A 57,671-nucleotide genomic window follows, 5' to 3' on the forward strand; every position below is an offset into this window, starting at 1 on the left:
CGCGAAGTGCGTCTGGGTGAGGGCGACGCGTTCAACAGCTTCCAGGTGAAGCGCTCGCAGGATCGCATCAACTCGCTCGGGTTCTTCCAGGACAAGTTCGAAATCAAGCAGACGCCGGGCTCGGCGCCGGATCGCGTGGTGCTGGACGCCAACGTCGAGGAGCGGTCGACCGGGCAGCTGCAGCTTTCGGCGGGCTTTTCGAGCCTCGAACGCTTCATCATCCAGGCGAACATTACGCAGAACAATTTTCGCGGCAAGGGGCAGACGCTCAGCGCTGGCGTTAATTATTCCAGCTACTCCAAGTCGCTCCAGCTCGGCTTCACCGAGCCGTACGTCTTCGACAAGAATATCGCGCTGGGTGTCGACGTTTTCCGGCGCGATTATAACGCGTTCAACTTTATCGGCACGAACCGCAATACCACGTACAGCCAGGTATCGACGGGTTTCCAGATTCGCACGGGCGTGCCGCTGACCGAATACTGGCAGCTGGCCGGACGCTATCAATTTTCCTATGATGAGGTCGGGCTGGACCAGAACAGCTTCTACACCAACGGAAAGTGCGATCCGCTGAAGGCGGGGCGCTATCTGTGTGATTCGCTGGGGAATCGTCTGACGTCATCGATCGGCTATTCGCTGATCTTTGACAGTCTCAACAGCCGCCTTCGCCCGACTGCCGGACAGCGGTTTGTCTTCAGTCAGGATTTTGCCGGCCTCGGCGGCGATGTGAAGTACCTTCGCTCCAAGCTCGACTTCTCCAAGTTCGTCAATCTTGGCAGCGGGTTCATCGGCTCGTTCGTCGGCGAGGGCGGCTATATAAAGTCGCTGGAAAAGTCGCGCGGCCCGGGCGTCGACCGGGTTCGCATCAACGATCGCTTCTACCTTGGTGAGCCGCAATTCCGGGGCTTTGACATCCGTGGCGTCGGGCCCCGCGTCCAGCGCCGCTATTACACCACTGATTCCACGGGCAAGCAGATCCTGATCACCGATCGCGATCAGCTGGTCGATGATGCGCTGGGTGGTACGGCCTATTATCTCGGCCGGTTCGAAGTCGAGCTGCCGCTCGGGTCGGGCGCGCGCGAGATGGGGCTGCGACCGTCGATCTATGCGCAGTTCGGCAGTCTGTTCAACATCACCGAGCCACTCAAAACGGCGACTTTCGACACGACCACTGATGCCAACGGCAATACGGTCGTGCTACCGCTGGCGGTCAAGGACACTGCGGGTAACCCGCTTTACTCATACGTCAACGCCGCGGGCGTGCTGGTGCCGACCACCTGCGCCGCCGGTATTCCGAACGGGAATGGCGGGTGTAACGGCATTGTCCCCAATTCGCCGCAGATTGCGTCGCAACCATTTGAAGAGCGCTTCCTTGGCAATTCGGCAAGGCCGCGCGTGTCGGTGGGCATCGGCGTGAACTGGAATTCGCCATTCGGGCCGCTGCGCATCGATCTCGCCAAGGCGCTGATCTCGCAGCCGGGCGATGATCGTAAGCTTATCACATTCAACGTAGGGACTCAGTTCTGATGACCAACTTCAAGCACCTTCTGCTCGCCGCTGCGCTCGTGACGCCGGGTGCGTTCACCGCCGCGTCCGCGACCGCACAGGTTGCCGGCATCGCCGTGGCCGATCCCGAGGCGGCCGTCGCGAATTCCAAGGCATGGGCAACCGCACGTACGCAGATCCAGACGACCTACAAGGCGCAGCTCGATCAGGCGAACACGCGCCGCCAGGCCGTCCAGGCCGAGCTGCAGCCGCTGGTTGTCGCCTATCAGAAGGCCGCTGCCGCTCCCGGTGCGACCGAGGCCTCGTTGCGCACCCAGGCGCAGGCGATCCAGACCCGCGAGCAGACCGCCAATGCCGAGTTGCAGCGTCTGACCGGTCCGGCAACCCGCGCGCAGGCCTATGCGGTCGAGCAGATCTCGGCCAAGCTGCCGGACGCGGTGAACGGCGCCGTTCGCGCCAAGAACGTCAGCCTGCTGCTGCGTCCGAACGCCGCGCTGTTCGCACAGCCGACCACCGACATCACCTCGGCGATCACTGCCGAGCTGGACCGCCTGGTTCCGACGGTCGGGATCACTCCGCCCGCCAACTGGCAGCCCGGCCAGCAGGGTGAGGCTGCCGCTGCTGCGCCCGCCACCGCCCCGGCCGCACCGGCGGCGACCACCCGCACCCCCACCGGCCGGTGAGCGAGGCGACGAGCGACGCAACGGGCGGGCCGATCGGCCCGCTCGACATCGTGGATGTGATGGCGGCGCTGCCGCATCGTTACCCGATGCTGTTGGTCGACCGGGTCGAGGAGATCGTTCGCCATCGCTCGATCCGTGCGATCAAGGCGGTGACGATCAACGAAGGCTTCTTCCAGGGTCACTTCCCCGGTCGCCCGATCATGCCAGGCGTGCTGATCGTCGAGGCGCTGGCGCAAGCCGCCGGCGTGCTCGCGGTCGAAAGCCTCGGTCTCGCCGGTTCGGGCAAGCTGGTCTATTTCATGGCGATCGACGGCGCAAAGTTCCGCAAACCGGTGGAGCCGGGCGTGCTGCTGACGCTTGAAGTGGAGTTCGTCCAAAAGCGCTCGTCGGTGTGCAAGTTCGCCGGCGTCGCGAAGATCGACGGACAGGTCGCCGCGGAGGCGAACTTCACCGCCATGATCGCGGATCCGCCGAAGCGCGGCTGACGCGACGACGGCTTTGACTTCGGCGCGCGTTTCGATTAGGCGCGCGCCTTCCTTTCAGGCTGGTCGGAACCAGCCATTTCGGAGCACGACCCATGAAGAAAGACACGCATCCCGACTATCATATGATCAAGGTCCAGATGACCGACGGCACCGTGTATGAGACTCGCTCCACCTGGGGCAAGGAAGGCGACACGATGACGCTCGAGATCGACCCCTTGGCGCATCCGGCATGGACCGGCGGCCGTGGTCAGGTGCTCGACGCGGGCGGCCAGGTCGCGCGCTTCAACAAGCGTTTCGGTGGCGGTCTTACGCTGCGCAAGTAATTGCAGCAGCCTTAACTCCCCGTTAAGCATGGCGGCGTAGGCTCGCCGCCATGTTCGCAGCCGAATATACCCCTGCCGCTCGCCCTTTTCGCCGCAGCAAGCGTGCGCGTCTGGAGCTGGAAACCCCTGCCGAGCAGAGCGGCATGGCACGCACCTTATGCAAGGTCGTGGATCTTTCGGAGCATGGGTGTCGCCTGCTGACCTTCTCCAGCATGGATCGCAATCAGCCGATCTGGCTCAACCTGCCCGGCCTTGGCATGATAGCCGCGATGGTGGTCTGGGCGGACGATCTGGTCGCTGGCTGCGTCTTTGCGTCACCCCTGTCGGCAGACGCCTTCAACGCGCTGGTCAGTCGTCATGGCTTGATCCACTAAGTCGTTGGGCAAGATAGGCGTCGAGCCGGGCAGCCGTACCCGGCGGCACATGCAGGCCGAGCTTGCTGCGTCGGAAAAGAACATCCTCGGCGCTTGATGCCCATTCGTCGTCACACAGATAGTCGACCTCGCGCGTGAACAGACCGCCGCCGAAATCTTCTCCCAGATCCGCGGTGGTTTTGGCATTCCCGAGCAACCGTTCGGCGCGGGTGCCGTAGGCGCGCGCCAGTCGCCGGAGCAGCGGGGCCGGAAGCGCAGGATAACGCGCCTGCAACGTCTTCAGATATCCCTCGAAATCGGCATCGGCGATATCACCGCCGGGTAGCGCAGCATCGGCGGTCCAGGCTGGGCCAGCCGCCGGGAAGAACCGCGCCAGTTCCTGAAGTGCATGTTCGGCCAATTTGCGATACGTGGTGATCTTCCCGCCAAAGACGCTCAACATCGGCGCGCCGTCCTTGCCGGTATCCAGATCGAGCACGTAATCGCGCGTGACCGCAGAGGCGTTGGCGGCATGGTCGTCGTAGAGCGGACGAATACCCGAATAGGTCCAGACGATCTCTTCCGGTGTCACGCTTTGCTCGAAATAACGCGCGATGGTGCCGAGTAGATAGTCGGTTTCCTGCTGGTCGATGACCGCGCGGCCCGGCTTGCCCTGCCAAGCCTCATCGGTGGTGCCGACCAGCGTGAAGTTCTGCTCGTATGGAATGGCGAAGACCACGCGACGATCCGGGTTCTGGAGCAAGAAGGCATGTGCACCGTCGTAGAGTCGCGGCACGACGATATGGCTGCCCTTGACCAGTCGCACGCCACGATCGCGACGCGCGTCGGGTATGACATCGAGCACATTCGCGACCCACGGCCCGGCGGCGTTGACGAGTGCACGGGCGCGGACCTGGTGGCGGCCGGAAGCGTCTTCGATCGTTGCGGTCCAACCGTCGGCGCCTCCGCGGCGCGCGTCGACAAGGCGGGTGTGGGTCAGGATCGTCGCACCGCGATCAGCGGCGTCGCGCGCGTTGAGGACGACGAGTCGGCTGTCTTCGACCCAGCAATCCGAGTAGACGAACGCCTTGGGATCGCCCGGCTTCAGCCCGCGGCCAACCCGATCGCGATCGAGTGCGACCGTGCGCGTGGCCGGCAGCCGATCGCGCCCGCCGAGATGATCGTAGAGAAACAGGCCGAGCCGCACGAGCCACGCCGGGCGCGGCGAATTGCTTTGCGGGAGGACGAATTCGAGCGGCCAGATGATGTGCGGTGCCATCCGCCACAACCGTTCGCGCTCGATCAGCGCCTCGCGTACCAGCCGGAACTCGCGATATTCGAGATACCGTAAGCCACCGTGGATCAGCTTGGTGGAGGCTGAAGACGTGTGGCTGGCAAGATCGTCCTGCTCGACCAGCAGCACCGAGAGCCCGCGCCCGGCGGCGTCGCGGGCGATGCCGGTGCCATTGATGCCGCCGCCCACGACCAGCAGATCGACATCGAAAGCGGCTGATCCTGTGGATTGCTGCACCTGACCCTCGTAGCGGTTGAGTTCGGGCAACATATGGCAAGTCCCGCGGTTGCTTCAAAGCGGCATTGACCTGCCGCACAAACACAGGAAGGTAGCTGCAGCGCCCGTGTGAGGCGCGGGGGAGGGCAGCGCGTGACGGGGCAGCATGGCTTCAGGGGCGAATTGATCGCCGAAGCACTGGCGGTGGCGATCATCATCACCTTGGGCGATTCCGCGGCGGCAATGCTGATCCTCTATGATCCCAGTCCGTATGCCACCGCTTACTGGGGCGTATGCATCGCCTGGGGCCTGGCGGTGACGCTGGCGATCTACGTGACCGGGGCGGTGTCGGGAACGCACGCCAATCCGGCGGTGACGGTGGCGCTCGCACTGTTCCGCGACTTTCCCAAGCGCAAGGTGCTGCCCTATGTCGCGGCGCAGGTGCTCGGAGCGATGATCGGCGCGGCGCTGGTCTATCAATTGTTCGGCCCGGTAATCGAGGCGTTCAATAGCGCGCACGGCCTGACCCGCGCCACGGGCGGTGCGGCAGGCGTGTTCTTCACCGCGCCCGGCGCGCATATCACCGCTGGCCATGCCTTTTGGGATGAGGTGGTGCTGACGGCGATCCTGTTGCTGGGCATTTTCGCGATCACCGACGAATTCAACACGCAGGCGCCGATGGCGAATGCCAGTGCACTCATCATCGGCCTGCTGGTCGCGTGCATCGGGGCGTCGGCGGGGTATCTTGAGGGATGGCCAATCAACCCGGCGCGTGATTTCGGCCCGCGGCTGTTTTGCTGGCTGATCGGCTGGGGCGACTCTGCGCTGCCCGGGCCCGGAAATTACTGGTGGGTGCCGATCGCCGGTCCGTTGGTGGGTGGGGTAACCGGTGCGGCGATCTATCAATATCTGGTACGCCCCTATCTGCCGCCTCGCGCGCAGCGCTGACAATCGAGGAGAGAGACGTGGCGGGTCCGCAGCATATTTTGGCGATCGATCAAGGCACCACCTCTACGCGCGCCATCGTTTTCGATGCGGCGACGCAGCCGGTCGCGACTGCTCAGCGCGAATTCACACAGCATTACCCGCAGCCGGGCTGGGTGGAGCACGATCCTGAGGACATCTGGCGCGATACGCTGGCGACCGCGCGCGAGGCTGTGGCGAACAGCGGGGTAGGCGCTGAGGGCATTGCGGGGATCGGCATCACCAATCAGCGTGAAACCGTTGTGGTCTGGGATCGTGCCACCGGCGAGGCGATCCACAAGGCGATCGTGTGGCAGGACCGGCGCACCGCCGAGCTGTGCGCGCGATTGAAGGAAGCCGGGCACGAAAGCGCCGTGCGCGCCAAGACCGGGCTGCTGCTCGATCCGTATTTCTCCGCAACAAAGCTGGCGTGGATCCTCGACCATGTCGAGGGCGCGCGCGCGCGGGCGGAGCAGGGTGAGCTCGCGTTCGGGACGATCGACAGCTTTCTGCTGTGGCGGCTGACCGGGGGTGCGGTCCACGCTACCGACATCACCAACGCCAGTCGCACGTTGCTCTACGATATCCATGCGCAACGCTGGAACGAGGAGTTGTGCGCGCTGTTCGACGTTCCGATGGCAATGCTGCCCGAGGTGCACGACAACAGCCACATCTTCGGTCATACGGCCGACGGGCTGTTCGACGCCGCCATCCCGATCGCCGGGGTGGCCGGCGACCAGCAGGCGGCCCTGTTCGGGCAGGCGTGTTTCGCCAAGGGCATGGTCAAGTCGACCTATGGCACCGGGTGTTTCATGTTGCTCAACACCGGCGAGGAAGCGGTCGCGTCGGAGCATCGGCTGCTGACGACACCTGCCTACCGGCTGGGCGGCCAGGTGACCTACGCCCTGGAGGGGTCGATCTTTATCGCCGGAGCAGCGGTGAAATGGCTGCGCGACGGCATCGGCGTCATTACTCACGCGCGCGACACCGACGATATGGCGACGCAGGTTCCTGACAGTCACGGCGTGTATATGGTCCCGGCGTTCGTGGGGCTGGGCGCGCCGCATTGGGACCCGGACGCGCGCGGCGCGATCTTCGGGCTGACGCTGGGCTCGACCCAGGCGCATTTGGCGCGTGCGGCGTTGGAGGCGGTCGGATATCAGACAATGGATCTGGCCGATGCGATGGTCGCGGACGGTGGAGATCCGCCTGCGACGATCCGTGTCGACGGCGGCATGGCGGCCAATGACTGGCTGTGTCAATTCCTCGCCGACATGTTGCAGGTGCCGGTCGAGCGCCCGCGCCACCTGGAGACGACCGCGTTGGGCGCGGCCTTCCACGCCGGATTGGCAACGGGCGTGTGGAAGGACCTCGACGCGCTGGCGGCGACCTGGGCACGTGGTGCGTGCTTCGAGCCGAAAATGGCCGGGGAGGCTCGCGCAACCCTCGCCGCCGGGTGGCACGCAGCCTTGGCCAAGACGCTGACGGTTCAGGATTGATCCGTTACCCCGCGTGGAGCGCGGGGTGACGCCTGATTAGCTGGTCGCCTTGCTATCGAGCTTTGGTACCAGCAGGTGAACGAGCAGAAGGGCGATCAGGTAGGCGCTGCCGGCCCACAGGAACACCGGAACATAGGTGCCGACCGTCTCCAGCACCTGCCCGACGTACTTGGCCATGATCATCCCGCCGACCGCGCCGGCCGCGCCGCCGATCCCCATGACGGAGGCAATCGAGGTGCGCGGGAAGGTATCCGACACCATCGTGTAGAGGTTCGACGACCAGCCCTGGTGCGCCGCCGCCGCCAGCCCGATGATCGCGACCGCCGCGGTGAGGCTCGACACGCTGCTGGCGAAGACGATCGGGGTCACGAGGATCGCGGATACGAGCAGAGCGAGCTTCCGCCCCGCGTTGACGCTGAAGCCGCGCTTGATGAGCGCCGATGACAGCCATCCGCCGCCAATACTGCCGACGTCCGCGAGCAGATAGACTGCGATCAATGGCGGGCCGAAGGTCTTGAGATCGAGGCCGTGCCGCTTCGCGAAAAAATCCGGCAACCAGAAGAGGAAGAGATACCAGACTGGGTCGGTGAGAAATTTGGCGATAACGAACGCCCACGTCGCGCGGCGACGGAACAACTGCCGCCACGGGATCGGCGCGGTCCCCGCGTCATTATCCTGATCGGCGGTGATATAGGCCAGTTCCTGCGCGCGAACGCGCGGGTGCTCTGCGGGGGCGCGGTAGAAGAGCAGCCATGCCGCCAGCCAGATAAAGCCCAGCGCGCCGGTAATGATGAACGCGGCGCGCCACCCATAGCTGAGCGCGATCATCGGAACGACGATCGGCGTGGCGATCGCACCGACATTGGCGCCGGCGTTCAGGATACCCGCCGCCAGCGCGCGCTCCTTCTTGGGAAACCATTCGGCGACCGTTTTGATTGCTGCGGGGAAGTTGGCAGCCTCTCCAAGCCCCAGTGCGAAGCGCGCCATGGCGAACCCGCCGGGGCTGCGCACCAGGGCATGGATCATCGCCGCGACGCTCCACAGGGTGATCGCAGCAGCATAACCGAGCTTCGAGCCGACCTTGTCGATGATCGGCCCACATGCCAGCAGCCCGATCGCATAGGCCGCCTGGAACCAGAAGACGATCGTGCCATAGTCGATCTCGGACCAGCCGAGCTCCGACTGGAGCGTGGGCTTGAGGATGCCGATGACCTGCCGATCGATGTAATTGATCGTTGTGGCGAAGAACAGCAGGGCGCAGATCACCCAGCGAATGTTGCCACCCGCCTTGAGCGGTGCAGGGCTTTGATCGGTCATCGGCATCCGTGAGGTCAGAGCTGGAAGTTGATCGCGAGCGCGTAAGTGCGCCCGAAATAGGCGGTGTAGAGCGGATCCTGACGAACGGTGTCTACCGTCAGTCGGTTGGTCTCGTTGGTGATGTTCGACACCTCGGCGATCAGCTTGATATTTTCCGTAAGGTTATACGACGCGGAAGCGTCGACGAAGATCGAGCTGGAGTTCGAGGTGGAATCTGCGTCGACCGAGCCGCTCGGCACCGCGGTAAGGAACGACGAGCGGTAGTTGACAGTCGAGCGGATGCTGAAACGGCTGTCCTCGTAATAGAGCGTGCCGCTGGCGGTTTCCGGCGAGAGCCCGACAAGCGGCGCGGTGCGCGAGAGTGTCGGTGAGATGATGTAGTTGATGTTCGAGCGCACCCGCGTGAAGTTCGCCAACGCGCCGAAGTTGCTGAGCGCCCCCGGCAGGAAGCGGAACGGCAGCTGCACATTGACCTCGAATCCGCGAAGCGGACCGCCCGGCGTGTTGTTGCTGCGCTGAACGGTGAATTGGTCATTGCCGTTCAGCAGCGTGCCCGACAGCAGCGACAGCGGCAGGCCGATGTCCTGGAACGCGACGCTCGTGCTGGTCGTCTGGATGTAGGTTTCGATATTCTTGTAGAAGTACGCGAGCGAGATCAGCGAGCCCGGCGCGAAATACCATTCAAGCGCCGCGTCGAACGTATTGGCGCGGATCGGCTCAAGGAACGGATTGCTGAACGACGCCGTCTGGATGACCAGGTTGGCGCTGCCGGCGGGGATCAACTGCCCGTAGGAAGGGCGCGACATCACGCGCGAGGCGGACAGACGCGCGATCAGATCGGGCGTGACGTTGAGCGCGAGGTTCATCGACGGCAGCCAGTCGTCATAGGACCGGCCGACCTCGGAAATGACGAAGCGCGAGGCGAACGGCGCACCGGCCGGCGCGGCGGTGGTGATCGGGCCGTAGGTATCCAGCTTCGTATGAACGTAGCGCACCCCGGCGTCGCCGCGCAGCTCGAATGGCAGCACGTTGCTGGTATCGAACTTGAACATCATATAGCCGGTCGAGTATTTCTCGCTGACCCCGCCGTAGGTGCCGCGCGCACACTCGACGTTGCAATAGCTGTAGGTATCGAAATTGACCGCGCGCCGGAACTTGTCAGGGTCGACCGCCACGAAATCCTGAAGCTGGCCGCCGAGATTTTTGCCGACACCGGTGGTGACAAAGGTGAAGTCGCTGATCGACACGCCGGCGGGCAACGCCAGCGGCGTCGTATTCGTCAGTTGCCGTTCGCGCGCCACATATTCGTTGGTGCGATATTGACCGCCGACCTGCACCGTGAAGCCGGGAGCGGCCTTCCACTCGGTGTTCAGCTCAAAGGTCTTACTGGTGATCGTGTTACGACGGATGAAATTGGACAACTGCCCGCGCTGATCACCGGTGGCGAGCGGCGGACCATATTGGAAGACCGCCGGATTGGTGGTGTCGATGCCGTAGCCGATCTTCGGAATGTCGGGATTGTCGCGGAAGTCGATGGACCAATTACGCGTGTCGTTCGAATCGATTGCAACCTGCAGTCGGTTTACGTCGAGTTCGGAACGATTGATGCCGGCAAGACCGAAGACCCGAAACGTGTCGGAGAAGCGATGGTCGAAGTTGAGATTGACCTGCTTGTACTCCGAGGTGAACTTTTCGTCCTGCATCTCCGAGCGGAGATCGACACCGTCGAACAGTCCGTGGATCAGCGAGCCGTTGTCGTCGACCTCGATCTCGCGCACCGACGTGAGCGGCTGACCGTTGTTCGATAGCGCACGACCGAACGAGCGCGCGTCGAACATCGTGTCGAGGCGGTTCACCTTGAAGCGTGAATAAAGGCCGTCGATCGAGATGTCGGTGAGATCGCTCGGCTTCCACTGCAGCGTCAGCGATCCCGCGATGCGCTGCTGATCCTGGCTGCTCTTCACCGGGCGCGGCAGGCGCGGCAGGAACACGCCGCCGCCGGGGCGTCCGTTCGCACCCGTGCGGCTCATGATGTAGTCATAGGCCGCTGCGGTGCCGGTGCGGGGATTGTTGGTGCTGCAATTGTTGGCGTCCGCGCCGATCGAGGCGCCGTTCGACTGGTTGAAGCCGATACCGGGGCTGTTCACCGCCACGCCGCGATAGGTGTAGCCGACGGGAGTGCAGAAGGGGAGGATCAGCGAACGGTTCGGGCCATTGCCGATGAGCGGGTCGGTGGATGTCCGTGGAACACTCGATGGCGCCTCAAGTCCGTAGACATAGGTCGGAACCACATCAACGGCAGAATAGGCGTATTCGTCGATGCGCCGCTTGGAATAAGCGATGCTGCCGAGGATCCCGAACGTGTCGCCGAACTTCTTCGAGAAGAGCGCCGACAGGCGCGGGTCGACGTCCTTCTTGATGTCGTTGTAGATACCGCGTGCGGTGCCCGAGAAGACAAAGTCTTTCTTCTGGTCGAACGGGCGGGGCGCGCGCAGGTCGACGGTCGCGCCTAGCGAGCCTTCCTCGACATCGGCCGACATCGTCTTGCGCACCGACAGCGCCGAGAAGATTTCGGTGGGGAAGGTCACGAAGTCGAACGATCGCCCCGTCGCCACGCCACCGCGGATGTCGCTGCCGCTGACCTGTGACACGCCTTCCATGCCGTTGATCCGCACGCGTGTGAATTGTGCGCCGAGCCCGCGAACGGAGATGTTGCGCCCCTCGCCCCCGTCACCACGCGACAAGGCAACGCCTGGGATGCGCTGCATCGATTCGGCTAGGTTCGAGTCAGGAAATTTGCCGATGTCTTCCGCGACGATGCTGTCGACCGCGGCCGTTTCCGTGCGCTTCTGGTTGAGCGCGTTGTTCAGCGACGCGCGGAAGCCGGTGACGACGATGTCGGCGACCTGTCCCTCGGGAAGTTCCTGATCCGCGCTGGCGGCGGCCGGAGAGGGAGCCTGTGCCCCTGTTTGGGCGGAAAGCGGCGCGGCGGCGACCATGCTCATCAAGCTGATCGAAACGTACAGATGACGCTTATAGCGGTGCTGACTGTTCAAATGCCCTCTCCCTGTCGGCCGGCGCGCTGCGTTGTGCAGGCCGGCCGCTGTCTTGTGACAGTCGACCGAGCGCGTCCTTGCCTAGTTGTCAGGTAACATTGTCAGTCCATGCTGACAATGCGGCACCTCGCTTTAAACTGAGCGGCGGGCAAGCGCGTGACGCCGTTGCGTCGCCTCCGCGCGTGCGCGTTCGACTGCCTCGGTTTCCGTAACGTCGAGCAGGTGGTCGATGACCCGCGACAGATGGTCGCGCATCGCGTTTCGCGCGTCGACAGGCGAACGCGCCTCAAGCGCGGCAAGGATGCGGCCATGTTCGGCCATCCGACTTTCGGTCCCGAGGCTGCCAGCCTTCACAAGCACTTCGCGCGCAAGCGGCGAGCGGAAGCGCATGTCCCAGAAGTCGGTGACGGCTGCGATGATAACTGCGTTGCCGGTCGCTTCGGCGATCGCGATGTGAAAGCGTCGATCCGCATCCTCTGCTACCGTGACGTCACTCTGCTCCATTTGCCCGAGCAGCCCCCTCAATTCAGCGAGCTGCGCCGCATCGATCTCGGTAGCGGCGACGGCGGCCACCTCGCCCTCCAGCAGTCGACGGGCCTCGGTGATCTCGAACGCGCCGATATCCAGTTCGCGGCCCGCGTCGGTGGGGCCGGTTGCCAGGACGAATACCCCCGATCCTTTGCGCGCTTCGACAATTCCCTGCATTTCCAGTGCGATCATTGCCTCGCGCACCGTCGGGCGACTCACTCCGAAGCGCTCGGTCAGATCGCGTTCGGCGGGCAGACGCGCGCCGACCGGATAGATGCCGGCAGCGATGTCGGCCATGATCGCGTCAACGATCCCGCGATACAGCTTGCCGCCACTTTCTGTCTTACGCATCGATCGTCCCGTTCCGTCCGCAGGGCGCATCGACCGTGACCGCGCCAAGCCTTGCTCTAGCGCAACGTAGGGCAGCCGCCAATGTCTGACATGTCTATTGCAAGTGGTCGGGCCGCGACCTAGGCTCCGGCACGGAGAGGTGCACAGCACCCGACACATGACGAGCCCGGCACCAGTGCCAGGCCCGCAACTTAGGGCAGGGTGCTTGATGAAGGTCCGTACTTTGGCAGCGGCGGCGTTGCTGGCCACGACATTGTCCACCGCCGGGAGCGCCCGGCCACCGCAATCGGCCCGCCAGAGTGCGCCGTGGCGTGATGTGACACCGCGCGCCGGGCTGGCCGGCTGGCACAAGGTCGGCGGCAATGCCACCTATGACGTCGCCGGTGGAGAGTTGGTCGGCCGCGCCGAGCCGGGCAAGACGAACAGCTGGCTCGTGTCCGATGCACGATATGGCGACTTCATCATCGAGTTCGATGCCAAGACAGATCCGGCGCTCAATTCCGGCGTGATGATCCGCGGGCAAAGCCGGCCCGATTACCAAAACGGCGTCGTCTTCGGCTATCAGGCGGAGATCGACCCGTCGAAGCGCGCGTGGAGTGGCGGGCTCTATGATGAGCAGCGGCGCCAATGGCTCTACACGCTGGGACGCAACGAAGCGGCGCGGCGCACCTTCCGTTCGGGCGACTGGAACCATTATCGCGTCGAGGCGATCGGCAACCGGCTGCGGACGTGGATCAACGGCATACCGGCGGCGGACGTCGTCGATGATATGGATGCGCGCGGCTTTATCGCTTTTCAGGTCCACGCGATCCCTGACGACGAGGCGGCACGCCACCCCGAAGCGCGCTTCCGCAACGTGCGGATGATCACCGATCGCCCGGCGCGTTTCGCGATGCCCGCAACGGGGCTGCCGCAGCAGGGCTGGCTGTCGAATCGCTTGTCCGCGGGTGAGCGTCAGGCTGGCTGGAAGCTGTTGTGGGATGGTCAAACCGCAGCCGGGTGGAAGGCGGTCAAGAGCAATGGCTTCCCTGCGAAAGGCTGGTCGATGGCCAATGGCTTGCTGACGGTGCAGGGCGCGAACGGGGCCGAATCGACCAACGGTGGCGACATCATCACCACCCGAGACTATCGGAATTTCGAATTGTCGGTGGATTTTCGCCTGACCGAAGGCGCGAACAGCGGAATCAAATATTTCGTCGACCCTGATCTGCAGAAAGGGGAGGGGTCGGCGATCGGTCTGGAATATCAACTTCTCGACGATGCGCGTCATCCCGATGCCAAGCGAGGGCGAGATGGCAATCGCACGCTCGGCTCTCTCTATGACCTCATCCCTGCGCGCAATCTTTCCGACCCGGACAGTCCCGGGAAGCGGATCAACCCGCCGGGCGAATGGAACCGCGCCGTGATCGTGTCGCGCGGGCGACACGTTGAACATTGGCTCAACGGCTTCAAGGTCGTGGAGTATGAACGTGGCTCGCCCGAGTTTCGCGCGCTGGTGGCACAGAGCAAATATGCCAAATGGCCGGCGTTCGGAGAACGGACACAGGGGCCGATCCTGTTACAAGACCATGGCAATCGCGTCGACTTCCGGTCGATCAAAATTCGCGAATATTGAGGGGGATGGACCGATGATCGATCGCCGAACGATGTTGACCGGAGCCGGAGCCGCTCTTGGAGTCGCGATCAGCGCGCGCAGCTATGCACAGATCAAGGGCGCTAACGACCGGCTGCGGGTAGCGGTGGTGGGCGTCAACGGCCGTGGCCAAGCGCATCTGAGCGCCTTTGCCAAGCAGCCGAACGTGACGATCACGCACCTCGTCGACGTTGATTCCGACGTGCTCGCCAAACGCGCGGCAGCGTTCGCCGCCAAGGGCAACAGCGGCGTGAAGACCGAGGGCGACTATCGGCGCCTGCTCGACCGGAAAGGCGTCGACGTCATCACCGTGGCGACGCCGGACCATTGGCACGCCAAGCTCGCGATCGATGCGATGGATGCAGGCCGCCATTGCTACATGGAGAAGCCCATCGGCATCGCGCCGGCAGAGGGTGAGGCGCTGATCTCGGCGCAGAAGCGCACCGGGCGCACCCTGCAGGTCGGCAATCAGCAACGATCGAGCCCCGAAACGCAGCAGCTCGGGGCGCTGATCCGTGCCGGCGAACTGGGTGACGTCTATGAGGCGCAGACCTGGTATGCGAATAACCGTGGCTCGATCGGCAAGGGCAGCGTCGTCCCGCCACCCGGTAATCTCAATTGGGATCTGTGGCAGGGGCCACGGCCGCGCGGCGACTATCGCTCGAACCTCGTTCATTACAATTGGCACTGGTTCTGGAAGTACGGCACCGGCGAAATCTGCAACAATGCGATGCACGAGCTGGACGTCGCGCGCTGGCTGATGGGGCTCACCTATCCCAAGACCGTGACCGCTCGCGGGGCGAAGCGTTTCCATGCCGGCGACGATTGGGAAATGTACGATTCGCTTGCGCTTGACCTGATCTATGATGGAGACCGCGCGATCCGCTGGAAGGGCGAAAGCTGCAACGCGCAGCAAACCTACGGACGCGGGCGCGGCGTGTTGCTCCTCGGCACGAAGGGGTCGGCGGTGGTCGACCGCAACGGCTTCGAATTGTATGACCTGGCAGGCAAGCAGATCCGGCAGGTAAAGGCCGCCGCGACGTCGGAAACCACGGGAACGGTCGGGGAGGGCGTGCTCGACGTCTATCATGCGCGAAACTTCGTCGACGTGATCCGCGGCAACGCCTCTGTGCTGGCGTCGCCGATTGCAGAGGGACATGTCAGCACGACGCTCTGCCACCTTGGCAACATCGCCTACCGGACCAACAGCGTCCTGACGATCGATCCTGCCACCGGCAAACCAGCGGATGCGGAGGCGATGAAATTGTGGACGGTAGACTATCAGCCCGGCTGGGAGGTCAGGGCCTGACACAGCCAGCCATCTCGACGATTGGTTCTCCAGCCACGGGGGAGTTGTGCTTCTCCGCAATGGGCACGCGCGTCGAGTTGCACCGCTTCGGCGACGGCGCCGCTGAAGCGCTGGCGGCGGCGCAGCGCGCAATCGAAATGGTCGACGACGCGCTGACGATCCATCGTCCCTCGCCAGCGACGGCGATGAACGACGCGCTTCGGCGCGATGAGGCCGCGCCGATCAGCGATCCCATTTTGCTCGACGCGTTGATCCGGATCGATGAAGCGCGCGTCGAGACGGCGGGACTGTTCGATCCGACCGTCGATCGACGTCAGGTGGGCTCGGGCTGGTCGCAACTTCGGCTGGACCGCGAGGCGAAGACGATCGCCAGCTCTTCACCGATCGCGCTCGACTTCGGAGGTTTCGGTAAGGGCTATGCGCTCGATCGTGCCGTCAGCGCGCTTCGCGACGCGGACGTACGGTGCGCATTGCTGTCCGCCGGGGAGAGTTCGATCGCCGTGGTCGGCGAGCATCCGCTCGGCGGCGCCTGGTCATTCGCAATCCCTGATCCACGTCATCCCGACGTCACGCTTGTCGAGGTCGAGCTGATCGATGAAGCCCTGTCTATATCGGCAACGATCGGCGCCGGGCTTGCTGCGCCAGAACGCGCCGCGCTGCTGCGCCCCGGCGACTGCACCCCGGTCGTCGCTCCGCGTACCGCGGTGGTCGTGAACCGCAGCGGGGCGATGGCCGAAATGTTGAGCACCGCCCTGATCGTGGCGGATGACGCGGCCATGGGATGGCTGCATGTTGGCAAGCGACGGATGCTTTTCGATCTCGCGTCCGCTCAACCCACCAGGATGTTTGCGTAATGACCGACCAGCTTTTTGACCTGACCCGCCGGACCTTTCTCGACCGGGTGCTGATGGCGAGTGCCGGCAGCATCATGGCAACCGCAACGCCCTGGGTCGCGATGGCCGCCGCTGCGGAAACGGCGGGGGCAGGCAAGGTCCGGCTAGGCGTGATCGGCACCGGCGATCGAGGGCGCGCATTGCTTCAGAACATCGCCAAGACGCGGAATTGCCGGGTCGCGGCGATCTGCGACACTTACGCACCGAATCTGGTCAAGGCGCGGCAGTGGGTGGCGGCGGGCACGCCCGAGTTCAGCGACCATCGCGCGATGCTCGATGCCAAGGGGCTGGATGCGGTGGTGATCGCAACGCCGCTTCACCGCCACGCGCAGCATACGTTCGACGCGATGGACGCGGGGCTGCACGTCTGGTGCGAAAAGGCGATGGCGCGGACGATCGCCGACTGCGGTGCGATGGTCGAGCGCGCACGTACGCGCGGGAAGGTGCTGCAGATCGGGCATCAACGCATGTTCCATCCAACCTATCTCAACGCGTTGCGCCGCGTAAAGGCAGGCGAGATCGGCCCCGTCACCCAGATACGCGCGAGTTGGCACCGCAACAATGCCTGGCGTCGTCCAGTTCCGTCTGACAGTGACGATCGGCGCATCAATTGGCGACTGTACCGTGAAAGTTCGGCCGGGTTGATGACCGAGCTGGCGACGCACCAGCTTCAGGTCGGCAACTGGTTTCTCGACGCAGTGCCAACACGTGTGATCGGCTCGGGGAGCATCTGTTTCTGGAAGGATGGGCGGGAGGTCTATGACCATGTCGCGCTGATCTACGAATATGCCGGCGGGCGGAAGGTCATCTATACGTCACTGCTCAACAATGCGCGTTACGGGTGCGAGGAGCAGATCCAGGGAAGCAAGGGCACGATCGAGCCTGAGCTTGGTCGTATCTATCAGGAGGTGCCGCCGCGTGCGTTGGCCTTGCAGCGCATGCAGGCCGATGTGAAGCGCGGCCACAAGCGCACCATTCCCATTGGTGGCGCGACCTGGTTCCCGGAACTGCCCGTGACCACGCCCGGCGAGTCGCTAGGTTGGGGCGAATATGACGAGACAATGCTGCAGTTCGAAGGGTTTGGCGAAGCTGTCCGCTCGGGCAAACCGCTCCCGGGCTTGTTGCAGCAGGCCTATTACGCGAGCGTAGCCTCGCTGCTTGGCGAACAGGCGATGGACCGCGGTATGGCAATGACGTGGCCGACCTCGCTGGTCACGGTATGAGGGGATAATGACGATGACGCATTCCGATCGGCGCGCGGTGCTGGGCATGGGTTTAACGGCAGGACTGATGGGGCTGGCGGGCGATGCTCTCGCACAGTCCGCCACGCGCGGCGACGCGCCAACCGAGACGGCGGTCGCCAAGCCTGCGCCCGAGGCGAAATATCGTGTGCCGTTCGCGGTCATCGGCATGGATCACAATCACATCTACGGCATTACCGACGCGATGATCCGCGGGGGCGGGGTGCTCACCAGCTTCTATGCCAGCGATCCCAAGCAGGTCGCGGCTTTTCAGAAGCGGTACCCGGGCGCAAAGCTGGCGCGCGGTGAAGATGAGATCCTGCAGGACCGCGCGATCAAGCTGGTATGCAGCGCCGCGATCCCCAGCCTCCGCGCGCCGCTCGGCATCCGCGTCATGCGCGCGGGCAAGGACTATCTGAGCGACAAGGCGGCGGTGACAACGTTGCAGCAGCTTGCCGAGGTGCGCCGCGCGATCAAGGAGACCGGGCGCAAATATGGGATCATGTATTCCGAGCGACTGGAGGTGCCCGCCGCCGTAATGGCTGGGCAGATGGTGCATGACGGCGCGATCGGGCGCGTGATCCAGACGATCAACCTCGCGCCGCACCGCCTGTCGGCGCCGAATCGGCCGGATTGGTTCTGGGACCCGGCGCGCAACGGCGGCATCCTGACCGATGTCGGCAGCCACCAGGCCGATCAGTTCGTCTATCTGACAGGCAGCACGCGCGCGCAGGTGCTGGCGTCGCAAACCGGCAATTTCGCGCACCCGGATCATCCGAAGTTCGAGGATTTCGGCGATATGATGCTCCACGGCGACGGTGGTGCGGGGTATATTCGCGTCGATTGGTTCACCCCGGATGGCCTGCCGACCTGGGGCGACGGGCGGCTCTTCATCCTTGGCACCGAGGGCTATATCGAACTGCGGAAATATGTCGACATTGCCGGACGATCCGGCGGCAACCATCTGTTTATCGCGGATCGCAAAGGTACACGCTACATCGATTGTTCGAAGGTGCCGCTACCGTTCGGGCCACAGTTCATCAACGATATCGTTGAGCGAACGTCCGTGGCGCAGGATCAATCCGGCGCATTGTTGGCGGCGGAATTGGTGCTGACCGCGGAGGCGCAGGCAAAGCGTGCGACGCCGGGCTGAGAGGAGGCTTCAGCATCCTCCGTCACACCCCTTTCTTGATAATCAACGTTATGTAAAAAAGCGTGTAGAAAAGCCCAGAAGGATAGCTATTGCCAGCCAGATTGCGCCATAAAGCAACGTTGTACGCCATGGTACGCGCCGCGCCAGCAGCGCCAACAGCGGCAGGATCAGCATGAGAATGAGGAACGCAGCACGGATCACCGTGTCGCTCATGCCTGCCACTCCCAGCCGTCAAACCCGGGCTCGATCCCAGTCGGAAGTTCGGCACAAAGGCCGGCATAGTCCATCGATTGATCCATGTGGACCAACGCCGTTCGGCGCGGCTTGAGATCGGTGCACCAGCCGAGCACGGTCGCCAAATCGGGATGCGTCGGGTGGGGCTTGCGGCGCAGGACGTCGACGATCCACACGTCAAGATGCTGGTAATGATCTCGCATCTCGTCCGTCATCCCACTGATATCCGTCGCGTAACCAACGACGCTCCCTCCGGCTTCAAAGCGAAGTCCGGCCGACGTGATGCTGCCGTGCGGTTGATCGACGACGGTGATTTTGATCGCTCCGACGTGAAAGTGATCCGATAGATCGCCCAGATCAACCGTCGGTGGATAACCACTGTTACCTTCAAACACATAGCCGAACTGCCGCCGCAACGCCGCGGCGGTGCGCGGACGTGCATAACCTCGCACCGGGTGGCCAAGTGTATGATAAATTTGGCGAAGGTCGTCGATGCCAAAAACGTGATCGGCGTGTTCGTGTGTCCAGATAACCGCGTCGAGCGTCGAGACCTCGGCCTCGAGCAACTGTTGCCGCATATCAGGGCTGGTATCGACGAGGATGCGGGTGCCGTCATGCTCGACAAGTATCGAAGATCGCGTCCGAAAATTTCTCGGCTCGGTCGGGTCGCAGGCGCCCCAGTCGTTGCCGATGCGGGGGACGCCGGACGAGGTGCCGGAGCCGAGGATGCGAACCTTCACGCTGGGCGCGTCTTGCTGAACAATTGATGGAAGTTTCTAGCGGTATAGTCCTGTAAATCGGTCACTTCTTCACCGCGTAGCTTGGCGAGAAACGCTGCCGTATCCGCGACGAAAGCGGGCTCCCCGGGTTTGCCGCGGTGCGGGATTGGCGCGAGAAATGGCGCGTCCGTTTCGATCAGGAGCCGCTCGCGTGGCAAACGGGAGGCGGTTTGCTGGAGATCGGTTGCGTTTCGGAACGTCACGATGCCGGAAATAGAGATGTAGAAACCGAGTTCCAGCGCGGAATCGGCGAACGCGGCGCTCGCGGTGAAGCAATGGATGACGCCGGTATACGCCCCCTGCTCCATCTCGTCGCGCAGAATCGCCAACGTGTCATCTTCGGCATCTCGGGTGTGGACGACGATTGGCACCTGCAGTTCGCGTGCCGCGGCGATGTGCGCCCGAAAGCTCGCCTGCTGGCGCGCGCGATCGGAGTGATCGTAGTGATAGTCGAGCCCGCTCTCGCCGACGCCGACGATACGCGGATGCTGGCCGCGCGCCACCAGTTTGGCGGTATCGACGTGCGGATGGGCGTCGGCCTCGTGCGGGTGGATGCCGACCGTCGCCCAGACGTCGGCCTCGCATTCCGCGGTAGCGAGAACGGCGTCCCACTCGCTTTCCCGCGTGGCGATGTTGAGCATCGCGGTGACACCGCGTGCACGGGCCCGTTCGAGCACCGCCTGCTGTTCTTCAACCAACCCCTTGTAATTGAGGTGGCAATGGCTGTCGGCGAGCATCAGGCCGGCTCCGTTTCGGCGGGCATTTCCAAGCGGGGAAACGCGGGCGTCGGCGTCGCGAGCACGAAGCCGGCGTCTACCTGACCCGCATACCATGCATCGTCATCGATCGCGGCATGGCTGCGATCCTCGACGCCGAGCAGATCGAGCACGCGCCCGGCACCGACCGGTACAACGGGCAGGATCGTGATCGCGAGCATTCGGATCGCCCGCACCAGCGTGCCGAGCACGGCGTGCATCCGTTCAGGGTCGGTCTTCCGGAGTGCCCATGGCGCCTGCGCGTCGATATATTGGTTGCAGGCGAAAACGCCGCGCATCCACGCCTCAATGCCCTGGCTGAGCATCAGGTCGCCAAAGGCCGCCTTGAAGCCGGCGCAGGCGACGACGACCTCCTCGATCAATTGCGCATCGGCCGCGTCCGAGTGCCCCGCCTCGGGAAGCGCACCGCCGAGGTTCTTGGCGATGAACGACAAGGTCCGCTGCACCAGATTGCCGAAGGCATTGGCCAGTTCGGCATTGACGCGGGTGACGATCGCGTCGGCGGCATAGCTGCCGTCCTGTCCGAAGCTGACCTCGCGGAGCAGAAAGTAGCGCAGACCGTCGACGCCGAACGCATTCGCGAGATCGAGTGGATCGACGACGTTGCCGAGGCTCTTCGACATCTTCTCGCCGCGATGAAGCAGGAAACCGTGACCGAACACCGTTTTCGGCAAGGCGACGCCGGCGGACATCAGGAAAGCTGGCCAGTAGACGGCGTGGAAGCGGACGATGTCCTTGCCGATCAGATGCAGATCGGCCGGCCAATGCGGCATTTCGCCGTCGGGGTAGCCCGCGCCGGTCAGGTAATTGGTCAACGCGTCTACCCACACGTACATGACGTGCCCCGGACTGTCCGGCACCGGGACGCCCCAGTCGAAGCTGGTGCGCGAAACCGACAGGTCAGACAGCCCGCCCTCGACGAACCGCAGAATTTCGTTGCGGCGGGACTCAGGGCGGATGAAGTCGGGATTGGCGGCGTAGAAGTCGAGCAACGGCTGCTGATATTTCGACAGGCGGAAGAACCATGTTTCCTCCGCCGTCCATGTCACCGGCGTTCCCTGCGGCGAGAGCTTGCTCCCCCCCTCCCCGTCGACCAGTTCCTTCTCGTCGTAGAACGCTTCGTCGCGGACCGAATACCAGCCCTCGTAGCGGTCAAGGTACAGGTCGCCCGCCGCCGCCATCGCGCGCCACAGCGCCTGACTGGCGGCATGGTGGTCAACGTCGGTGGTGCGGATGAAACGATCATAGCTGATGTTCAAAGCGTCGCACATCGAGCGAAAATGGCCTGACATTTCGTCGGCAAGTGCGCGGACCTCGACGCCCCGGTCACGCGCGGTCTGAACCATCTTCAGGCCATGTTCGTCGGTGCCGGTCTGGAACCGTACGTTGCGTCCGGCCTGACGCTGGAAACGCGCGATGGCGTCGGCGGCGATCGCCTCATAGGCATGGCCGATATGCGGACGGCCGTTGGGATAGCTGATCGCGGTGGTGATATAGAAGGGGTCGCCCATGCCGCCTCACTAGGGTTTGATGGTTCGCAGAACAAGCGGGCGGTCGCAGCGAGCTGGATGGGCTCATGATCAATGTGCGGGCGCGGCCCGTGCCTGCGTCCTCGCACATGAGCGTGACACACGAGCCGAGCGCCGTGCGTCAGACCGGCCGCGAACCATGGCAGACAAAAGTCCCTGCTTGCGCCGGCGCGACGGAGCGTGATGGAGCGGCTAGCGGTCAGTCGTATCGGCGGCAGCGAGGCGCGCGACAATCCCGGTCATTTCGTAGACGGTGCCCTGCGTGTCGAGCGAAAGGCTGCGCGCCGCAGCGGCGACCTTGCGCGCCTCGTCATAGGCGTCCAGCGCGGCGCGCAAATCGGTGCCGACGCGGAGCGCGGTCATGCGGGCAATGACGGTCGGCACCCGATCGAGGAACGCCTCGTAGCGCGGCTGCGCCGCCTTGGGAGACAGCGCGCGGGCAAGCGCCGATCGGCGGGTCAGGGTCGGATCGCCGTCGCGCCCGATCGCCTCGACGGCGGCGTCGATCGCGCCGAGATCGAGCCCGGCGTAACCAGCTGCGCGGCCGGGTGCCCCCTCCCCGATCCGCACCAGCGCCGCGTGCTCGTCAGGATCGGTGTCGGGGAGGATGCCAGCGAGTACCGCCGCCATGTCGGCGTCGTCGAGCGGATCGAAGCGCAGCAGGCGGCACCGCGAGCGGATCGTAGGAAGCAGTCGGCCGGGCGCGTGGCTGACCAGCAGGAACACCGTGCCGGCGGGCGGCTCCTCAAGGCTCTTGAGCAAGGCGTTTGACGCGCCGGGGCGTTCGAGATCGTCCGCGGCGTCGATCACGATCACGCGGCGTGGCGACAGCGAGGGCATGGTACCGAGGAACGGTCCGAGGCTGCGGATCTGGTCAACGGTGATCGACCGGGCGAGTTCGTCGTCCTTGTCCTTCTTTGCTAGGCGGCGCAGCACGCGCAGATCGGGGTGCGAGCCCGCCGCCATCAGCTTTGCGGCGGGATGATCGTGCGGGACGTCGAGGCCAGGGGGAAGCGTGCCGGGCGTCATGGCATCGGCGAGTAGCCGCAGCGCCGCCGCTTGCGCGAACGTCGCCTTACCGACGCCAAGCGGGCCGGCGAGCAGCCAGGCGTGGTGGAGCGCGCCACCGGTGCTCGCGGCCAGGAAGGCGTCGATCGCGGCGCGATGGCCACGCAATGTCGTCACGGCAGGAGGTCCACCAGCGCATCAAGCATCGCGGCCGTCACCGTCTGCGGCGGGAGCATCGCGTCGATGCGGCGGAAACGCGCCGGCTCGCGCTCGGCGAAGCCCGCGAAAGCGGTGGCAACGGCAGCGTGAAAAGACGGGTCGCGCCGGGCGAACCGATCGGCGGCGGCACCGTCGCGAGCGGCAGCGCGGGCCGCGCCGATGTCGGCGGGGAGCGCGAGCAGGAAGGTGCGGTCGGGGAGCAGCCCATACGATCCGAAATCGTGCAGCGTGCGGATCGCCTCATCATCGATCCCGCCAGCCAGTCCCTGATAGGCGCGCGTCGAATCGAGATAGCGGTCGCAGATCACCCAACGACCCGCGTCGAGTGCGGGGCGGATCACCTTCTCGACATGGTCGGCGCGCGCGGCGGCAAACAGCAATGCCTCGGCGCGTGCGCTCCAGCGCGTCGCCTCACCCTGCATCAGCAACGCTCGGATCGCCTCGGCACCCTCGCTGCCGCCGGGCTCGCGCGTGACGACGGAGTCGATCCCGCGCTCGGCAAGCGCGGTGGCGAGCGCGCGGACCTGCGTCGACTTGCCTGCCCCCTCCCCGCCTTCGAGGCTGAGGAACCGCCCTCTTGTCACGCCGGTGCTGCCGCTCAGCCGAACAGACCCTGCCACGCGCGCCCGAAGAAGCCGGCTTCGCCAACGTCGCCGCCGGCGACCAACGGCATGCGCTGCTCGGGCAGGCCCGGTGACGAGACGACGAGATCGGCGATATGCGCGCCCTGCTTGATCGGCGCCTTGATCGGGCCGTCATAGACGATCTTGGCGGCGAGCTTCGGGCGGCTGCCCGACGGGATCGTGACGGTCAGATCCTTTGGCGCAACAAGCTTCACCTCGCGTGCGCTGCCGAGCTGGACAGTGGCGGTGCCGACCTCGCGCCCGGCCTTCACCACCGGCTTGGCCTGCCACGCGCGAAAGCCCCATTCCATAAAGCGCACCGATTCACTCGCGCGCTGGTTGAAGCTGGTCAGCCCGGCGAGCACCATCACCAGGCGCCGCCCGTTCTGTTCGGCCGAGCCGGTGAAACCATAACCAGCCTCTTCGGTGTGGCCGGTTTTCAGCCCGTCGGCACCGGCGACGCGACCGAGCAGCGGGTCGCGATTGGCCTGGGTGATCGCCTGCCCCGCGCCCATCGTCTTGCCCCAGGTGAAATCGCGGCGCGAATAGAACTGCTTGTAGAGCTTCGGGTGCTGCTGGATCGTCGCGGCGGCCAGCGTGGCGAGATCGCGCGCGGTGACATAGGTGACGCCGCCGTCCGGCCAGCCGTTGGCGGTGCCGAAGTGGCTGTTCTTCAGACCCAGCTTAGCGGCATCCTCGTTCATCCGCTCGACGAACGCCTGTTCGGTGCCAGAGATACCCTCCGCCAGCACGATGCATGCATCGTTCCCCGACAGCGTGACGATGCCGTAGAGCAGGTTGGCGACCGAGACGCGCTCGCCCGACGACAGGAACATCGTCGACCCCGCCTGCGGCCCGTGCCACTTCTGCCACGTCTCCGGGCGCACCTCGAACTCGGTGTCGAGCTTCAGGTCGCCATGCGCGATCATCTGGAAGGCGGTGTAGACCGTCATCATTTTCGCCATCGAGGCCGGGGGCATTCGGCGATCGGCATCGCGTGCGAACAGCACCGCGCCCGACGACAGATCCTCCATGAACGCGACCGGCGCGGGCGTGTCGAACTGCGGCGCGGCGGCGACGGCGGGCATCGCCAGCGCGACGACGGCAGCGGGAAGCGCGAGGACGGTCAGCAGCTTGGTCATTGAAGGTTCCGTGTGTCGAGGCGAGATTTGATGGTCGAGGAACATGCCATAGCGACGCGAGCCGCTATGACGCAATCGCATCGGCGAGCAGCCCGACCGACAGCGCATAGAAGTTCGAGCAATTATAGTCGAGGATCACACGGTAGTTGCCGGTGAGCAGATACGCGGTCTGCCCGGGCCCGTCCGGCTCGATCAGCGTCGCCTGCACGTCGTCGGCGAGCGTGCGACTTTGCGCGGCCACGCCGATGGCGCGCCACTCTGCCATCGAGCGCCATGCGCTATGCCGCTCGAAGACGCGCGGGCAGCGCGGCGAGACGAGCCGGTTGCGAACCTCGGCTCGGTCGAAGCTGGCGGGTACATTGACCGCGACGCCCCACGGCTGGCCGCGTCGCCAGCCGGCCTGGACGAAGTAATTGCCGATCGAGGCCAGCGTGTCGGCGGCCGAGTTCCAGATGTCGGCTCGCCCGTCGCCGTCCCCGTCGCGTGCGAGGCGGAGGTAGACCGAGGGCAGGAATTGCGGATTGCCCATCGCGCCGGCCCAGCTGCCGGTCAGCTGCGTCCGCGAGACGCCACGGTCGATCATCTTGAGCGCGGCGATCAGTTCGCCCTCGAACAGCGGGCGGCGGCGGCCTTCGTAGGCGAGGCTCGCGAGGCTGCGCACGATGTCGAAATTGCCGGTGTACGATCCGTAATTGGTTTCGTGACCCCAGATGGCGACCATGATCTCCTCCGGCACGCCGGTCGCCGCCTCGACCCGCGCCAGCCGTGCACGCTGGGCAGAGTACGCGGCCCGGCCGCGCGAGATGCGCGCGGTGTCCACGTGCATGGTGCGGTAGGGCGCAAAACGCGGCACCGGCGCGTTGGGCCGCGCCTCCGGCTGCTGCTGATCGAGCGCGACGACGCGCGGGTTGAAGGTCAGCGCGGGCAGCACGCTGTCGACCGTCGCGGCCGACACGCCAGCGTCCAGCGCCCGCCCGCGCACCTGCGTCAGATAGGTGCGAAACGCGCCTTCGTCTTGCGCCGATGCCGCCACCGGCGCGAACAGCCCTGCGGCTGCGGCCAGACCGTAGGTGAAAATTTTTACCGCTTTCATGATCGTCCGGTTCTGACACAGCGCGCGCGGCGGGGGTACCGTAAATCGTCGCGCGGGCGCCACGGATGGCCGCAGCATCGTCGGGGGACTTGAACACGCCCGAGCCTTGCTGCCATAGGCACCCCTACCGCGCGTCAGGAAGAGTGGCCGAGCGGTTTAAGGCACTGGTCTTGAAAACCAGCGAGGGTGCAAGCTCTCCGTGGGTTCGAATCCCACCTCTTCCGCCAGCCTCCGCCATCCAGTCGTTCACGGCCAAGCGGCGCTTAGGGCTGCGAAAGCAAGCCTTGGACGCTTAATCACCACCAGAGACGTAGAGAATGGCGATCCTGGTTTGACGTAAGAAAAAGAAGGGGACTTCGCATGAGCACCACCCGAGCCGCGCTGCTGACCGGCGCAGCATTGTTGCTGCCAACCCTGGCCATGCCCGTTGCCGCGCAGACGTCGCCAGCGACCGCGAGCGATGCCGCACCAGCCGCCGAGATGCCGGCCGACAACGAAGTGGTGGTCACGGGCACGCGGGCGCCCGGTCGCAGCCGGCTCGACACGGTTTCGCCGGTCGATGTGCTGACCGGCGACGCGCTGCGGGCGCAGGGGACGACCGAACTGGCCGATGCGTTGTCGGCAGTGGCTCCGTCGGTCGATTTCCCGCGGCAGGCAGCGGTCGATGGCACCGATGCGATCCGCCCCGCGACCCTGCGCGGCCTGTCGCCGGACCAGACGCTGGTGCTGATCAACGGGACGCGGGCCCACACCTCGGCGCTGCTCAACATCAACGGCTCGATCGGGCGCGGATCGGCGGCGGTCGACCTCAACACGATCCCGACCGTCGCGCTGGACCGTGTCGAGGTGCTGCGCGAGGGGGCATCGGCGCAATATGGATCGGACGCGATCGCGGGGGTCATCAATCTGCGGCTGCGCGAGGCGCGCGAGGGCGGCGGCGCAAACGTCACTTTCGGTACGTACGCGACACATTACGACGCTGCCCGTACCTCAAGGACGCTACGCGATGGTGAAACCGCGACGTTCAGCGGGTGGAAGGGCTTCGCTCTCGGCAGCGAGGGCTTTTTGACCCTCTCGGGCGAATATGTCTCGCGTCAGCCGACCAATCGCGCCGACATCGATCCGCGCGGCAAGTCCCCGCTACGCATCCGTGCACGGTTCGGCGATCCCGAAGTCGAACAGGGTACGGTGTACGTCAACGCCGCGGTGCCGCTGGGCGACGGCAACTGGACCGCCTACGCCAACGGCGGTTTCCAGCAGCGCGACAGCGAGAGCGGCGCGTTCCCGCGCGTACCGGGCGGTCCCTTCGCGGGGGTGCCCAACTCGCAAAATCTCAATGCGGACGCGCTTGCCGGGCTCTATCCGGACGGCTTCCTTCCGCTGATCGGATCGCTATCGAAGGACTATAACGCCACCGTCGGCGTCCGCGGTGAACTGGGCGGTTGGAACACCGACCTGACCGTCAGTTACGGCCGCAACACGGTCGACTTCGAGACGCGCAATTCGGGCAACGCGACCTACGGTAATGCATCGATCCAGAACTTCGACAGCGGTCGACTTCGCTATGATCAGTTGACCGCCGGGCTGGATTTTGCGCGCGAATATGCGTTGGGTGAAGCCGTCATCAACATCGCCGCCGGCGGCGAATATCGACGCGAGGGCTTCGGGATCGGTGCCGGGCAGCCGGAGAGCTACAATCGCGCGACAGGAGCCGACACGCGACTGGCATCCGGCGCGCAGGGCTTCGTTGGCTTCCGGCCGGAAAACGAAGTCGATGTTCATCGCAGCAACGGCAGCCTGTACCTCGACGTCGAGGCGCGGCTTTGGGACAAACTGACGTTCGGCGCGGCAGCGCGTGGCGAGACCTATTCGGACTTCGGCGAAACCGCGACCGCCAAGCTCTCGGCACGCTACGACATCGCGCCGTGGCTGGCGTTCCGTGGATCGGTGTCGACCGGCTTCCGCGCCCCCTCACTCCAGCAGCAATATTATACCTCGACGCAGTCGCTGGTGAACGGGAACATCCTTCAGGAAACCGGCCTCTATCCGGTGTCCAGCGATATTGCGCGAGCATTGGGAGCCCTGCCGCTCGATCCGGAGAAGTCGCGCAATTATTCAGCGGGCGCCGTGGTGCGCTTCGGTGGCTTCAGCCTGACGGTAGATGGCTATCATATTCGCATTCGCGATCAGATTGCGCTGTCGGAAAACATCCAGGCTACGGCAAGCGCGCAGGTCGGCAATTTGCTAGCACCGTTCCGGGTGCAGGCGGCCCGCTTCTTTATCAACGGCGTGCAGACCACGACCAAGGGACTTGATATTGTCGCAGCCTATACGTTGCGCACGGAAAACCTCGGCAGCTTCAACCTGAGCGCGGCGGCAAACCTGAACGACATCTCGGTCGATCGCATTCCTACCTCGACTGCGGCGCTCAACCCTGCCCCCAGCCTGTTCGGACGCAACCGTGTCCTGACGATTGAGCAGGGCACGCCGCGCACCAAGGTCGTTGGCGCGGTCGACTGGCGTGGGAACGCACTCGGTGCGACGATCCGCGCGGTGCATTACGGCAATGTGCTGCAACCCGGCACCGTGCTGGCGAACGATGTCTACACTGGACGCCATACGATCATCGACCTTGAGGCGCGGTACCGGTTCAACGACAATGTCACGCTGGCGCTGGGTGCGGAGAACCTTTTCGACACCTATCCGAACACCACCCCGGCCGCGCTCAACAACAATGGCGTGACGGCCTTCCCCTATTACTCACCGTTCGGCTTCAACGGCCGGCAGGTTTATGGCCGACTCAACCTGACCTGGTGATGCCCGCAAGCCGTCGCGGTTCACGGATCGCGACGGCGGCGCTATGCGGAATGCATGCGCACTATCATGCTAGCCCTCGCCGCCTTGTTGTCGACCGCCACCGCCGCTGGAGCGGAGACGATCCTGTTCGTCGGCAACAGCTTCACCTTCGGGGCGAATACGCCGGTGCGGGTGCTGAACGCCGACCGCGTCACCGACCTCAACAATGAACGGATCGGCGGCGTGCCCGGCCTGTTCAAACGCTTCTCCGAACAGGTCGGCCTCGACTGGCAGGTGTCGCTTGAGACATCCGGGGGCAAGACGCTCGGCTGGCATCTGGCGGAGCGCCGGGCGCTCCTCGACCGCGCGTGGGATCATGTCGTGCTGCAGGAATACAGCACGCTCGACCCGGCCCGGCCCGGCGATGCGACGGCGACGATCGCCGATGCCCGGCGGATCGGCGAGCTGCTGCGCGCACGTAATCCGAAGGTCGGGGTCACGATGACCGCGACGTGGACCCGACCCGATCTTGTCTTTCTTCCCGGCAAGCGCTGGTCGGGCACACCGGTCGAGACGATGGCGAACGATCTGCGCCGCGCGACCGACACGGCGGCGCGACGCGCGCGTGCCGATGTCGCGCCGGTCGGACAGGCCTTCACCTGCGCGATCCGCAATGGTGTGGCCGATTCCAATCCGTATGACGGTATCGATTACACGCGAGTGCCATTGTGGTCGTACGATCATTATCATGCGAGCAGCTACGGCTATTATCTCGAGGCGCTGGTTGTCTTTGCGCGCGTGACCGGAGTCGACCCGCGCACGCTTGGCGGGCGCGAGGCTGCGGCCGGCGACCTCGGCTTCTCGGAGACGGAGACCGTCGCGCTTCAGCAAGCGGCGTTCGACGCGATTGCGACAAACGGCAGCTGCGGGCGATAGGTCGTCTGATTTGCCGCTTCATCGCAGGGCAAACTGGCGCCGTTAGGGATGGCGAAAACGCCAAAACAATCGAGGTCGCGTCATCCATAGCCATTATCGCCGCCACTCACGTCAGCGCCGACAGACGAAGGTGCTTGTTTTCACGATCGCTCTGATACTCGTGGCGCTCGCCAGCGCGGCGCTGTGCCTGTTCGCGCTGAAGGGCTGAGCGCCCCGCCCTATACGCCTGCGTCGCGGATCGTCTCCATGGCGACGAAAGTCGAAGTGCTGGCAACGTGCGGCAGCGACGAGATGCGCTCGCCAAGTACCTCGCGATAGCGCCGGATGTCGGCGGTGCGCACCTTGAGCAGATAGTCGAAGCTGCTGGCGATCATATGGCACTCCTCGACCTCGGGAATTCGCAGCACGGCGCGGCGAAATTCGTCCAGCGCTGTTTCACGCGTGTCGGACAGTTTGACCTCGGTGAAGGCGACATGGTCGAGCCCAAGCCTTGCCGGGTCGACGATCGCCCGAAAGCCAAGAATGTAGCCGCCGTCGATCAGCCGCCGCAGCCGCACCTGACACGGGGTTTTCGACAATCCCACCCGTCGTGCAAGTTCTGTCACGGACAGCCGCCCCTCGGCGCGCAACTCCTCGATGATGCGGCGGTCGAACGCGTCGATTAGCCCTAATACCGGCGTCCTTTGGTCCGTTCGATCCGCCATAATGGTCCAAATAGCTTCGTTCGGGTCACGATTGCGCCAAATGCGGGCGGATTGCCACAGCATCTTCCATTATGGAGCGGGCACCAAGAGAGGATGTCTCGCGATGCGTGCCGCTTTGCCCCCGTTCGCCGATTTCGCCCCGCCGATCCGATCGCAGACCGCGTTGCGGCAGGCGATCACCGCCGCCTATCGCCGCAGCGAGCCCGATTGCCTCGCGCCGCTGCTTGACGCCGCCACCTTGCCCGATGACATCGGCCGTGCGGCGACGGCAACCGCCACGGCGCTCGTCACCGCGTTGCGTGCCAAGCACAAGGGCACCGGCGTAGAGGGACTGGTGCAGGAATATGCGCTGTCCAGCCAGGAAGGCGTGGCGCTGATGTGCCTTGCCGAGGCCTTGCTCCGCATTCCGGACACTGCGACGCGCGATGCGTTGATCCGCGACAAGATCTCGGGCGGCGACTGGCGCAGTCATGTCGGTGACGGACGTTCGCTGTTCGTCAACGCGGCGACCTGGGGTCTCGTGGTCACCGGAAAGCTGACCGGCAGCGTCAACGACAGTGGACTGAGCGCGGCGCTGACGCGCTTGATCGCGCGCGCGGGCGAGCCGGTGATCCGGCGCGGGGTCGACATGGCGATGCGGATGATGGGCGAGCAGTTCGTCACCGGCGAGACGATCGCCGAGGCGCTCAAACGCGCCCGGCCGTTGGAAGCGCGCGGTTTCCGCTACAGCTATGACATGCTGGGCGAAGCGGCGACGACGGCGGCGGATGCCGACCGCTATTATCGCGACTACGAGGAGGCGGTGAAGGCGATCGGTGCGGCGTCCGCAGGGCGTGGCATCTATGACGGGCCGGGCATTTCGATCAAGCTGTCGGCGCTGCACCCGCGCTATGTTCGATCGCAGGCCGAGCGAGTGACGACCGAGTTGCTGCCGCGCGTGAAGGCGTTGGCGCTGCTCGCGAAGCGCTTTGACATCGGGCTGAACATCGATGCGGAGGAAGCGGATCGGCTTGAGCTGTCGCTCGATCTGCTCGAGAGTCTCGCGACCGATCCCGATCTCGCCGGTTGGAACGGCCTCGGCTTCGTTGTGCAGGCCTATGGCAAGCGCTGCCCGTTCGTGATCGACTGGATCATCGATCTCGCGCGCCGTGCTGGCCGGCGGATAATGGTCCGGCTGGTCAAGGGCGCTTATTGGGACGCCGAGATCAAGCGCGCGCAGGTCGACGGCCTGCTCGACTTCCCGGTCTATACCCGCAAGGTCCACACCGACGTGGCCTATGTCGCGTGTGCGCGCAAGTTGCTGGCGGCGCGTGACGCGGTCTTCCCACAGTTCGCGACACATAATGCGCAGACGCTGAGCGCGATCTATCACCTCGCCGGACCCGGTTTCACGGTCGGCGACTATGAGTTTCAATGCCTGCACGGCATGGGTGAGCCGTTGTACGACGAGGTGGTGGGGGCCACGAAGCTCGACCGGCCATGCCGCATCTACGCGCCCGTCGGCACGCACGAGACGTTGCTCGCCTATCTGGTCCGCCGGCTGCTCGAGAATGGAGCGAACTCCTCGTTCGTGAACCGGATCGCGGATCCCGATGTGGCGATTGCCGATCTGGTCGCCGACCCGGTTGCGACCGTGCGGCGAATGGCGTCACCAGGGCAGAAGAACCCGCAGATCGCGCTTCCCGGCGAACTTTATGGCGCCCGGCCGAACTCGGCCGGGCTAGACCTGAGCGACGAGACGGTGCTGGCTTCGCTGAGCATGACGCTCGCGGCGGGAGGCCCGTGGCAGGCCGGCCAGGTCGGTGAGGAGCGTGCGGTGTTGAACCCCGCCGATCACCGCGAGCAGGTCGGCATCGTTCGCGAGATGTCGGTGGGGCAGGCCCGGGAAGCGGCGCGCGCCTCAGAAGTTGCGACAACAGCCTGGGCGGCGCGCCTGCCGGCGGAGCGGGCGGCGGTTCTTGAGCGAGCCGCCGATGCAATGGAGGCGCGGCTGCCGCAATTGCTGGCATTGATCGTCCGCGAGGCTGGCAAGTCGCTGCCGAACGCGATAGCCGAAGTGCGCGAGGCGGTCGATTTCCTGCGCTATTATGCCGAACAGGCGCGCTCGACGCTGGGCGCGGGCCATCGTCCGCTCGGCGTGGTCACGTGTATCAGCCCGTGGAACTTCCCGCTGGCGATCTTCACCGGGCAGATCGCCGCCGCCCTGGTCGCGGGCAATGCGGTCCTCGCCAAGCCTGCGGAGGAGACGCCGCTTATCGCCGCGCAGGGCGTCGCGATCCTGCACGAAGCGGGGGTGCCGCATGACGTCTTGCAATTGATCCCCGGTGACGGCGCAATCGGCGCGGCACTGGTTGCGGCGCCGGAGACGACGGCGGTGATGTTCACCGGCTCGACCCAGGTCGCGCGCCTGATCCAGCGCGAACTGGCCACGCGGCTGTTGCCGGGTGGCGCGCCGATCCCGTTCATCGCCGAGACCGGCGGCCAGAATGCGATGATCGTCGATTCATCGGCGCTTGCCGAGCAGGTCGTGGCGGATGTGATCGCCTCCGCGTTCGACAGCGCCGGGCAGCGCTGCTCGGCGTTGCGCGTCCTGTGCCTTCAGGAGGAAATCGCCGATCGTACGCTGACCATGATCCGCGGCGCGCTGCATGAACTGTCGATCGGGCGAACGGATCGGTTGGCGGTCGATATCGGCCCTGTCATCTCCGCCGAGGCGCAGGCAACGATCGAGACGCATATCGCGACGATGCGCGCGACGGGGCATCGCGTCGAGCAGGTGACGTTATCAGGCGACGCGGCAAACGGTACCTTTGTCCCGCCGACGATCATCGAACTGAATGATATTTCCGAGCTGAAACACGAGGTGTTCGGACCGGTACTGCACGTCGTCCGTTTCCGCCGCACCGAACTCGATCGACTGATCGACCGGATCAACGCCACCGGTTATGGCCTGACCTTCGGGCTGCATACCCGGCTGGACGAGACGATCGCCCATGTCATGAGCCGGGTGAAAGCGGGCAACCTGTATATCAATCGCAACGTCATCGGTGCCGTCGTCGGGGTACAGCCGTTCGGCGGACGCGGGCTGTCGGGAACCGGTCCGAAAGCCGGCGGACCGCTATACCTTGGGCGGCTGGTTGCAGGAGCGGCGTTGCCGCCGCCGGTGGTGTGCGACCACGCCGATCCCGCCGCGCGCGAATTGGCTATGTGGCTTGAGGAGCACGGCGAGGCGGCCGCGGCGGCGCGCGTTCGCGAGGCAATCGCGGCGTCGATGCTCGGCGCGGAGGTCGAACTCAGCGGGCCGGTCGGCGAACGCAACCTCTACGCGCTGCATCCCCGCGGCCGCGTGCTGGCCCTGCCTGAGACGCGCGCAGGATTGTTCGAGCAACTGGGCGTTGCGCTCGCGGCTGGCAATGATGTCGTGATCGGAGAGGCGGCGGGCCTGCGCGACGCACTGTTACCGTTGCCGGCGTCGACCGCGGCGAGGGTCCGCGCTTGCGACGATTGGCAGCGCGAACCGGCGTTTGCCGGAGCGTTGATCGAGGGCCATGCGGAGCGGGTCAGCACTGTGCTGGCGAAGCTGGCGGCGCTGCCAGGCCCGATCGTCCTGCCCCAGACCGCGAGCGCCGGATACCGGCTCGAATGGCTTGTCGAGGAAGTCTCGACGTCGATCAACACCACCGCCGCCGGAGGGAATGCCAGTCTGATGAGCCTGAATTGAACTTGATTTGGGTGAGGCGCGCGCGGCTCGCCCGGAACGCGGAGGGTGGTGAGCCGTAGTACGCCGATACTATCTCGAGGAACTTGATGGCGCTCACCCCGCGCCTTTCCGGGCAGGTTGCCGCCCGGGCGCATCACTCCCGCGCGGCCCGTCTGCTCAAACGGGCCGCGCCGTTCTTTGCGATCGCCGAAGTTTCGGGCGGTCCTTTGCTGATCGGGTCGGTGATCGCTCTCCTGCTCGTCAACTCGCCATGGGGCGGCTGGTACGAACGAATCTGGGATACCGATCTGCGGCTGAGCTATGGGGGCGAGGTGATCGCGCTTCCGCTGGCCGAATGGGTCAACGACGCGCTGATGCCGCTGTTCTTCCTGATCATCGGCACCGAGGTGAAGCGAGAGTTCAGCAAGGGCTCGCTCTCGACTCTCCAGACCGCGATCTTACCAGTCGCGGGGGCGATCGGCGGACTGATCGTGCCGATCGGCATCTATCTGGCCTTCAATCATGGCACCGACACCCGGCACGGCTGGGGCGTCGTCGCGGCGATGGACACGGCCTTCAGCCTGGCGATCGTCGCGATGTTCACCACTCGTCTGCCCACAGCGGTGCGCGCAGTGTTGCTCGCCTTCGCCGCCATCGACGACGTGTTCGGCCTGTTGGTGATCGCGGTCGCCTATACCGACACGCTGCAACCGGCCTATCTGCTGCTGGCGGCGGCGGCATATGTCGGCATCCTGCTCCTGCTCCGGCTAGGCTGGGTCGCGTCGGTCGCCTATGTCGTGCTCGGCGCAGCGGTGTGGATCGGCGTGCTCGGCTCTGGAGTACATCCGACCATCGCCGGCGTGGCGATCGGGCTTCTGCTGCCAACCAGTTCGCGCCTGTCGGAACAACGGTTTGTCGATCGCGTGCAACAACCGGTCGACCGCCTGCGTCGCGCACAGCGCGTGGCGAGTACCGCCGATGACGACGCGACGGCGGAGCGGGGTCGTGAGGAGGCGCAAAGTCACCTCGGCTATATTCACGAGATGGCGGCCGCGACTGACGAACCGGCCGAGCGGCTGGTCCGCATCCTGACGCCTTGGGTGTCCTATCTTGTGCTGCCGTTGTTCGCCTTGTCGAACGTGCGCATCCACTTCTCGCCAGAACTGATCGGCGACGCGGTGCAATCCCCGCTGGCGCTGGGAATCGTGGCGGGGCTCGTCTTGGGCAAGCCGACCGGTTTTTTCCTGGCGACTTGGTTGGCTGCGGCAACTGGTCTGGCGAAACTGCCCAAAGGGGTGACATGGCGGATGATCGTGGGCATTGGCGGAGTGGCCGGTATCGGGTTCACAATCTCGCTGTTCATCGCCGAACTCGCCTTCGCCGGCGGTGAAGGAACGGAGATCGCCGCGCTCGCCATCCTGATGGCATCGCTGATCGCGGGCCTATTCGGCTTTCTCACCTTCTGGAGCGCGGCAAGCAGCGGGACGGGCGCGGCAGAAAGCGCAGACACACAATAAAATAGCCGCAGTTACAGTACGACATTGTCACCCAAACCTTACTGATCTAGGTTGGATACATCTTGGATCGTTCTCCTCTCTCCCCGACTCCGATTGTCCCGTTTCTCCCACCGCCAGAGGTGAGCGCGGCAGTGGCGGCGTTCGCGTGCTCGCTTGATCTCAGCGACCCCTTCCTTGGTGCAGTGACACATTCCACCACTCCGATGGTGGTCAGCGACCCGACGTTGCCGGATAATCCGCTGGTGTTCGTCAATGAGGCGTTCGAGGCACTGACCGGCTTCCCCGCGGCGGAAGTGATCGGCCGCAATTGCCGCTTCATGCAGGGACCGCTGACCGAGGCGGGCGACATCCAGCGGCTGCGCGATGCGATTGCGCGCCGGGAGCGGATCGACATCGACCTGCTCAATCATCGTCGGGATGGGACGCCATTCTGGAACCGGCTGATGGTCGCGCCAATCTTCGATATCGATGGCTCGTTGCGGTATTTCGTCGCGACGCAGCTTGATGTGACGATCGAGCGATATCGGCTGCGGCAATTGCAGGACGATCGTGATGCGCTGACCGCTGAAGTTGGGCGTCGGGAGGCTGCGCTTGCTGAACGCGAGGCGCGTCTTGCGATGGCGCTCAAGGCAGGCGGGCTCGGCACGTGGTCCATCGCGTTCCCGGACCTTGAAGTCACGGCATCGGCCGCGTGTCTGGCAAACTTCGGCCGTCCTCCGGATGAGGAGTTTACCCTCAAGGCTTTTGAGAACAGCATTCATCCCGAGGATTATCAGCGTGTGCGCGCGGCATTGGCCGAAACACTGGAGACTGGCGCGCCCTATGACCTCGAATATCGCGTGCTGACGCCCGCCGGTGAGCAGCGCTGGATACATGTTCAGGGCGCGCTGCAACGTCGCGCCGATGGATCTCCGCTTGCCCTGTCCGGCTTTTCCTCCGACGTTTCCGTGCGCAAATTTGCCGAAGAGCATCGTGCGGTACTGGCGCGCGAGTTGACACATCGCGTCAAGAACACGCTGGCGACCGTTGGCGCGGTGGTCAGTCAGACTTTGCGCGATGCTAGCTCGCTGGCGGAAGGTCGCCGTGCCGTCGCCGGACGGATCGCAAGCCTCGGCACGGCGCACGAATTGCTGGTGCGCGACGAGGTCGAGGGTGCCGCGATCAGCGAAATTGTCGAGCGCGTGCTGGCGCCCTTCATCGACAGCGCGCGGTCCCGCTTCTCGATCGACGGACCAGCGATCCGGCTGTCGCCCGAGATCACGCTGGCACTGTCGATGGCGTTGTACGAGCTGGCAACCAACGCGATCAAATATGGAGCACTGTCGACCCCGGAAGGAACGGTGCACATCCGCTGGGCGCTCGCGGGGAACGCCGCGGAGCGAAGATTTCGCTTTTCGTGGATGGAACATGGCGGTCCGCCGGTCGTGCCGCCAACGCGCATCGGTTTCGGAACCCGGATGATCGAGCGGGTGCTGTCAGGTCACGTCACGGGCAAGGCCGCGATGACCTATCCGCCAGAGGGGGTTGAGTTCGAGATCGAAGCGCCGGTCTGACCCGCCTCGGCGTCAATCGTCCTGCTTCGCCGGTTCCTCGCATCGGCAGGTCGGGCGCGGCGCCTTGCGTTTCGGAGCGGTGGTAGCAAATTCCGTGGAGTCCATTGCGCCGGAACGATCGTGGTCGGCGTCGGCGAACCGTGCGGTGGTCTTGATTGCCCATTCGTCGAAGGTCAGGCGACCATCGCCATTGGTATCGAGCTTGGCGAACGCCTTGCGACGCGGTGCAAGATATTCCTCGCGCGTGATCCGTCCGTTGCGATCCTTGTCATAGCGATCGAACCGCTTTTGCTCGCGACTGCGTGCCGGAGCCTCTGGCAGGGACTTTAATGACGCCTCATCCTGCCCGCTTGCAACGGTCGGGCTGGCCAGAGCGGCGCGGGCTGGCAGCGCGTCCGGGTGCGCGTCGCCGTTGAAGATCAGCCACCCCGCACCCACCAGCGACAATGCTGCTACACCGCCGACCAGATACCGCCACATGCTCCCATGCCCCCCGCTGCGATCGTCGGCACGCTAGCGCGCGGCGTGTCGGGTGCAAGACGGTGGTCAGCGTCCACTGACCCGAAACCATAACAGGCGCGCGGCTCGCGCGGGGTGGCCCCGCGGTCTGGGTGCCATGGCGAGATCAAGCCTCGTGCTCCGAGCGATGGCACCGATTGCGCGCGCCGGGCTGGGCCAGTGGAAGCCAGCGGTACGAGCGAACGCCTCGCGCGCCATGGCCTGCGCCTGTTCGGCCTTATCGGCTGCGTCGAGGTGCATTGCGAGATCGGCCAGCGCCCAGCCTTCGCCCGTGGCCGCGATGGCAGGATCCTCGATCCCGACGATGGTCGCCATCGCCGCGAACAGGCCGCCGCCGCGATGCAGGCCATGAGCGCGCATCGCATCCTTGTCCAGCGCGGGCTCCAGCAATGCCTCCCACCCCTCGACAAGCGACGCGAGCCTTTGGCCCGGCACCTTTGGCACGACATCGCGGGCGAGCGCCTGCAGCACCGGCTCGGCAGGCGGAGGCGCGGTGTCGAGCGCCGATAATGCCTCGTGCCACCACGTCAGCCGCATCTGCCCGACGATCGGCTCGCGGGTCGTTCGCAGGATGGAGGCGAGCCGGTCATCGAGGCCAAGAAGCGCCGCCAGCGCGGGGCGGTGCGCTGCCGTGGCGTAGGTCACCGCCAACGCTCGCTCAGGATCTTCAACCACGTTGGTCAATGACGAAGTAACCATCCCGATTCAGCAACCCTTACCCATTCGTGCCGCATGGCTGCCCCTTCGCCGACCGACATGACGAGAGACGCGCGTGCCGTTTACCCTATCGCGTGTTTTGCCCCGATTATTGCGCAACGTCGCCGGGAATGTGGCGATCATGGCGGTGTTCGCCCTTATCCCGTTGCTGGCGATGATCGGCGGCGCGATCGACTCCAGCCGCACCTACATGGCCTTCACGCGGCTGCAACAGGCATGTGACGCGGGCGCGCTCGCCGGGCGAAAGGCGATGTCGAACGTCACCCGGCTGACCGATACGGAAAAGGCGAAGGCCAGTGAATTTTTCCGGTTTAACTTTCCGACGGGCACTTATGCCGCCGAGCAGATCAATGCCGTCTACGAAAAGGGGGCAGATGGCGTCGTGGTGGGCCGCGCGTCGCTGTCGATGCCGACGACGTTGATGCGCATGTTCGGCTTCGGCAGCATTCCGGTGAGCACGACCTGCCAAGCTGAGCTGAACATCCCGAACACCGATGTGATGTTCGTACTGGATACGACCGGATCGATGTCCTCGACACCATCGGGTGGTTCGCCGAACCGATGGACCTTGAGCAAGATCGACGGGCTGAAGCAGGCAGTGAAAGACTTCTACGCCGCCCTCGGGCCGGGCGCGCCAACGGGTGCCGGCCGGATTCGCTACGGATTCATGCCTTATTCTTCGAACGTGAATGTCGGGCGAATCCTGTACCGGCTCAACCCCGCCTACATCGCGGGTGGCATAGGAGTGGAAAATGTTAATTTTCCATCCCGCCGGGGCACTGCTGTCAGGACGGCGTGCAGCAACGCCTGGCAGTCCAACTGTTATGAAGTCAGTTGGAGGTGGATCAACCTATCGCAAGACGTAAGTCCATGGGTTCGAACAATCGACAAAGTGGCCAATCCGGCGTATTTTCAGTCAAATCCGGAAAATCCAAAAGACTACGCGCCCCCTTCCTTCGCGTGGAATGGTTGCATCCGAGAGGCGAGCACGGTTCAGGATATAACTGCGACCTCGTCGCTTGAGGTACCCTTGAATGCTTATGATCTTCAGATTGACCTGAAGCCAAGCAGCGCCGCCACACGCTGGAAACCAGCCCTGTCACAGCTTCAATATCAGAAATCCACTGACAGCAACGGGCTACTGTCTGCCGTCGGCTATAGCTGCCCACAGGAAGCCAGTCCGCTTCAGCAATATGCAACCGACTACAACTCGACGTCCAAAAGTTCCGCCAGTCTAAATGCTTATGTCGACACGCTTTTTGCCTCAGGGCAGACCTATCATGACATCGGCCTGATTTGGGGGGCGCGGTTTCTGGCGCCCGCTGGAATTTACAGCGCCACGAATTCCGATGTGGTTGCGCCCGGTGGCTACCAAGTGTCGCGACATATCGTATTTATGACCGATGGTCAGTTGGATACGAGCACCTACATTGCGGATGCGTGGGGCGTTAACGAGCTGATGGACGATGTGCAGCAGGATAATGCCGTTGCACCTGCCACCGCAGATCGGAATCGCCTGCAGGCCAGCCATCTCCGCCGAACCCAGATCATCTGTAACGAGATGAAGAAGCGAGGCTTCATTATCTGGATCGTCGGGTTCGGCAGCTCCGGGTTGTCACGCGAGCTGAAGGAATGTGCGACTGACCCCGACCATTGGGCGGTCGCCACGGACACAGCTGCCCTGCGACGGACGTTTGCCAAAATCGCGCAGACGATCGGCGGATTGCGGCTGACATCATGAGGCAACAAGCGCGATTGCTCCGCACGCTCGCGCGCGCGACAGAAGGTGCCACGCTGGTCGAGTTCGGCCTTGTGGCGCTGCCATTTCTCGCGCTGATCATGGGCGGGCTAGACCTCGGCTACCAGATCTATCTCAGCGCATTGACCAACGGCGCGCTGGAGCGCGCCGCACGAAAGGCTACTGTTGGCAGTGTCAGCAAGGATCAGGTCGTCGCCGTCATCCGCTCGGAAGTCCGCACGATCCTTCCGAAAGACAGCAGGGACGATCCGACGGCAGTGACGGTGACGCCGCTCAGCTACACCAATTTTGCGTCGATCGGCAAAGGCGAACGCATTGTTGCGGACACTGCACCGGTCGGGGAGTATAACTCGACCGACTGCTACGAAGATCGCAACAACAACGGTCGCTATGATCCCGTATTCGGCGGGGGTGACGATCTGGGTAGTGCCGACGACGTCATCTATTATGACGTGCTGATCAAGGTACCACGGCTGTTCCCGCTGGCGACCGCAATCGGGCTTGGGCCGTTCACGGTCGTCGATGCACGCACGCTGATCCGCAACCAACCGTACGGCGACCAGCAAATTCGGGTCCGCTGCTCGTGAGCAATGCGCGCAGGATGCGGCACTTCCGAAGGAGGCTGGTTCGGGATCGCTCGGGTGTGGCGATGATCGAGTTCGCGCTGTCGCTCATCTTCCTGCTACCGGTAGCGCTGGTCGGAATCGAGCTTGCAAACCTCGCCGTCGTGACGCTGCGGCTGAACCAATTGGCTATGATGGTGTCGGATAACGTGGCGCGTTATCGTGGCAGCATCGACGAGGCGCAGGTCGATGAGGTGATGACCGGTGTCGCCTTTGCGGGGCGAGCCATCGACTTCGGCGGTCAAGGGCGAGTGATCGTGTCGACGATGGAGAGCAACGGGCTGACCGGCACGCAAGCCGGCTACAAGATCACGTGGCAACGCTGCTTCGGAGCGAAAAACGTCACGTCTTCGTACGGCCTTGAGGGTGCGGGCGGGAGCGATGCGACTCTGGCGGCAGGGATGGGCCCGGCAGCGAACAAGGTTAAGCCGGTCGACAATTCGGCGCTGATCTTCGCCGAGCTTCGCTATACCTATCGACCGATCGTCGGAACCGGCTTCATGCCGGCGCGAGAGATGTCGTCGATCCAGTCCTTCACCGTGCGCGATCGTTCGTCGCAGGTGTTGACGAACACTACCAACATGTCTGACGCCAAGCGGCGGCTATGCGATGCCGCCCACCTCTCCGCCACCTGACCGGCGGCGGAGAGGCTCGGGTTCGTTCAACCGCGATAGCAGACCTTCTTGACCGTCGCGACGATCTTGTCGGTCGAGATAAGCGCCAACTTCTCGAGATTGGCGGCATAAGGCAACGGCACGTCCTCGTTGGTGACGCGCAGCACCGGCGCGTCGAGGTCGTCAAAGCCTTCCTCCATCGCAATCGCGGCGATTTCCGAGGCGATCGAGCAGGTCGGCCAGCCTTCCTCCACCACCACCAGCCGGTTGGTCTTGGCGAGCGACGTCAGCACGGTCTGCTTGTCGAGCGGACGCAGCGTGCGCAGGTCGACGACCTCCGCCTCGATCCCCTCGCCTGCCAGCGTCTCGGCGGCTTCGAGCGCCAGCCCGACGCCGATCGAATAGCTGACGATCGTCACGTCCTTGCCCTCGCGCATGATGCGGGCCTTGCCGATCGGGAGCACCCAGTCATCGAGCTTCGGGATCTCGAACGAACGACCGTAGAGTAGCTCGTTTTCGAGGAACACGACCGGGTCCTGGCTGCGGATCGCGGCCTTAAGCAGACCCTTGGCATCGGCGGCGTCATAGGGCGCAATCACGATCAGACCCGGCACAGAGGCGTACCACGGGCCGTAATTCTGCGAGTGCTGCGCGCCCACGCGACTTGCCGCGCCGTTTGGACCGCGGAACACGATCGGGCAACGCATCTGTCCGCCCGACATGTAGTTGGTCTTGGCGGCCGAGTTAATGATGTGGTCGATTGCCTGCATCGCGAAGTTGAAGGTCATGAACTCGACGATCGGCTTCAGCCCGCCCATCGCTGCGCCCGTGCCGACACCGGCAAAGCCGTATTCGGTGATCGGCGTGTCGATGACGCGCTTGTCGCCGAACTCGTCGAGCAGACCCTGCGTGACCTTGTACGCGCCCTGATATTGCGCGACTTCCTCGCCCATCACGAAAACGCGCTCGTCGGCGCGCATTTCCTCGGCCATCGCGTCGCGCAATGCTTCGCGGACGGTGACCTTCACCATTTCGGTGCCGGCCGGGATCGCGGGATCCTTGACCTCGGCCTTGTGCGAAGCCGCCTCGAACAGCTGGCGCGCGCCGGTGTCGACTTTCTCCTGCGCCGGGTGCGCGGAGTCCTCGACCGTGTCGGCCTTCTTCTCATCGGCCGGCGCATTCGCTGCGGGCGAATCATCCTTGGTCGCGGCACCGGCTTCCTCGCCCTCACCGGCGAGCTGCATGATGACCGTGCCGACCTTCACACCGTCGGTCCCCTCGGCAACGAGGATCTTCGCGACGGTGCCTTCGTCGACCGCCTCGAACTCCATCGTCGCCTTGTCGGTCTCGATCTCGGCCATGATGTCGCCGGACTTCACCGTGTCGCCTTCCTTGACGAGCCACTTGGCGAGCGTGCCTTCTTCCATAGTGGGCGACAGCGCCGGCATCTTGATGTCGATCGCCATCTCAATACTTCTCCACCAGAATATCGGTATACAGTTCGGCCGGATCCGGCTCCGGCGTGCTTTCGGCGAAATCGGCCGATTCGGCCACCTGCTTGCGGATGCGCTGCTCGACGGCCTTGAAGTCCTCTTCCTTGACCCCGTGGCCCTCGGTCAGCAGCTTCTTGACGTGCTCGATCGGGTCGGATTTGTCACGCACCGCCTGCACCTCGTCGCGCGAGCGATACTTGGCCGGATCGGACATCGAGTGGCCGCGATAGCGGTAGGTTTTCATCTCGAGGATGATCGGGCCCTTGCCGGCACGCACCCAAGCCAGCGCTTCCTCGGCCGCCCCGCGCGACGCCAGAACGTCCATGCCGTCGACCTGAATGCCGGGGATGCGGAAGCTCTCGCCGCGGCGATACAGCTGATCCTCGGCCGAAGCGCGATTGACGCTGGTGCCCATCGCATATTGATTGTTCTCGATCACGAAGATGATCGGAAGCTTCCACAGCTCAGCCATGTTGAAGCTCTCGTACACCTGACCCTGGTTAGCCGCGCCGTCCCCGAAATAGGCAAGGCACACGCCACCATCGTTGTTGTACTTGTGGCTGAACGCCAGCCCGGCCCCGAGCGACACCTGCGCGCCGACGATGCCGTGGCCGCCGTAGAACTTATGCTCGACGCTGAACATGTGCATCGAGCCGCCCTTGCCCTTCGAGATGCCGGCCTGACGCCCGGTCAGCTCCGCCATGACGTCCTTGGGCGGGATGCCGCACAACAGCATGTGGCCGTGGTCGCGATAACCGGTGATGACCGAGTCCTTCTCGGTCAGCGCCGACTGCAGCCCGACCGCGACCGCTTCCTGCCCGATGTACAGGTGGCAGAAGCCGCCGATCAGGCCGAGGCCATACAACTGCCCGGCCTTTTCCTCGAAGCGGCGGATCAGCAGCATGTCCTCGTAGAATTTGAGGAGTTCGTCCTTGCTCGCTTCATAGGGCCGCGGCTCGGCGGGACGCTCGCGATTCGTTTTCTGCGGGTCGGCAGCCGGTGCTTCGCTGCGTGCTGGGGCTTTTGCCACGATGGACACTACCTCGTTTTCTGGAAGACGTAGCGGCCTATAGCCATGCCACGGCACAGACTGCAAACCCCACCGACTTGCAAGGGATTGGGGGGCGGTCTAGTCGGGCGTTGATGAGCGCGCCGGACCCCTCGCCTGCCCCGCAGCATCCGCTGCGGATCGCCAATTTCCGAGCTTATTGGCTGTCGCGTTTTGCGGGTACGATTGCAGTCAGCGCGCAGGCGATCATCATCGGGTGGCAGGTGTACGGCATCGCGCGCGAGACGATGGACATCCGCGAAGCCGCCTTCATGCTGGGCATGATCGGGCTGGTGCAGTTTATCCCGCTTTTCCTTTTAACCCCGGTTGTCGGGCTGGTGGCGGACAGCGTCGACCGGCGCTGGATCGTGCGCGGGACGACCGCCTTGCTGGTCGTCAACGCTGCGACCTTGGGTCTGTTGACGTGGTCGGGTAATCTTTCGTTGCCGTTCCTGTTCTGCGCAGCAGTGCTGATCGGGATCGCCCGCGCCTTTTCCGGACCCGCCTATTCGGCGCTGGCTCCGAACCTGGTTCCGAAGGAAAGCCTCCCGACCGCGATCGCGGTCTCGTCAATCGCGTGGCAGTTCGGAACGGTGGCTGGACCGAGCATCGGCGGGCTGCTTTACGCGATCCATCCCGATGTCGCTTATGGTGTGATCTCCGCGCTGCTGGCGCTGGCGCTCGGCACGATGTTCCTGATCGGCAAGGTGCCGCAACCACCCGCACAGAAGGATCGCCACCCGATCCAGCGCATTCTCGACGGCTTCTCCTATGTCCGCCGTAACCGGCTAGTTTTGGCGGCGATCACCCTCGATCTCTTCGCGGTCCTGCTCGCCGGCGCGACCGCGCTGCTACCGATCTATGCACGGGACATCCTCCATGTGGGTGCCAGCGGGCTGGGTTTCCTCGCCGCCGGGATGGGGATTGGCGCCGGGACAACCGCCATATGGTTTTCGTTCCGCCCGATGACCTCGAACGTCGGCGTGAAGATGCTCACCGCTGTCATCGTCTTTGGGCTCGCCATCCTCACCTTCGGCGTCGCGACGCAGATGACCGAGCTGCTCGGCATCACGCAGGTGGGCTTGGGCGGCGCGATCCATGTCGATTTCGTCATCAGCCTGATCGCACTGATCGTCGCGGGGGGCGCGGACATGGTGTCGGTCTACGTCCGCACCTCATTGATCCAGCTTCATACCCCGGATGCGATGCGCGGTCGCGTGAGTGCAGTGTCGCAGCTCACCATTTCCGCCTCGAACGAACTGGGCGAGGCGGAAAGCGGGCTGATGGCTTCCTTGCTCGGCCCGGTCGGCGCGGTCGTGGTCGGCGGGGTCGGTGCGATCGCCGTAACCTTGCTGTGGTCGCGGCTTTTCCCGGAACTCCGCCGCGCGCGGACCTTTGATCCGCCCGACATGATCGAAACCGAACCACAACATGGAGTAGCGCAGCCATGAAGGCCCAGAACGTCCTCGAGACGATCGGCAACACGCCGCACATCCGCATCAACAAGCTGTTTCCCGGCTCCGAGGTGTGGATCAAGTCGGAACGGGCGAACCCCGGTGGCTCGATCAAGGATCGTATCGCATTGGCGATGATCGAGGCAGCCGAGGCAGCCGGCGCGCTCCAGCCGGGCGGCACGATCATCGAGCCGACCAGCGGCAATACCGGGATCGGGCTGGCGATGGTCGCTGCGGTCAAGGGCTACAAGCTGGTGCTCGTCATGCCCGAGAGCATGAGCCTTGAGCGTCGCCGCCTGATGCTGGCTTACGGCGCGGAGTTCGATCTGACGCCGCGCGAGAAGGGCATGAAAGGCGCGATCGAGCGTGCGCTGGAACTGGTTGAACAGACCCCGGGCGCATGGATGCCGCAACAATTCGAGAACCCGGCGAATATCGACGTGCACGTTCGCACCACCGCACAGGAAATTCTCAACGATTTCCGCGATGCGCCAATCGATGTCATCGTCACCGGTGTTGGCACCGGCGGGCACATCACCGCCGTTGCCGAAGTATTGAAGAAGGAATGGCCAAACCTGAAGGTATTCGCGGTCGAACCTAAGGCTTCGCCGGTTATTGGCGGCGGTCAGGCCGGGCCGCATCCGATCCAGGGTATCGGCGCTGGTTTCATTCCGGCGAACCTGCACACGCAGGCGCTGGACGGCGTGATCGAAGTCGACGCGGCAGTGGCCAAGGACATGGCGCGGCGTTCGGCCCGCGAAGAGGGGCTGCTGGTCGGCATTTCCTCGGGCGCCACGCTGGCAGCGATCCTGCAGAAGCTGCCCGACCTTCCCGATGACGTGCGCGTGCTCGGATTCAACTACGACACCGGTGAGCGATATCTGTCGGTGCCGGATTTCCTGCCGGAGAACTGACCTGTCCGATCTGAGCTGGAGGTTGCGCGCGATCCTCGGCGGGATCGCAGCGTCGTCGCTCGTGGTGCCCGCGATTGTAGCAGGTCGGGCACCCGAGGTGCCGCGCGCGATCGCGGCGAAGGTGAAGCGACCACAGCGGGTGGTCGCTGCGACCGAAGTCCCGGTGGTTGAGCCCGTCGAGCTTCAGGATCTGACCCCTGAGGATGCGCGGGTCTTTAACGCGTCGATCCCGTTCGTGCGCGGCCCCCGCCCCGCTGCCCGCCCTTTCCTGTTCGCGGGTAACGACATGCAGCGCGCGCGCGCCACCGATTGCCTCGCCGCGGCGGCGTGGTACGAGGCTGGTGACGATCCGGTCGGGCAGCAGGCGGTCGTGCAGGTGGTGCTCAACCGGCTGCGTCATCCAGCGTTTCCGAAGACGATCTGTGGCGTGGTGTTCCAGGGGCAGGAACGCACCACCGGTTGCCAGTTCACCTTCGCCTGCGATGGCGCGCTGGCGCGGCATCCATCCGAACCGGCATGGGAGCGCGCCCGCCAGGTGGCGATCAAGGCCCTGAACGGCGCGGTCTTCGCCAAAGTCGGCTACGCCACGCATTACCACACCGACTGGGTGGTGCCGTATTGGAGCGCGAGCCTCGACAAGCTGGCCGAAGTGCATACCCATCTCTTCTTCCGTTGGACCGGCTGGTGGGGCACGCCCGCCGCCTTCCGCCGCACCGTATCTAGCGACGAACCGGTGATCGCCGTGCTCGGGAATATCTCGCCGGTTCATCGCCTTGGCGATGCGCTGGCGGAAGCCGCAACAGCGATCGCCGCTGCCACGCCGGGTGCAGCGATCGCCAGCCCGTTGGCCACCAATACGGTACCGGGCGAGCCCGACAGCTTCACGGCGCTCCTGCCGGACGGCGCGCCGGAGAATTACCCCGCGCTTGCCAAAACGGCATGCGGGACGCGGCCTAAGTGCAAGTTCCTTGGCTGGACCGACCGGACGATGCTGCCGGACGGCACCGCGATGACCCCCGCGCAAATGGCGGGCATGTCGTTCAGCTATCTGCGCGACCAAGGTGCGGGGCTGGAGCGCGAGCTATGGAATTGCCGCGAGTTTCCGCGCACGGGGCCGGGCTTGTGCATGCGGCGCCAAGTCGTGCCGGTAGCGACGTCGACCGGCGGCCCCGTTCTCCGCGGTCCTAGCGGCCTCGACGGAATTCGACGTCGCGAGGAGCCGGTCGCGACGCCCTCGCCCACGGCAACGAAGCTCCTTTGAGCGGGGTGGGCAGCGCATCGAGCGGCCCTTTGCCTAGGGGCCTAGGCTCCACCCGAGCGTGCCTTCCGACTTGTTCAGGAGACAGCGGCCGGCGGAGCGGGTCTGAACGCCGGAAGAAAGGCTTTGTCGCGAGCCTGTCAGCCTCTTTCCGATCTCGAGGAGACCACCTCGGCCGCCGCGATGGTCATTGCCAATCCAGTGAAGCAATCTAGGGCCGAGATAGGCACAGCGGGTTGCCTCGCTACCGTGCAATGACGAACGTGCTCCATGCCGTCCCGGCCGCCCCCGCGCCGCGCGGATCAGCATTCACCCTCGGTGTTCCTCGAATGGCGCCCAACTGACATACAAACGAAAAGGGCGACCCGCAGGTCGCCCTCACCTGTTCCCGGAGGAACCCCGTATCAACGCCCACCGGGCGCCGGCCCCGTGGGGACACCCGGTGCGCCGCCCGGGCCGCCCATCCCCGGCATACCGCCCATCATGCTCTGCTGCATTTGCAGCTGGCGGACGGTCGCCTCGGGCAGGAAGTCCTGCAGTTCAACGTCAAAGACAAGTGTTGAATTCGCAGGAATAGGACCATTGGCCCGCTCGCCATAGCCGAGTTCTGGCTTAATCCAGAATCGGTATTTCGCGCCCTTGTGCATCAGCTTCAGGCCTTCAGAGAAGCCCGGGACGACGCCTGCGACCGGCAGCGGCGTCGGCTGCTGCGACTTGTCGAACACGGTGCCGTCGACCAGCCGTCCCTCATAATTGATGAGTGCGATATCGGTGTTGGTCGGTGACGCCGCCTTGGTGTCCCCCGCCTTCAGCACTTGATAGCGCAGCCCCGACGGAGTCGTCATGATGCCGGTGCTGCCGGCACGCGCCAGCGCCACGCCTGCCACCAGAGCGATCAGCAATCCCGCCACCAGCCAAAGCACATAGGCGCGCCGGACAGGAGGGATTGGAACGGCGGTGACAGTCGACATCAGCGGGCAACCTCAGGCTTGCACGCGTCGCCGCGGCGACGCGCTAGCAGATACGGAGTGGACGTGGCGCCGCACCGGGCTGCACCACGTCCGACGCAGCGTCTTACCGCGCGCCGTCACGCTCCGCGCGCTTGCGCTCCAGCTTGCGCGCACGACGCACTGCCGCCGCACGCTCGCGCGCACGCTTCTCCGAGGGCTTCTCGTAGTGGCGGCGCAGCTTCATTTCGCGATACACGCCCTCACGCTGCAGCTTCTTCTTGAGCGCGCGAAGGGCTTGGTCAACATTGTTGTCGCGAACGATGATCTGCATTGGAACCTTCAACTCCGGATCAAACAGGTAATGCGGCGGCGAGCGAGGCTCGCGCCGAACACACCGGCCCTAGCAGCAAGTGCCCAGCCCCGCAAGCGTTCACGCGATCTTGATCGGGGCAGTGACGACCCGACGATGCTGGAGCGCCGGCACGCGGCTGCGCACTTCCTGCACGCGAGCGGCATCGATCTCGGCATAGCCGATACCCGGCGCCTCTCCCATATCGAGCAGCACCTCGCCCCATGGATCGACGACCAGCGAGTGGCCGTAGGTGGCGCGCCCATCCTCGTGGACGCCGGTCTGCGCGGCGGCAACGAGGTAGACCCCCGCCTCGATCGCGCGGGCACGCAGCAGGACGTGCCAATGCGCCGCACCGGTCGGCCGCGTGAAACTGGCCGGCACTGACAAAATTTGCGCGCCAGCGTCGGTCAGCGCCCGGTAGAGATCGGGAAAACGCATGTCGTAACAGATGGACAGGCCCATCGGCCCGAGCGGGGTGCCGACCACCACTGGCCGTTCGCCTGCAGCATAAGTCGCCGACTCGCGCCAGCTCTCTCCCGTAGGGAGGTCGACGTCGAACAGGTGCATCTTGTCGTAGCGCGCGCGAATGTTGCCGATGGCGTCGATCACAAAGCTACGATTGGCGAGCCGCCCGTCCGGCCGTCGCAACGCCAGCGACCCCAGGTGCACCCATACGCCTGCGCGCGCCGCGGCCTCGCGCACCGCCACCAAGACACGATCGTCACCCTCGCGCATGATCGCCGCGGCAGCACGTGCGCGGTCGCGGTCGAGCAGCCCCGACATTTCCGGCGTGAAGACCATCGCAGCCCCGGCACGGCCCGCCTCCGCAACCGCCGCAATCAAAGTGGCGGCATTCTGTGTAGGATCGATCCCGGTCGTGGGCTGAACGACGGCAATCTTCGTCACGCATGGCTCCTTGCTGCTGCTGGATGCGGAACAGCAAGCGCATCACCTGCGCAAGTGTTGCAACGTCGGAACGTCCACGGACAGTTGGCGGGGCGGGGCCAGCGGACTAAGAGCGCGACATGACCGGCGTTCCCCTGATCCTTTATAATAGCCTCTCGCGCATGCTCGAACCGTTCGAGCCGCTCGATCCGCGCAACGTTCGCATCTATTCGTGCGGTCCGACCGTCTATCATTATGCGCATGTCGGCAATCTGCGTGCCTATGTGTTCACCGACACACTTGGCAGGACGATCGCATCGAAGGGATGGCCGTTAACCCACGTCATCAACATCACTGACGTCGGACATCTGACCTCCGACGCGGACGCCGGCGATGACAAGATGGAGGCCGCCGCGCGGGCGAGCGGCCGCGATATCTGGGCGATTGCAAGATATTACACCGACGCGTTCAAGCAAAACCTCGTTGATCTGAATATCCGAACGCCAACGCACATGCCGCTCGCTACCGATCATGTCGCCGAGATGATTGCCTGGGGCGAGCAAATCGCCGCGCGACACTGTTATCAGCTTGATGACGGCCTGTATTTCGATACGACCACCGTGCCGGACTATGGTCGGCTGGCGGGTGCGGCAGATGATGCAGCCCACGCGCGGATCGAAACGGTCGCTGGCAAGCGGCATCCGCAGGATTTTGCGATCTGGCGTGCCACCCCGCCCGGCGAGACGCGCCAGATGGAGTGGGACTCGCCCTGGGGCCGCGGCGCACCGGGGTGGCATCTCGAATGCTCGGTGATGGCGGCAAAGTATCTCGGTCCGGCCTTCGACATCCATACCGGCGGGATCGACCATCGCGAAATTCACCATCCCAATGAAATCGCCCAGAATCAGGCGCATTGCGAATGTCCCGACACCGGCGCGACTTTCTGGATGCACAACAACTTCCTCGTCGATCGCACGGGAAAGATGAGCAAATCGTCGGGCGAGTTCCTGACGCTGGCGAGATTGGTCGAGCGGGGCTTCCATCCCCTCTCCTACCGCTTGATGTGTCTTCAGGCGCACTACCGCAGCGAGCTGGAATTCTCGTGGGAGAATCTGACCGCCGCGCAGGTCCGGCTGAAGCGCTGGGTTCATGCGATCGAGGGCCTGCGGAGCCGCGGCGTCGAGGACGGCGGTTCGCGTGCGCCCACATACGTCGCTCAATTGGACGCCGCGCTCAGCGACGATCTTGCAACACCGCGCGCGCTGCCGGTGCTGGACGCGCTGCTGGGAGACAAACAGTTATCGCCCGCCGATCGTCTGGCGACACTGCAAGCGTTCGACGATCTGCTCGGGCTCGATCTTGCGCGGCTCGACCGCGCGGCGTTGCGGGTCCGACCTGCCGACGCCACGATCGACGCGCCGGCGATCGAAGCACGGCTTGTCGAGCGTAAGGAAGCGCGCGCGGCCAAGGATTTCGCGCGATCGGACGCTATTCGTGACGAACTCGCCGCCAGCGGCGTGGAGGTGATGGACGGCGATCCACTCGGCTGGGACTGGAAGCTGCCGGGCTGACGATTAGGAAAGGACGGTCGACATGGATCTCGGGCTGAAAGGGCGGACGGCGATTGTTTGCGCATCGAGCCACGGGCTTGGCCGGGCCTGCGCCACCGCCTTGGCGCAGGCTGGATGTACTGTGATCCTGAACGGACGCGACAGCGCGGCGCTCGACGACACCGCCGCCGCGCTCCGATCGGATGGCGCGATCGTGCGAACGGTCGCGGGCGATATCGGCGACGAGCAGGTCCAGCGGGCGCTGATCGACGCTGCCGACGGGCAGGTCGACATCCTCGTCAACAACAACGGCGGTCCACCGCTGCGCGATTTCCGCGCGCTCGACGCCGACGCCATCCACGCCGGTGTCGACGCCAACATGGTCACCCCGATTCGACTGGTGCAAAAGGTGATCGACGGCATGATCGAACGCCGCTTCGGGCGGATCGTGTGCATTACCTCGGGATCGGTGAAGGCGCCGCTCCCGGGGCTCGATCTGTCGAGCGGCGCGCGGGTCGGGCTTACCGGCTTCCTCGCCGGCGTCGCGCGGCAGGTCGCGCACGCCAACGTCACGATCAACTTCCTGCTGCCCGGGTTGTTCGACACGCGACGGCTGGCGGGCGTGCACGCCTTCAACGCGGAAAAGAACGGCGTTTCGGTCGAGCACGCCGCCGCGACTGCGCGCGACCGAATTCCTGCCAAGCGCTTTGGCGAGCCGCACGAGTTCGGTAATGTCTGCGCCTTCCTCTGCGCCGCCTCATCTGGCTTCATCACCGGACAAAGCCTGCTTATCGACGGCGGAGCCTATCCGGGGATATTGTAAAGAGGAAGTTGATTGCGGCCCGTCGGCGGTTGGTTCAAGGCGCGGGCGTTATTTGGAAGGATGAATACCATGGCCACATGGGCCCCGCATAGCTGGACGAATGCCGAAGCGCGCCAGCTTCCCGTCTATCCCGATGCCGCTGCACTGGATGATGCGACGCGGCGGCTGGCCTCGTTTCCGCCGCTGGTCTTTGCCGGGGAAGCGCGCAACCTGACCGCCGATCTCGCCAAGGTTGCGGAAGGAAAGGCGTTTCTTCTGCAGGGCGGCGATTGCGCCGAGAGCTTTGCGGAGTTTCATCCCAACAACATTCGCGACACGTTCCGCGTCATCCTGCAGATGGCGGTAGTGCTCACCTTCGCCTCGAAGCTGCCGGTGGTGAAAGTCGGCCGCATGGCCGGGCAGTTCGCCAAGCCACGCTCGGCCAATACCGAGACGATCGATGGGGTCGAACTGCCCAGCTACCGCGGCGACAACGTCAACGACATTGCGTTCACCGCGGAGTCGCGCGTGCCGGATCCGGAGCGGATGATCCGCTCCTATGCGCAATCGGCGGCGACACTGAACCTGCTGCGCGCCTTCGCGCAGGGCGGCTATGCGAACCTGCACCAGGTGCACCGCTGGACCCACGATTTCATGGGCCGCAGTCCGTGGGCGAAGAAATATGCCGAAACCGCCGACCGCATCGGCGAGGCACTCGACTTCATGGAGGCCTGCGGAATCAGCCCCGACACGGTTCCTCAGCTATCCCAGACGACCTTCTACACCAGCCACGAGGCGCTGCTGCTGCCGTTCGAAGAGGCGTTGACCCGACAGGATTCGCTGACCGGCGACTGGTACGACACGTCGGCGCATTTCCTGTGGATCGGCGACCGCACCCGCTTCGACGGCTCGGCCCACGTCGAGTTCCTGCGCGGGATCGGCAACCCGATTGGCATCAAGTGCGGCCCATCCCTTGAGCCGGATGCGTTGCTGCGCATGCTCGACACGCTCAACCCGCAGCGCGTTCCAGGACGGATGACGCTCATCACTCGCTATGGCTACGACCAGATCGAGGCGCATCTGCCGCGGCTCGTTCGCGCGGTGAAGCGCGAGGGACATCCGGTGGTGTGGAGTTGCGACCCGATGCACGGCAACACCGTCAAGGCAACCAGCGGCTACAAGACGCGACCGTTTGACCGCATCCTCGCCGAAGTGCGGGGCTTCTTCGCGGTGCACCGCGCCGAGGGCACGCATGCGGGCGGCATTCATGCCGAGATGACCGGGCAGAACGTGACCGAATGCACCGGCGGTGCGATCGACGTGACCGAACAGAGCTTGGCCGATCGTTACCACACGCACTGCGACCCACGTCTGAATGCCGGACAGAGCCTCGAACTGGCCTTCCTGCTGGCTGAGATGCTGAACACGGAGATGGCGGAGCGTCGCAAGGCGGCGTGAGGTCCGGATGCGCCGGCGACAGTCGCCGGCGCATCTTTTTGGCGGATGGCACGAAAGTCGCTTGACGCCCTCAACCCTGCAGCCTAACAGCGCGCCTCACACCGCGTACGGCCCCTTCGTCTAGCGGTTAGGACGTCGCCCTCTCACGGCGAAAACACGAGTTCGATTCTCGTAGGGGTCACCATTTCGGCTTGAGAGCCGGAACTGTTGCGAACCGGATGAAGCTCGGAAGCTTCGTTTCAGCGGTGTGTATCTCCATCTGAAATTTAGCCTCATCCGTCGAACGGTTGATTGTTTCTTCGGTGCTAGGACTTGCTCTCGGTAGCGGCGGCGATGGTCGAGGCTCTCAAGTCCGTTTGCGACGCGGGTGACTGACAGGAGATGGGCGTGGCTCGGAGCTGTAGTCAGGCGCTAACGAGCGCCTACACCCTTTCGATGGGGCTATTCCGCTGCATCTTCCACCGCGACGAGCTTGGTCAAGGGACGTGCGGCCTGTTCGCCGACAGGCAATGTCTCGATCGTCTTGTTACCGGTGTCGATGTTGAGCGACTCGAAACGGCGAGCGCTGGTCAGCACCTGACTTTCGAGGCTGCCGACGAAGCTGTTGTACGCCCCCATCGCAGTGTCGAGGTTCTTGCCGAGCCGCGCAACATGCCCGCCCATCACCGCCAGCCGTTGATAGAGTTCCTTGCCGAGCGCGCCGATCTCCTGCGCCTCGCGTGCCAGCTTTTCCTGCCGCCACACCGCCGAGACGGTGCGCGCAATGGCGATCAGGTTGGTCGGCGTCGCGAGCAGCACGCGGCGCTCGAACGCATAATCCCAGAGGCCGGCGTCATGTTCGAGCGCGGCGGAAAGAAAGTGCTCGCCGGGGACGAACATCACGACATACTCGGGCGCGTCATCGAACTGCGTCCAATAGGCCTTGGCGCCCAGCGCGTTGACGTGCGCGCGCATTGAGGCGGCGTGCGCGGCAAGCCCGAGTTGCCGCTCAGCCTCGTCGACCGCACCGAACGCGTCCTGATAGGCGTTGAGCGACACCTTGGCGTCGACGATCAGCGACTTGCCGCCAGGCACGCGGACGATTGCATCCGGGCGAAGCCGCGCGCCTTCGTCGCCAGTGACACTCACTTCCATGCGAAAATCGGTGTGCTCGGCGAGCCCGCACGATTCGAGGACGTTGCGGAGCTGCTGCTCGCCCCAGCGCCCGCGCGCCTTAGGGGCGTTACGGAGCGCGTTGACCAACTTGGCCGCCTCTCCCGAGACGCGCTCCTGCCCGGCGCGCATCGCCTCAATTTGACCGCGCAGCTCGCCGAACGCATCGCGGCGCTCGGCCTCGATCTTCGCGACACCCTCCTCGTAGCGGAGCAGGCGGTCGTTGACCGGCTGAAGCAGCGCACGAAGCCCCTGCCCCGATTGCTCCTCCGCCTGGCGGAAGCGCGCTTCGGCGCGTTCGAGAAATTGCTTCTGCGCGTCGCCAAGCGCGTTTTGTGCAACCTCGCGGAAGCGCAGGCTCATTTCGTCGGCGGCCGCGCGCAGATCGGTGATGCGTTGCTCGGCGGCACGGCCCTCCGCCTCCAGCCGCGAAACCTGCAATCGCGCTGCCTCGCGCTCGTCGCGCGCCTGTGTCAGTTCGGTGCGGAGCGTCTCAGCGGCGCGGGCGCGTTCCTCGGCACTCGCCAAGTCGGTGATCGCGCGCTTGAACTGCTCGACCTGCGCGTCGCGTTCGCGGCGGAAGCCATCAGCCTCGCGGCGGCCCGCCAGCCAACCAAGCAGGGCGCCGAGCGCGAGTGCGATCAGCGCGACGAGGACATATTCGATCATGCCCGGAACATAGATCGAACGACCGGGCGGCGACAACCGTTAATTGCCGCGCTGGCCGCTCGCGATCAGCCGCGACGGAGCTTGTCGAGCTTCTTGAGCAGCATCCCGCGCTTCAGCCGCGAAATATGGTCGATGAACAGCACGCCGTTCAGATGATCGATCTCGTGCTGCATACATGTCGACATCAAGCCATCGAACTCGGCTTCCTGCCGCGCGCCCTCGGTGTCGAGCCATGTCACGCGGCAGCGCGTCGGCCGCGTGACCTCGGCATATTGCTCGGGGATCGACAGGCAGCCTTCGTTGTAGCTGGAGGTTTCCTCGCTAAGCCACGTTAGTTCGGGGTTGATGAAGGCGCGTGGGTCGCGTGCCGCTTCGCGCGGCTCGCCTTCTTCCAGCTCGCGCTCCTGCAGGTCGATGACGACGATCCGCTGCATGATGCCGACCTGCACCGCCGCCAACCCGATGCCATGCGCATCGTACATGGTCTCGAACATATCGGCGACGGTTGCGCGGACGGTATCGTTCACCTCCGCAACGGCTTCTGCTGTCTCGCGCAGGCGCGCATCGGGGACTTCTACGATCGGGAGAATGGCCATGGCGCGGGGCTAGAAGCGCGTCGCCGGCCCGTCAAGCGACCGGGCGCCGTGCGCGCAGCGCCTGTGCGAGCGTCCCTTCGTCGAGATAGTCGAGCTCACCGCCAACCGGCAGGCCGTGCGCCAGCTGCGTGAGCCGAACCGGATAGCGTTCCAGCCGCTCGGCGAGATAATGCGCGGTGGTCTGCCCCTCCAGCGTGGCATTCATCGCCAGCACTACCTCGTCAACCGCGCCACCGGCGACGCGCGCGATCAGCCCCTCGATCGCAAGGTCCTCCGGACGAACGCCCTCCAGCGCCGACAACCGTCCACCAAGCACATGGAAGCGGCCGGGAAAAAGTCTGCCGCGTTCCAGCGCCCACAGGTCGCTGACATCCTCGACCACGCACAGGCTCCGCGGATCGCGGCGCGGGTCGGCGCAGATCTGGCACGGGTCGCTGGTATCGACATTGCCGCAAATTCCGCAGGTTGCGAGGCGTTCCTCCACCGCCGTCAACGCCGCGCGCAACGGCGCAAGCGACGCCTCGCGACGCTTCAGCAGGTGGAGCACCGCGCGTCGCGCCGAGCGCGGGCCGAAACCGGGGAGCCGCGCCAGCGCGCTCGTCAGCGCCTCGATCTCGGGGGATGCCATGCGGAACAGATAGGGGGTTGCGCGCCGCGCCGCCAGCGTGTCGAGAGGAGCGATGCGGATCATCTTCATGGGAACCCCGGCGTTCGCAGTGCCGACGTTGGAAGCTTTGGTGACGGAAGGGCATGACGTCGTGGCAGCGTACTGCCAGCCGCCGCGACCGGGCGGCCGGCGTGGGCGCGAGCTGGTGCGCTCGCCGGTGCATGTCCGGGCCGAGGCGCTGGGTGTGCCGGTGCTGACGCCGGTGACGCTGCGCGACGCCGAAGCGCAGTCGACGTTCGCGGCGCATGAGGCCGACGTGGCGGTCGTTGCGGCTTACGGACTGATTCTGCCACGTGCCGTGCTGGACGCCCCGCAGCTGGGATGCCTCAACGTCCATGGTTCGCTACTGCCGCGCTGGCGTGGAGCGGCACCGGTGCAGCGGGCGATCCTTGCCGGCGATGTGGAGACCGGAGTCGGGATCATGCAGATGGAGACCGGGCTGGATACTGGGCCGGTGCGGCTGGAGGGGCGGACCTCGATCGATGGCAAGAACGCCGGACAAGTGACTGACGAACTTGCGCTGATGGGTGCGCGGTTGATGGTGGAGGTGTTGCTCGACCCTGACGCCTACCCGCCCGTCGCGCAGCCGACGGAAGGCATCACCTATGCCGAGAAGATCCGCAAGGACGAGGCGCGGATCGACTTCGGTGGCGACGCCGCGCAGATCGTGCGGCAGGTCGCGGCCTTTTGTCCGGTGCCCGGCGCGTTCTTCGAGCATCAGGGTGAACGGGTGAAGGTGCTCGAAGCCGTGCGGGCGGAGCGTTACGGGCCGCCGGGTGAGG

50 protein-coding genes and 2 tRNA genes (1 of these 52 running past the window's edge) are annotated in these 57,671 nt (G+C 64.8%); 29 read left to right on the plus strand and 23 right to left on the minus strand.

The window, feature by feature from the left end; genetic code table 11:
• The 5 genes from ACI2JO_RS17290 to ACI2JO_RS17310 form a co-directional block, all read left to right on the plus strand.
• A partial coding sequence (locus ACI2JO_RS17290) for a BamA/TamA family outer membrane protein (protein ID WP_404721855.1) occupies positions 1-1,524 on the plus strand: 1,524 nt, incomplete at its 5' end.
• Positions 1,524-2,186, plus strand: a complete 663-nt coding sequence (locus ACI2JO_RS17295; RefSeq protein WP_404721856.1) for an OmpH family outer membrane protein — start codon at positions 1,524-1,526, stop codon at positions 2,184-2,186. The genes ACI2JO_RS17290 and ACI2JO_RS17295, both read left to right, overlap by 1 nt.
• The gene (gene fabZ / locus ACI2JO_RS17300; RefSeq protein ID WP_404721857.1) at positions 2,183-2,671 is read left to right on the plus strand and encodes a 3-hydroxyacyl-ACP dehydratase FabZ; all 489 of its coding nucleotides are present in this window, start codon (positions 2,183-2,185) and stop codon (positions 2,669-2,671) included. Before ACI2JO_RS17295 ends, fabZ begins: the two co-directional genes overlap by 4 nt.
• Positions 2,672-2,763: 92 nt before the next feature.
• Positions 2,764-2,994 (plus strand): 50S ribosomal protein L31, encoded by a 231-nt coding sequence (gene rpmE, locus ACI2JO_RS17305; protein ID WP_028965840.1) that lies wholly within the window; start codon positions 2,764-2,766, stop codon positions 2,992-2,994.
• A gap of 50 nt (positions 2,995-3,044) precedes the next feature.
• On the plus strand, positions 3,045-3,368 hold the full coding sequence (locus ACI2JO_RS17310) for a PilZ domain-containing protein (protein ID WP_404721858.1): 324 nt from the start codon (positions 3,045-3,047) through the stop codon (positions 3,366-3,368).
• On the opposite strand, the gene ACI2JO_RS17315 is transcribed toward ACI2JO_RS17310, so the two are convergent.
• A complete protein-coding gene (locus ACI2JO_RS17315; protein ID WP_404721859.1) occupies positions 3,343-4,911 on the minus strand; it encodes a glycerol-3-phosphate dehydrogenase in 1,569 nt (522 codons plus the stop codon). The genes ACI2JO_RS17310 and ACI2JO_RS17315 overlap by 26 nt on opposite strands.
• A 99-nt stretch (positions 4,912-5,010) precedes the next feature.
• On the opposite strand from ACI2JO_RS17315, the gene ACI2JO_RS17320 reads away from it, so the two are divergent.
• The gene (locus tag ACI2JO_RS17320; protein ID WP_404721860.1) at positions 5,011-5,805 is read left to right on the plus strand and encodes an MIP/aquaporin family protein; all 795 of its coding nucleotides are present in this window, start codon (positions 5,011-5,013) and stop codon (positions 5,803-5,805) included.
• A gap of 17 nt (positions 5,806-5,822) precedes the next feature.
• On the plus strand, positions 5,823-7,319 hold the full coding sequence (gene glpK / locus ACI2JO_RS17325; RefSeq protein ID WP_404721861.1) for a glycerol kinase GlpK: 1,497 nt from the start codon (positions 5,823-5,825) through the stop codon (positions 7,317-7,319).
• A 36-nt stretch (positions 7,320-7,355) separates the two neighbouring features.
• Here glpK and ACI2JO_RS17330 read toward each other — a convergent pair whose 3' ends face one another.
• The 3 genes from ACI2JO_RS17330 to ACI2JO_RS17340 form a co-directional block, all read right to left on the minus strand.
• Complete coding sequence (locus ACI2JO_RS17330; RefSeq protein WP_404721862.1) at positions 7,356-8,636, minus strand: MFS transporter; 1,281 nt, start codon at positions 8,634-8,636, stop codon at positions 7,356-7,358.
• 14 nt (positions 8,637-8,650) lie between these two features.
• Complete coding sequence (locus ACI2JO_RS17335; protein WP_404721863.1) at positions 8,651-11,692, minus strand: TonB-dependent receptor; 3,042 nt, start codon at positions 11,690-11,692, stop codon at positions 8,651-8,653.
• Positions 11,693-11,824: 132 nt separating this feature from the next.
• The gene (locus tag ACI2JO_RS17340) at positions 11,825-12,571 is read right to left on the minus strand and encodes a FadR/GntR family transcriptional regulator (protein WP_404721864.1); all 747 of its coding nucleotides are present in this window, start codon (positions 12,569-12,571) and stop codon (positions 11,825-11,827) included.
• 208 nt (positions 12,572-12,779) lie between these two features.
• Between ACI2JO_RS17340 and ACI2JO_RS17345 the strand changes: the two genes are divergently transcribed.
• The 5 genes from ACI2JO_RS17345 to ACI2JO_RS17365 are packed head-to-tail and all read left to right on the plus strand — an operon-like array spanning position 12,780 to position 18,800.
• On the plus strand, positions 12,780-14,186 hold the full coding sequence (locus ACI2JO_RS17345; protein ID WP_404721865.1) for a DUF1080 domain-containing protein: 1,407 nt from the start codon (positions 12,780-12,782) through the stop codon (positions 14,184-14,186).
• Positions 14,187-14,199: 13 nt separating this feature from the next.
• The gene (locus ACI2JO_RS17350) at positions 14,200-15,513 is read left to right on the plus strand and encodes a Gfo/Idh/MocA family protein (RefSeq protein ID WP_404721866.1); all 1,314 of its coding nucleotides are present in this window, start codon (positions 14,200-14,202) and stop codon (positions 15,511-15,513) included.
• A 59-nt stretch (positions 15,514-15,572) separates the two neighbouring features.
• Positions 15,573-16,367, plus strand: a complete 795-nt coding sequence (locus ACI2JO_RS17355) for an FAD:protein FMN transferase (protein WP_404721867.1) — start codon at positions 15,573-15,575, stop codon at positions 16,365-16,367.
• Complete coding sequence (locus ACI2JO_RS17360) at positions 16,367-17,629, plus strand: Gfo/Idh/MocA family protein (protein WP_404721868.1); 1,263 nt, start codon at positions 16,367-16,369, stop codon at positions 17,627-17,629. The genes ACI2JO_RS17355 and ACI2JO_RS17360 overlap by 1 nt, the downstream gene beginning before the upstream one ends.
• A gap of 13 nt (positions 17,630-17,642) precedes the next feature.
• On the plus strand, positions 17,643-18,800 hold the full coding sequence (locus tag ACI2JO_RS17365; RefSeq protein WP_404721869.1) for a Gfo/Idh/MocA family protein: 1,158 nt from the start codon (positions 17,643-17,645) through the stop codon (positions 18,798-18,800).
• A 48-nt stretch (positions 18,801-18,848) separates the two neighbouring features.
• On the opposite strand, the gene ACI2JO_RS17370 is transcribed toward ACI2JO_RS17365, so the two are convergent.
• The 8 genes from ACI2JO_RS17370 to ACI2JO_RS17405 all read right to left on the minus strand — a co-directional run bounded on the left by ACI2JO_RS17370 (position 18,849) and on the right by ACI2JO_RS17405 (position 26,203).
• A complete protein-coding gene (locus tag ACI2JO_RS17370) occupies positions 18,849-19,013 on the minus strand; it encodes a hypothetical protein (protein ID WP_404721870.1) in 165 nt (54 codons plus the stop codon).
• Complete coding sequence (locus ACI2JO_RS17375; RefSeq protein WP_404721871.1) at positions 19,010-19,774, minus strand: MBL fold metallo-hydrolase; 765 nt, start codon at positions 19,772-19,774, stop codon at positions 19,010-19,012. The genes ACI2JO_RS17370 and ACI2JO_RS17375 overlap by 4 nt, the downstream gene beginning before the upstream one ends.
• Positions 19,771-20,550 (minus strand): TatD family hydrolase, encoded by a 780-nt coding sequence (locus tag ACI2JO_RS17380; protein WP_404721872.1) that lies wholly within the window; start codon positions 20,548-20,550, stop codon positions 19,771-19,773. Before ACI2JO_RS17380 ends, ACI2JO_RS17375 begins: the two co-directional genes overlap by 4 nt.
• Positions 20,550-22,100: a methionine--tRNA ligase gene (metG, locus tag ACI2JO_RS17385; protein WP_404721873.1), complete on the minus strand. Its 1,551-nt coding sequence runs from the start codon at positions 22,098-22,100 to the stop codon at positions 20,550-20,552. Before metG ends, ACI2JO_RS17380 begins: the two co-directional genes overlap by 1 nt.
• A 210-nt stretch (positions 22,101-22,310) precedes the next feature.
• Positions 22,311-23,303 carry a DNA polymerase III subunit delta' gene (locus tag ACI2JO_RS17390; RefSeq protein ID WP_404721874.1) on the minus strand — a complete coding sequence of 331 codons (993 nt, stop codon included), beginning with the start codon at positions 23,301-23,303 and terminating at the stop codon, positions 22,311-22,313.
• On the minus strand, positions 23,300-23,929 hold the full coding sequence (tmk, locus tag ACI2JO_RS17395; RefSeq protein ID WP_404721954.1) for a dTMP kinase: 630 nt from the start codon (positions 23,927-23,929) through the stop codon (positions 23,300-23,302). The genes ACI2JO_RS17390 and tmk overlap by 4 nt, the downstream gene beginning before the upstream one ends.
• A 14-nt stretch (positions 23,930-23,943) precedes the next feature.
• Entirely contained in the window at positions 23,944-25,110 is a 1,167-nt protein-coding gene (locus ACI2JO_RS17400) for a D-alanyl-D-alanine carboxypeptidase family protein (RefSeq protein ID WP_404721875.1), read from the minus strand.
• Positions 25,111-25,174: 64 nt separating this feature from the next.
• Positions 25,175-26,203 carry a lytic transglycosylase domain-containing protein gene (locus tag ACI2JO_RS17405; protein ID WP_404721876.1) on the minus strand — a complete coding sequence of 343 codons (1,029 nt, stop codon included), beginning with the start codon at positions 26,201-26,203 and terminating at the stop codon, positions 25,175-25,177.
• A 137-nt stretch (positions 26,204-26,340) separates the two neighbouring features.
• On the opposite strand from ACI2JO_RS17405, the gene ACI2JO_RS17410 reads away from it, so the two are divergent.
• The 3 genes from ACI2JO_RS17410 to ACI2JO_RS17420 all read left to right on the plus strand — a co-directional run bounded on the left by ACI2JO_RS17410 (position 26,341) and on the right by ACI2JO_RS17420 (position 29,935).
• Positions 26,341-26,430 (plus strand) — tRNA-Ser (locus ACI2JO_RS17410).
• Positions 26,431-26,563: 133 nt separating this feature from the next.
• Positions 26,564-29,020: a TonB-dependent receptor plug domain-containing protein gene (locus ACI2JO_RS17415; RefSeq protein ID WP_404721877.1), complete on the plus strand. Its 2,457-nt coding sequence runs from the start codon at positions 26,564-26,566 to the stop codon at positions 29,018-29,020.
• A gap of 54 nt (positions 29,021-29,074) precedes the next feature.
• Entirely contained in the window at positions 29,075-29,935 is an 861-nt protein-coding gene (locus ACI2JO_RS17420) for a PEP-CTERM sorting domain-containing protein (RefSeq protein WP_404721878.1), read from the plus strand.
• Between the two features lie 218 nt (positions 29,936-30,153).
• Here ACI2JO_RS17420 and ACI2JO_RS17425 read toward each other — a convergent pair whose 3' ends face one another.
• Positions 30,154-30,639, minus strand: a complete 486-nt coding sequence (locus ACI2JO_RS17425) for an Lrp/AsnC family transcriptional regulator (RefSeq protein ID WP_404721955.1) — start codon at positions 30,637-30,639, stop codon at positions 30,154-30,156.
• Between the two features lie 103 nt (positions 30,640-30,742).
• On the opposite strand from ACI2JO_RS17425, the gene putA reads away from it, so the two are divergent.
• The 3 genes from putA to ACI2JO_RS17440 all read left to right on the plus strand — a co-directional run bounded on the left by putA (position 30,743) and on the right by ACI2JO_RS17440 (position 37,409).
• On the plus strand, positions 30,743-34,360 hold the full coding sequence (gene putA, locus ACI2JO_RS17430) for a trifunctional transcriptional regulator/proline dehydrogenase/L-glutamate gamma-semialdehyde dehydrogenase (RefSeq protein WP_404721879.1): 3,618 nt from the start codon (positions 30,743-30,745) through the stop codon (positions 34,358-34,360).
• Between the two features lie 86 nt (positions 34,361-34,446).
• Positions 34,447-35,856: a Na+/H+ antiporter NhaA gene (gene nhaA / locus ACI2JO_RS17435; protein WP_404721880.1), complete on the plus strand. Its 1,410-nt coding sequence runs from the start codon at positions 34,447-34,449 to the stop codon at positions 35,854-35,856.
• A gap of 131 nt (positions 35,857-35,987) precedes the next feature.
• Positions 35,988-37,409: an HWE histidine kinase domain-containing protein gene (locus ACI2JO_RS17440; RefSeq protein ID WP_404721881.1), complete on the plus strand. Its 1,422-nt coding sequence runs from the start codon at positions 35,988-35,990 to the stop codon at positions 37,407-37,409.
• A gap of 12 nt (positions 37,410-37,421) precedes the next feature.
• Here ACI2JO_RS17440 and ACI2JO_RS17445 read toward each other — a convergent pair whose 3' ends face one another.
• Complete coding sequence (locus ACI2JO_RS17445; RefSeq protein WP_404721882.1) at positions 37,422-37,889, minus strand: EF-hand domain-containing protein; 468 nt, start codon at positions 37,887-37,889, stop codon at positions 37,422-37,424.
• A 66-nt stretch (positions 37,890-37,955) separates the two neighbouring features.
• Complete coding sequence (locus ACI2JO_RS17450; RefSeq protein WP_404721883.1) at positions 37,956-38,627, minus strand: squalene/phytoene synthase family protein; 672 nt, start codon at positions 38,625-38,627, stop codon at positions 37,956-37,958.
• A 130-nt stretch (positions 38,628-38,757) separates the two neighbouring features.
• Here ACI2JO_RS17450 and ACI2JO_RS17455 point away from each other — a divergent pair, with 130 nt between their 5' ends.
• The 3 genes from ACI2JO_RS17455 to ACI2JO_RS17465 all read left to right on the plus strand — a co-directional run bounded on the left by ACI2JO_RS17455 (position 38,758) and on the right by ACI2JO_RS17465 (position 41,662).
• Positions 38,758-40,386 carry a TadE/TadG family protein gene (locus ACI2JO_RS17455; protein WP_404721956.1) on the plus strand — a complete coding sequence of 543 codons (1,629 nt, stop codon included), beginning with the start codon at positions 38,758-38,760 and terminating at the stop codon, positions 40,384-40,386.
• On the plus strand, positions 40,383-40,991 hold the full coding sequence (locus ACI2JO_RS17460) for a TadE/TadG family type IV pilus assembly protein (RefSeq protein ID WP_404721884.1): 609 nt from the start codon (positions 40,383-40,385) through the stop codon (positions 40,989-40,991). The genes ACI2JO_RS17455 and ACI2JO_RS17460 overlap by 4 nt, the downstream gene beginning before the upstream one ends.
• A 62-nt stretch (positions 40,992-41,053) precedes the next feature.
• Complete coding sequence (locus ACI2JO_RS17465) at positions 41,054-41,662, plus strand: pilus assembly protein (protein WP_404721885.1); 609 nt, start codon at positions 41,054-41,056, stop codon at positions 41,660-41,662.
• A 26-nt stretch (positions 41,663-41,688) separates the two neighbouring features.
• On the opposite strand, the gene ACI2JO_RS17470 is transcribed toward ACI2JO_RS17465, so the two are convergent.
• Both ACI2JO_RS17470 and pdhA read right to left on the minus strand, forming a co-directional pair.
• Positions 41,689-43,107: a pyruvate dehydrogenase complex E1 component subunit beta gene (locus ACI2JO_RS17470; RefSeq protein WP_404721886.1), complete on the minus strand. Its 1,419-nt coding sequence runs from the start codon at positions 43,105-43,107 to the stop codon at positions 41,689-41,691.
• Between the two features lies 1 nt (position 43,108).
• A complete protein-coding gene (gene pdhA / locus ACI2JO_RS17475) occupies positions 43,109-44,164 on the minus strand; it encodes a pyruvate dehydrogenase (acetyl-transferring) E1 component subunit alpha (RefSeq protein WP_184032355.1) in 1,056 nt (351 codons plus the stop codon).
• Between the two features lie 113 nt (positions 44,165-44,277).
• On the opposite strand from pdhA, the gene ACI2JO_RS17480 reads away from it, so the two are divergent.
• The 3 genes from ACI2JO_RS17480 to ACI2JO_RS17490 are packed head-to-tail and all read left to right on the plus strand — an operon-like array spanning position 44,278 to position 47,811.
• Positions 44,278-45,633: an MFS transporter gene (locus tag ACI2JO_RS17480; protein ID WP_404721887.1), complete on the plus strand. Its 1,356-nt coding sequence runs from the start codon at positions 44,278-44,280 to the stop codon at positions 45,631-45,633.
• Entirely contained in the window at positions 45,630-46,550 is a 921-nt protein-coding gene (cysK, locus tag ACI2JO_RS17485; protein ID WP_404721888.1) for a cysteine synthase A, read from the plus strand. The genes ACI2JO_RS17480 and cysK overlap by 4 nt, the downstream gene beginning before the upstream one ends.
• Positions 46,551-46,572: 22 nt before the next feature.
• Positions 46,573-47,811, plus strand: a complete 1,239-nt coding sequence (locus ACI2JO_RS17490) for a cell wall hydrolase (protein ID WP_404721889.1) — start codon at positions 46,573-46,575, stop codon at positions 47,809-47,811.
• Between the two features lie 401 nt (positions 47,812-48,212).
• Here ACI2JO_RS17490 and ACI2JO_RS17495 read toward each other — a convergent pair whose 3' ends face one another.
• The 3 genes from ACI2JO_RS17495 to ACI2JO_RS17505 all read right to left on the minus strand — a co-directional run bounded on the left by ACI2JO_RS17495 (position 48,213) and on the right by ACI2JO_RS17505 (position 50,016).
• On the minus strand, positions 48,213-48,779 hold the full coding sequence (locus ACI2JO_RS17495) for an FKBP-type peptidyl-prolyl cis-trans isomerase (RefSeq protein WP_404721890.1): 567 nt from the start codon (positions 48,777-48,779) through the stop codon (positions 48,213-48,215).
• Between the two features lie 103 nt (positions 48,780-48,882).
• Positions 48,883-49,089, minus strand: coding sequence for a 30S ribosomal protein S21 (gene rpsU / locus ACI2JO_RS17500; protein WP_007404630.1), 207 nt, complete (start codon positions 49,087-49,089; stop codon positions 48,883-48,885).
• A gap of 99 nt (positions 49,090-49,188) precedes the next feature.
• Entirely contained in the window at positions 49,189-50,016 is an 828-nt protein-coding gene (locus ACI2JO_RS17505) for a carbon-nitrogen hydrolase family protein (RefSeq protein ID WP_404721891.1), read from the minus strand.
• A gap of 119 nt (positions 50,017-50,135) precedes the next feature.
• Between ACI2JO_RS17505 and cysS the strand changes: the two genes are divergently transcribed.
• The 4 genes from cysS to ACI2JO_RS17525 all read left to right on the plus strand — a co-directional run bounded on the left by cysS (position 50,136) and on the right by ACI2JO_RS17525 (position 53,989).
• Complete coding sequence (cysS, locus tag ACI2JO_RS17510; protein ID WP_404721892.1) at positions 50,136-51,566, plus strand: cysteine--tRNA ligase; 1,431 nt, start codon at positions 50,136-50,138, stop codon at positions 51,564-51,566.
• A 22-nt stretch (positions 51,567-51,588) separates the two neighbouring features.
• A complete protein-coding gene (locus ACI2JO_RS17515) occupies positions 51,589-52,368 on the plus strand; it encodes an SDR family oxidoreductase (RefSeq protein WP_404721893.1) in 780 nt (259 codons plus the stop codon).
• Positions 52,369-52,428: 60 nt separating this feature from the next.
• Positions 52,429-53,805, plus strand: a complete 1,377-nt coding sequence (locus tag ACI2JO_RS17520; RefSeq protein WP_404721894.1) for a class II 3-deoxy-7-phosphoheptulonate synthase — start codon at positions 52,429-52,431, stop codon at positions 53,803-53,805.
• Positions 53,806-53,914: 109 nt separating this feature from the next.
• Positions 53,915-53,989: transfer RNA gene (locus ACI2JO_RS17525), tRNA-Glu, on the plus strand.
• A 257-nt stretch (positions 53,990-54,246) separates the two neighbouring features.
• On the opposite strand, the gene ACI2JO_RS17530 is transcribed toward ACI2JO_RS17525, so the two are convergent.
• The 3 genes from ACI2JO_RS17530 to recR all read right to left on the minus strand — a co-directional run bounded on the left by ACI2JO_RS17530 (position 54,247) and on the right by recR (position 56,850).
• Entirely contained in the window at positions 54,247-55,626 is a 1,380-nt protein-coding gene (locus ACI2JO_RS17530; RefSeq protein ID WP_404721895.1) for a DNA recombination protein RmuC, read from the minus strand.
• A 65-nt stretch (positions 55,627-55,691) separates the two neighbouring features.
• Positions 55,692-56,222, minus strand: coding sequence for a peptide deformylase (gene def / locus ACI2JO_RS17535; RefSeq protein ID WP_404721896.1), 531 nt, complete (start codon positions 56,220-56,222; stop codon positions 55,692-55,694).
• Between the two features lie 31 nt (positions 56,223-56,253).
• Complete coding sequence (recR, locus tag ACI2JO_RS17540) at positions 56,254-56,850, minus strand: recombination mediator RecR (protein WP_335308386.1); 597 nt, start codon at positions 56,848-56,850, stop codon at positions 56,254-56,256.
• Between the two features lie 52 nt (positions 56,851-56,902).
• Between recR and fmt the strand changes: the two genes are divergently transcribed.
• Positions 56,903-57,671: the 5' portion of a methionyl-tRNA formyltransferase gene (gene fmt / locus ACI2JO_RS17545; protein WP_404721897.1), read on the plus strand. It continues 137 nt past the right edge of the window; only the first 769 of its 906 coding nucleotides appear in the window; the start codon lies at positions 56,903-56,905; the stop codon falls past the right edge of the window.

It is taken from the genome of Sphingomonas sp. NPDC079357, assembly GCF_044901155.1.
Lineage (GTDB): Bacteria > Pseudomonadota > Alphaproteobacteria > Sphingomonadales > Sphingomonadaceae > Sphingomonas.

Coding starts and splice junctions, on each gene's coding strand:
- ACI2JO_RS17295 (WP_404721856.1), top strand. CDS start 1,524: ATGACCAACTTCAAGCACCTTCTGCTCGCCGCTGCGCTCGTGACGCCG.
- rpmE (WP_028965840.1), top strand. CDS start 2,764: ATGAAGAAAGACACGCATCCCGACTATCATATGATCAAGGTCCAGATG.
- ACI2JO_RS17310 (WP_404721858.1), top strand. CDS start 3,045: ATGTTCGCAGCCGAATATACCCCTGCCGCTCGCCCTTTTCGCCGCAGC.
- ACI2JO_RS17315 (WP_404721859.1), bottom strand. CDS start 4,911: ATGTTGCCCGAACTCAACCGCTACGAGGGTCAGGTGCAGCAATCCACA.
- ACI2JO_RS17330 (WP_404721862.1), bottom strand. CDS start 8,636: ATGACCGATCAAAGCCCTGCACCGCTCAAGGCGGGTGGCAACATTCGC.
- ACI2JO_RS17340 (WP_404721864.1), bottom strand. CDS start 12,571: ATGCGTAAGACAGAAAGTGGCGGCAAGCTGTATCGCGGGATCGTTGAC.
- ACI2JO_RS17345 (WP_404721865.1), top strand. CDS start 12,780: ATGAAGGTCCGTACTTTGGCAGCGGCGGCGTTGCTGGCCACGACATTG.
- ACI2JO_RS17350 (WP_404721866.1), top strand. CDS start 14,200: ATGATCGATCGCCGAACGATGTTGACCGGAGCCGGAGCCGCTCTTGGA.
- ACI2JO_RS17355 (WP_404721867.1), top strand. CDS start 15,573: ATGGGCACGCGCGTCGAGTTGCACCGCTTCGGCGACGGCGCCGCTGAA.
- ACI2JO_RS17360 (WP_404721868.1), top strand. CDS start 16,367: ATGACCGACCAGCTTTTTGACCTGACCCGCCGGACCTTTCTCGACCGG.
- ACI2JO_RS17365 (WP_404721869.1), top strand. CDS start 17,643: ATGACGCATTCCGATCGGCGCGCGGTGCTGGGCATGGGTTTAACGGCA.
- ACI2JO_RS17370 (WP_404721870.1), bottom strand. CDS start 19,013: ATGAGCGACACGGTGATCCGTGCTGCGTTCCTCATTCTCATGCTGATC.
- ACI2JO_RS17380 (WP_404721872.1), bottom strand. CDS start 20,550: ATGCTCGCCGACAGCCATTGCCACCTCAATTACAAGGGGTTGGTTGAA.
- metG (WP_404721873.1), bottom strand. CDS start 22,100: ATGGGCGACCCCTTCTATATCACCACCGCGATCAGCTATCCCAACGGC.
- ACI2JO_RS17400 (WP_404721875.1), bottom strand. CDS start 25,110: ATGACCAAGCTGCTGACCGTCCTCGCGCTTCCCGCTGCCGTCGTCGCG.
- ACI2JO_RS17405 (WP_404721876.1), bottom strand. CDS start 26,203: ATGAAAGCGGTAAAAATTTTCACCTACGGTCTGGCCGCAGCCGCAGGG.
- ACI2JO_RS17415 (WP_404721877.1), top strand. CDS start 26,564: ATGAGCACCACCCGAGCCGCGCTGCTGACCGGCGCAGCATTGTTGCTG.
- ACI2JO_RS17420 (WP_404721878.1), top strand. CDS start 29,075: ATGCGCACTATCATGCTAGCCCTCGCCGCCTTGTTGTCGACCGCCACC.
- ACI2JO_RS17425 (WP_404721955.1), bottom strand. CDS start 30,639: ATGGCGGATCGAACGGACCAAAGGACGCCGGTATTAGGGCTAATCGAC.
- putA (WP_404721879.1), top strand. CDS start 30,743: ATGCGTGCCGCTTTGCCCCCGTTCGCCGATTTCGCCCCGCCGATCCGA.
- nhaA (WP_404721880.1), top strand. CDS start 34,447: ATGGCGCTCACCCCGCGCCTTTCCGGGCAGGTTGCCGCCCGGGCGCAT.
- ACI2JO_RS17445 (WP_404721882.1), bottom strand. CDS start 37,889: ATGTGGCGGTATCTGGTCGGCGGTGTAGCAGCATTGTCGCTGGTGGGT.
- ACI2JO_RS17450 (WP_404721883.1), bottom strand. CDS start 38,627: ATGGTTACTTCGTCATTGACCAACGTGGTTGAAGATCCTGAGCGAGCG.
- ACI2JO_RS17460 (WP_404721884.1), top strand. CDS start 40,383: ATGAGGCAACAAGCGCGATTGCTCCGCACGCTCGCGCGCGCGACAGAA.
- ACI2JO_RS17465 (WP_404721885.1), top strand. CDS start 41,054: ATGATCGAGTTCGCGCTGTCGCTCATCTTCCTGCTACCGGTAGCGCTG.
- ACI2JO_RS17470 (WP_404721886.1), bottom strand. CDS start 43,107: ATGGCGATCGACATCAAGATGCCGGCGCTGTCGCCCACTATGGAAGAA.
- ACI2JO_RS17480 (WP_404721887.1), top strand. CDS start 44,278: ATGAGCGCGCCGGACCCCTCGCCTGCCCCGCAGCATCCGCTGCGGATC.
- cysK (WP_404721888.1), top strand. CDS start 45,630: ATGAAGGCCCAGAACGTCCTCGAGACGATCGGCAACACGCCGCACATC.
- ACI2JO_RS17495 (WP_404721890.1), bottom strand. CDS start 48,779: ATGTCGACTGTCACCGCCGTTCCAATCCCTCCTGTCCGGCGCGCCTAT.
- rpsU (WP_007404630.1), bottom strand. CDS start 49,089: ATGCAGATCATCGTTCGCGACAACAATGTTGACCAAGCCCTTCGCGCG.
- cysS (WP_404721892.1), top strand. CDS start 50,136: ATGACCGGCGTTCCCCTGATCCTTTATAATAGCCTCTCGCGCATGCTC.
- ACI2JO_RS17515 (WP_404721893.1), top strand. CDS start 51,589: ATGGATCTCGGGCTGAAAGGGCGGACGGCGATTGTTTGCGCATCGAGC.
- ACI2JO_RS17520 (WP_404721894.1), top strand. CDS start 52,429: ATGAATACCATGGCCACATGGGCCCCGCATAGCTGGACGAATGCCGAA.
- ACI2JO_RS17530 (WP_404721895.1), bottom strand. CDS start 55,626: ATGATCGAATATGTCCTCGTCGCGCTGATCGCACTCGCGCTCGGCGCC.
- def (WP_404721896.1), bottom strand. CDS start 56,222: ATGGCCATTCTCCCGATCGTAGAAGTCCCCGATGCGCGCCTGCGCGAG.
- recR (WP_335308386.1), bottom strand. CDS start 56,850: ATGGCATCCCCCGAGATCGAGGCGCTGACGAGCGCGCTGGCGCGGCTC.